This is a genomic window from Ureibacillus suwonensis (assembly GCF_042655065.1).
Classification (GTDB): domain Bacteria; phylum Bacillota; class Bacilli; order Bacillales_A; family Planococcaceae; genus Ureibacillus; species Ureibacillus suwonensis.
In genome coordinates this window covers 57,672-114,570 of the sequence record NZ_JBHSNQ010000048.1, presented here as the reverse complement: position 1 = coordinate 114,570, position 56,899 = coordinate 57,672, and the positions used below count along the sequence as shown (strand labels likewise).

Genomic DNA, 56,899 nt, shown 5'->3' with positions numbered 1-56,899 from the left:
CAAAGTGGCCCCTCCCTCAAGATAAGCGAAAGTTCATAATAATAAAGAAGGGAAGATTCCCTTCTTCTCGTTTTCTTCATTATATCACGGTTCGACCGTTTCCTTCGAGGACGTGTTTGCCTGTTTTTGTTCGAGCAGTGCCAAGCGGGTTTCCAATTGGGAATATTCATAGTTCTTCTCAATCTTATTGGATAATTGGTCGATATAAGATGAGAGGTTTTGGAAATCCATGTCGTTTGAATCGAATACGCGGTTCATTTTCACATTGGCTCGGACGACATTTTCTTTCCCCATTAATTGCAATTGTCGAACTTTCATATCTTCAATTTTATGTTTCATCATTTCAAATTTTTGTTCCAATTGAATATATTCTTTGTTTGCTTGATCCAAACTTTCGAGCAAAGTCAATTGGCGTCTTTTATAGCTCTCCACTTCCTGGGTTGCAAAGAGAATCAAATCCTCTTCTCCGCTTGCTTTCGCCAACTCCAATTGGTTGGTTCTTTTCTCCAGCATGTTCCCTGTCTCTTTTAATTTTTGCTCCAATTCTTCTTTTAACCGTCTTTGTCTTTCTAACAATTTGCCAGTTTGCTCCGTCATTTTTTCGGCTTCGCGAATATACTGGTTCAGCATCGCCACCGGATTTTTCTCTTCTTTTTTATCAAATAGCGCGTGCAAATCCGCTTCCAACGTATACCGGAATCGTTTGAATAAATTCATTAAAATCTCTCCTTTTTTTGTATTTTTGACCATTCATTTTCAAAGTTTGTGAATGGATCTTCTTCATTCATTGCAATCGATACCTCTTCATTTTTCCATTGTTTATACAAAACATATAAGAGGATGATTGACACAAGCCCCAAAAGTGCCGGGATATTGGATACGGCCATCATAATTCCGATCAAGCCGATGAGGATCCAAAGCACCTTGCTGACAACAGACCGGCTTTTGACGTAATAATGCATTCCAAGAAAGATGAATGCCAGGGAAAAAGCAAGTCCCATCAGTGGCCCTAAAGTGGCGAGTACGACGCAAACTAAAACGATTGCGAGAAGCAGTAGAAGCAATTTTTTCATATTCATTCTCCTTTCATCATTGTACTTTCATGTTACAATTCAACTTGTTTTCTCAAAACGACCTTGAATTGTATTTTCCCCTAAGTCTTGAGACCGAGTGACTAAGTGTGGTTTATATGGGAAAGAAATGGGTATACATTTTTAAAATCAACCTTTACAAAAATGAGATTTATAAAAGTTTTTTATTGTTGAATAGGTAGTGTTTTCATCGAATTTTGACAAAAAAAAATCTATTATTGGGACAAGTTTTGACAAAATATTCGAAATCTTTAAATTATAATGAAGTCAGAAAGGAGGACAAGCGGATGAGAATCTATTCAATCTTTAACATAAAAAAACAATACCAGTCATTTGTCTTTGGAAGGGAAAGAATGCTGCTAGAGATGGTAGCAAAAATCGATGACGAGCAAGAGTCCTCTGCAAAAAAGCAATTAAGTTACATTTGTGAGCCTATGGAAGGAAATGTAGAGGGAAAAATTTATGAACATCTTCAAAAATGTTTTCCTGCAATGCGTTGGATGGACGGTTATTTGGGATTTGAACATAAATTAAAAGGGCGAATTAAAATCAAGGTTTTTGAATATTATATTGAAGCGATATGTGAAGGATCGCGCATGCTCGATTTGGATCTGTTTCAGTGCCTGAGCCAAATCAATGATTCATTTCTTGCGTTTAATAAAGAGGAATACGAATGTGGTTGGTTAAAGCCGGTGAAATATGCGTCATATTAGGAAAATTTGAAAACCCTGTTGTCACCGAATGTGCAACAGGGTTTTCAGGGAATTGAGGGGATCTTATTTAAGAAAGGGGATATGTTTACTTATATAAAATATATATAAGTGCAAACAAGGAAGAATTAATCAGCGACTGCCAACAGTTTTTTATGTGTCTCTTTCAATTGGTTCGCAATCTCTTCGATTTTACCTAATGTTTCGATGCGTTCTTGCTTTTGTTGTTCAATGGCTTGTTGAAGCGTGATTTCAATTTGTTTTTGAGCGTTGGCGAAAAGATCTAATAGCGCATTGTTTGGTTTCCATGCAAGGTTTTGAGCTTTATCTGTAATTTCTTGGACACTTTCAAGCCATTTTGACACTTCATCAAACTGACCTTCTTTGCCCAATTCCTTTAAGCTGTTTTCAAGTCTTTCTTGCCACTCTTTGGAAGCTTTTTTTGCTTCTTCTTCAATAGCATTGATGGCATTCACAGAAGACTCAATGAACTCTTTTTGAACATTAAATGCTTGTAGAGCTCTTTTTTCGAAATCTTCTTGTACTTTTTCGATTGTTTTTAAGCTATTAACCCAGCTGTCCCATACTAAATCTACACCTTTTGCAATTTGCTCTTTTGCCATTACTTGATTTCCTCCTTTAATGTAACGAGAAATTTAATTTATAATGAATGCATTTTGCAATGCATACATCCGAATATCAAGATTGGGGTTGTTCCTCAGGTGTACCGGAATGTTGAGCTTTTGTTTTGCGAGTGCGAGTGGTTTTAGGTTTTGAAGAGGATGCTGCGGCTTTTGCTTTGGTTGAGGCTGTGTTTGTTGCTGCGGATGTTTTTTTCGTTTCTTTAGGAGTTGCTTCGACTTTTTGCTGCGATTGAAAGGTGCTGCCTGTTGAAAAAAATGGGTTATATAAATTGAAAAATTGATTTAACAGCTTTTGATATTCACTCAATGAATTGGCCCACATATCCAAATATTTTTCTCCGGCTTCTGTGATGGAATAAATGCGTTTGGCAGGGCCCCCGGAACTTGTATCCCAAACGGAAGTAACCAAATTATCTTTTTCCAGTTGTCTTAACAGGCGATAGAAATTTCCATGATCCAATGATTCAATACCAAATTTCGTAATTTTCTCCATCAGTTCATAACCATGGGTATTAAATTCTCTCAAGTGCAATAACATGATCGGAATCAAAAAGTTTTTCGGCGCACCAATACTTGGACTTTTCGGCTTCTTTTTTTCATCTTTCGATACCAATATTTTTACACCGCCTTCTGCTATTTACTTATATATGTAATTTACACTTATATGTAAACTTTGTCAATTGTTTTTTGAAAATTTAAACAACATTTTTTCAGGAAAGTTCACAATTTTGTAATATATTCATAAGAATGAAAAAAATACATAAATAATATATTAAAATATGTTGTTTTTATAACAAAGAAATTTTAGTGGAGGAGATGATGATCCTTGACCCAATCATCCTTTGATGTGTTTACATTATGGAAAGAAATTTATAACAAAACGGAAAGTGTATGGCAAGAGACGATTCAAGAAACCCTCGAAAAGAAGTCCTTTGCTGAAAGTTTAGGTCAAATTCAAAGCCAATATGTTCAATATCAAGAACTTGTCAATAAAATGACGGAAAGCTATTTGAAACAAGCGAACATTCCTACCCGGGACGAAATCGCGAATGTGGCTTCTTTAATCATTAATGTAGATTCCAAAATCGACCAATTGGAAGATGAGTATGATTTGCAACGGGAGAAGATCCAAAAAGAAATTGACAGCCTTAAAAAATCCGTTTCTTCGTTGGAAAAGAAATTGGATAAAGTCATAGATCTATTGACCAAAACGTTGGAGCTGGCTGAAGAATCGAAGGCTTCAGTGGCCGCTACCGCCAATAAAACGGTTTCAAAATAATACTTTTATTAAAATAGAAAAATATGATGAGAAAGGGAGACTGTTTTATGACGACTACAGTATTTGAAGTAGAAAAGGTAAATGCGTTAAAACCATTGGAAGGAAAAGTGGCGATTGTTACAGGCGCATCCCGTGGGATCGGGGCGGAAATCGCAAAAGTGCTGGCCAGAAATGGTGCAACGGTTGTAGGCACATATAACAACAGCCCTAAGCATATTCAGGACGTGGCAAAAACGATTGAAGAAGAAGGCGGAAAATTCCATGCATTGCAAGCGGATGTCTCTGTTTACGAAGATACGGAAAAACTTGCTGCCGAAGTGGTTGAAAAATTCGGCAAAATTGATATTTTGATCAACAATGCCGGGATTACGAAAGACCGTACATTTAGAAAAATTTCGAAAGAAGAATGGGACGCTGTCATCAACGTCAACTTGAATGGTGTTTTTAACGCAACCAAAGCAGTGATAAAGCATATGATGGATCAAAATTATGGACGCATTGTGAGCATCAGTTCCATCGTCGGCCAAGCTGGCGCCTTTGGGCAAACAAACTATGCAGCAACGAAAGCCGGTATTTTGGGTTTCACTAAATCCCTTGCTTTAGAAACGGCATCGAAAGGAATCACCGTAAATGCAGTGTGCCCTGGATATATTGGAACAGAAATGGTGGCGGCCATGCCGGTAGAAGTGTTGAACAACATCATTGCGAGAGTTCCAATGAAACGATTAGGTGAACCGAGCGAAGTGGCTCAGGCGGTATTATACCTGGTTCAGGCGGATTATGTGACAGGCCAGGCAATTGCGGTAAACGGCGGCCTATATATGTAACACTTTGTCGGAAAGATTGTTGGGAGGGATTATGTGGTTACTGTTGATACAACACCAATTAAAGAATGGTATGATAGCTTGCCAAAAAATGAAACGCTTGAAAAGTTGAAACGTTTTAATGAAGTATTGTTCACTGATCCGGATCCGCAAGTGGGTCAAACACCAAAAGAAGTGATCTGGACAAAAAATAAAGCGAAACTTTACCGTTATCAGCCGAATAAAGAAAAAACGAATAAAGTCCCTATATTGATGATTTATGCACTTATTAATAAACCTTATATTTTGGATTTATATCCTGGAAACAGTTTAATCGAATATTTAACGGACCGCGGTCATGACGTGTATCTTTTGGACTGGGGTACAGCCGGTTACGAAGACCGCCATATGAAATTGGAAGATTATATTGTCGATTATATTCCACGGGCGGCCAAAAAGGTGCTGAAACATTCCGGCGCCAAAGAAATCACGATGTTTGGTTATTGCATGGGCGGTACAATGACGGCCATTTTCACAGCCCTCTATCAAAATAAACTGCCAATCCGGAATCTGATTTTGCTGACAAGCCCAATCGATTTCCAAGATGCAGGACTTTATACCAATTGGTTGGATAAACGTTACTTCAAATTGGATAATATTGTTGAAACTTTTGGAAATGTCCCATTTGAATTCATTGACTTTGGCAATAAGTTGTTAAATCCTTTATCAAATACTGTAGGTGTTTATGTCAATGTCGCTTCAAACATTCAAAATGAAGAAAAAGTGCTCAATTGGAAACTGATGCAAAAATGGTTGAATGATGGTGTGCCTTTCCCTGGTGAGGCATATCGCCAATGGATACGCGATTTTTACCAAGAAAACAAATTGATTAACAATGAATTAGAAATCCGTGGGGAACGGGTATTGTTGTCAAATATTAAGGCGAATTTATTAAATATCGTAGCCACTCGAGACAATATCGTTTTACCGCATCAGATTGAACCATTAAATGAGAAAGTATCCAGCAAAAACAAAACGTTGCACGTTGTGAATGCTGGACATGTTTCAGTGATTACCGGAAAACGGGCAGTGGCTGAGAGATATCCATATATTGAACAATGGATTACTGAAAATTCCAAATAAGTCGGATTAAATGAAATTGCCGCATCCGAACGGTGTTTGAAATTCTCACAGAGAGTGTTTCAAATGCGTTCGGATTTTTTTGTGCAATAAAATGAGAAAATTTCGAATAATATATTTTGGAAAAATATCTTTATCTTATCAAGAAATTTGGTTACAATACAAAAGGTATGTATAGTGCATTCGATTTGAAAAACTGTGGAAAAGCTAGAATCCATAGTATGAATAGTGTATAATCCAACGTGGAGAGTTTTTCGCGGTATAAGTTGAGAAGGAGGTAAGTATTTTGGATACTTGGTTAGCAATATTGTTAATTATTGTTGCGTTAGTGGCTGGTGTAGCTTTAGGTTTTTACTTGGCACGTCAATCCATGATGAAATACTTAAAAGAAAACCCACCAATCAATGAACAAATGATTCGTGTGATGATGGCACAAATGGGACGAAAACCATCTGAAAAGCAAGTTCGTCAAATGATGGCTCAATTAAATAAAATTCAAGATAAGCAAAAATAATCATACAAGGTTGTCCTACATCGGAATTTATTCTGAAGGAGGATAACCTTTTTATTTATATTTAGCAACAGTTTAAGCTTGTGAAATTATATTGGGTAGATTCACAAGCTTTTTCAATTTCTTAAAATCTTCAACACGATTGGTTGGATATGACATTTATCACATAATTTTCATTACATCTTCCCCTGTTTGAAATAATGTTATATTCACATAATAAAAACAGAGGTGAGGATGATGACACAGTCTGTTGCAATGAATCGTTCATATAGTAAAAAAGAAGAGTTTTGGAATGCATTAACCCATGGAATAGGTGCACTTTTAACCATTCCAGCATTGATTTTATTAATTGGAAAAGCACAAAGTACAGGAACGAAAGTGGAGCTTATTAGTTACATTATTTTTGGAGTCTCGATGTTTCTCCTTTACCTGGCTTCCACACTGTACCATTCAATTCCAAAACATAAAGTTTTTCTAAAAAAAATGGATCACAGCTCCATTTTCCTTTTAATTGCGGGAACGTATACCCCCGTCGCATTAATTGCCATCGGAGGAACAGCAGGGTGGACGCTTGTAGGGATTGAATGGGGATTCGCTGTTATTGGAATTATTTTAAAACAATTTTTTGTCCATCGTTTTAAAAGAACATCACTACTCGTTTACATCGGGATGGGATGGCTCGTCATCTTTGTTTTTCAACCAGTCATTGAATATTTGACGATCAAAGGTGTGTTGGTGTTATTAGCTGGCGGGTTAAGTTATACAATTGGAACGTATTTTTACCAAAATAAAAATATTCCTTATAACCACGCGATATGGCATGTATTTGTCATGGTTGGCAGCTTATTCATGTTTTTGGCAATATATCTCTTTTTATAACATGCGTACATTGGATGAAATAACATTCTCTCATTGAATTGAAAAAGCTCAATCTCTTGATACGCAGAGGTTGAGTATTTTTCATTTTTTATAGCATTCCCTTTACCAAATCGGTCATAAAGTGAAAGAAACTTTTCCACAAGAATGACTTAACACATCAAAAGCCCTCTTGCTGTTACGAGGGCGCCATTTGAGGAATCATCGGTTAACCATATCGTCTTAGCCGTTCTCTCTTTCATTCATCACATATTCTTGCAAAAAATTTCTTACCGTTTCCTCGTACTCCACCGGATTTTCATTGAAAGATTGGGCATGAAGACCGCGTTCAAACAATTTTAATCTTTTCGGACCTTTTTTCAATTCGTACATTTCTTCCGTCATTTGACAAGGGATGAACGAATCGGGAATGCTATGGATAAATAACACCGGCTTCTTAATATTCGGTACCACATCTTTGGGGGCTACATTTTTAAATCGGTATCCATCACGGAAACGCAGGAATAAATCTGCCAAATGGATTGGAATGTTTGGCGAGATGCGGGTGGAATTTTTGACGATATGCCGCAAAAGTTCTTCAAAATCTGAAAAAGCGCAATCGGAGATATAAAAATCCACATGATTTCCAATGGATCCCGCATATAAAAGCATTGTCGCCGCGCCCATTGATTCCCCGTGAATGCCCAGGATGGCTTCTTCCCCGATGACGGAACGAACCGTTTTGACAACGGCCGCTAAATCAAACTTCTCATAATATCCATAACTTGTCGTTTTTCCGCCGGATTCGCCATGTCTTCGATGATCGTATACAAAGGAATTGAACCCAAGCCTTTCAAACATGCGCGCATATTTGATCGAATTGATTTTGTTTTCGGTAACCCCGTGGCATATGATGACCGTATTTTTTGTCGGGCATGGTTGCAGAAAAATCCCTTTGATTGGGTAGCCGTTAGGGGAGTCGATGGTAAATTCATCTTTTTTTATGCTGTTGAACCATTTTTCATCAAATCGATTCGCTTTTAGTTCCCTGTCTAATATAAAAGCATCATCTTTTTTCTGGATATACATGAGTCGATTGGTTAAAGCAAAACCAAAAATCGTAGTGAGCACGCTTGCAATCGTTGTAATAATCGTAGAAAACCAGAATATTTTTTTCTTTTTCTTTTTCAATATAAGCACCTCCTCGCTTGATATCAAATTATGTATAACCACTAATATATTTCGGAAAGTTCGAAAATATCGCAAATGAACAAAAATTTTGTAGTAAAAGAACAAAATTTCACATATCATCTGGTAGAATAAAATTGCACGGTTTTGTTCCAATTTTTATACTGATATAATTATATTAACAGATTATGCAAAATCGTGTGCGATTGGAGTCTGAATAAAGGGGAGAAGTTCATGTTAGAAGAAGTTGTTATTGTAAGCGCAGTCAGAACAGCCATCGGTTCCTTCCAAGGTTCGTTAAAAGACATTCCAGCTCCGACATTAGGTTCGATTGTCATTAAAGAAGCTTTACACCGGGCAGGTATTGAACCAAATCAAGTGGATGAAGTCATCATGGGAAATGTACTTCAAGCTGGACTGGGTCAAAATCCTGCACGTCAGGCAGCCATTCAGGCAGGGCTTCCGGAAACGGTGCCAGCCATGACGATCAATAAAGTCTGTGGTTCCGGTTTGAAATCCGTGCATCTCGCGGCACAAGCGATTGCGGTAGGGGAAGCGGATATTGTGGTGGCCGGCGGTTTTGAAAATATGAGCCAAGCGCCATACCTTTTGAAAAATGCCCGCTCCGGTTTTAAAATGGGTGATCAAAATTTGGTGGATAGCATGATTCATGACGGCCTATGGTGCGCCTTCAATGATTACCATATGGGAATCACGGCGGAAAATTTGGCTTCCCAATATCATATTACGCGGGAAGAACAGGATGAGTTCGCGGCACGTTCCCAAGCCCGTGCGGCAAAAGCCATCGTGGAAGGTAAATTTAAAGAAGAAATTGTGCCGGTGGAAATCCCTCAACGAAAAGGGGATCCAATCATTTTTGATACGGATGAATTTGTTCGCCCGGGCACAACCGTGGAAAAACTATCCGCGTTGCGTCCTGCTTTCAAAAAGGATGGAACAGTCACTGCCGGGAACGCCTCAGGTATTAACGACGGTGCGGCAGCAGTTGTTGTGATGTCAAAGAAGAAAGCGGAGGAGCTTGGAATCACGCCTCTTGCATCCATTGTCGCCAATGCCGCTGTCGGGGTGGATCCTGCAATTATGGGAATCGGGCCTGCTGAAGCGGTTCGAAAGGCATTGAAAAAATCAGATTTGACTCTTGATCAAATCGAATTAATTGAAGCAAATGAAGCTTTCGCAGCTCAATCAATAGCTGTGGATCGCGAACTTCACTTTGATTCTGATAAACTGAATGTAAATGGTGGGGCAATTGCCCTTGGACACCCAATCGGTGCGAGTGGAGCGCGCATTTTGGTTACGCTTCTTCATGAAATGAAAAGACGTGACGCGAAGCTGGGGCTTGCCACCCTTTGCATCGGTGGAGGACAGGGAGTTGCAACCATCGTTCAACGATAAGACTAAAGCAGGTGAACATGATGGCAAAAAAGAAAAAGCAACAATCTTCTCAAAAAACAATTGAAAACAATGAAGGAATTTCCCTTCAAGAACAACTGAACCAGGAAATGCTGGAAAAATTGAAAGCTGCAAAAAAAGAATTGCTTGAAGAAGAAAGAAAAAAAGAGGAAGAACGGCAAGCAAGACTTGAGTTTGAGAGAAAACAGCGGGAAAAGAATATGAGCTTTGAAGAATTGCTGGAAAAGTACGGAAATCAAGGCTCGAAATTTAGTTGACAGGTGTCGCGGAAAGGCGACACCTTTTTTATGACCGGCTACTTTTGCATAAAACCTCTGTTTCGGAGATGAGTGCTTCCGGTATTCAACGGCGTGGGTCCTCCGTTGCATTCCTGTTGTTGAAAGCGGATATTGGCGCAACCTCACATAAATCAACTTCCACTCAATAAAAAAACGCCCAACGCATCAACGTTTTTTGCGAAGGGCGTATGTGATAAACAGCATGATGAACCAAATTGGTGTGAGCATAACGGCCATTCTTGTTTCTTCGGACATGAACATAATAATCAACACGGCAACAAAAAATATTAAAATGGCATAGTTCATATATGGAGCAAGCGGCGCTTTAAAATGGGATTTTTTATGTAAATCCGGGTGTTTCTTTGTATAGATGATGTGTGAAATTAAGATGATGCTCCATACCCAAATAAAGCAGATGGCGCTGATTGTTGTCACCACTCCAAATGCTGTATCAGGAATGACGTAGCTTAATAATGCCCCGATGGAAAGAACGATGGCGGAAACAACAAGCGCATTCCCCGGGACAAAGTTTTGATTCAGCTTTGATAGAAATTTCGGGCCTTGACTATGCTTGCTTAAATTGTACATCATCCGGCTTGTGGAAAATAAACCGCTGTTTCCGGCAGAAGCGGCGGATGTCAGCACAACGAAATTGATGATGCCGCCCGCCAAGGGAATACCCGCCAAAGCAAATACTTGTACAAAGGGACTGTTGGCGGCGCTTAGCTCAGTCCAAGGATTGATGCATAAAATGACGAAAATCGCCCCTACGTAAAACAACAAAATCCGGATCGGAATTTTATTAATGGCAGACGGTATATTTTTCTCCGGATTGGACGTTTCCGCGGCTGCCACGCCCACCAGTTCGACCCCAACAAAGGCGAAGACGACCATCTGGAAAGCGGACAGGAATCCGGCTATCCCATTTGGAAACAATCCGCCGTAACTCCAAATATTGCGAATGGAAACAACTCCGGAATCCGTTTTAAAACGAATGATCAGCCAAAAAAGGCCAATGGCGATCAAAGCGACGATGGTAATGACCTTGATTAAGGCAAACCAAAATTCCAATTCCCCAAACAGTTTCACGGTTAAAAGATTCAAAACGAGTAATAGGATAATGGCAATCAATGCCGGAATCCATTGAGGAATGTCAAACCAATAACGGACATAAACACCGACGGCAATCACATCGGCCATCGCCGTCATAATCCAGCAAAACCAATAGGTCCAGCCTGTGACATAACCTGCCCACGGCCCAATTGTATCTGCCGCAAAATCGGTGAAGGATTGGTACCCGGCATTGGATAAAAGCAGTTCACCGAGGGAACGCATCACAAAAAATAGGGCAGTTCCAACGATTAAATAAACTAACAGTATGGATGGGCCCGCTTTGGAAATCGCAGCCCCGGAACCCAAAAACAGCCCCGTACCAATCGTTCCGCCAATGGCAATTAACTGGACATGGCGGTTTTTCAAATCTCTCTTTAATTCTCTCTGTTCCATTATGTTGCCCCCAAAACCAATGAAAAATCGTTTCAGTTTTGTTATCAATATTTTTAAATACATTCATCAATCCTATTGATGATAACTTTGAAATTTTATCAATAAACTATTTTATTTTCAATAATTTGTATAGAAATAGAATTATAAAGGGAATCTTCGAGTTGAAAATATGGACGAAAGGGGATTTTTTAATCAAAAGAGGGACTCGGGGTTTGTGATGGTTTGTTTTTGATGTAAAAAATATTTTATTTGTAAAAGATTGTGAATTTTTCGGAAATAATAAAAATTTATTTTATGGATTTTCAATTAGTAAGGAGTTAGTAAAAATTGATTGGAGAGACGGAAGGAGTGACCCTGTCAATCCGCTTCGAAGTGTCCCTGGGAACCCGCAGGAGCGTATGTGTAAACCTGATTCTGACCTCTGAGCGGAAATCCATTTTCAACGCTAAATCAAAAAACATCCTTTTCTTAAAAAGAGAAAGGATGTTTTTTGATTTGATCAAGGTCCGTGAATCAATCGTCTATCTATTCAATTCACGGACCTTTTCCTATTCCATAAATATTTTATAGTGGATATAACTTTTAGGCATAAAACAAAAGTGACAGCTCCAGCCGTATCAAGCAACACATCTTCAAACATGCCTGTACGGCCTTCGACAAGGGTCTGGTTATATTCATCCAATGCGGCAATGAAAAAAGTGCAAATGCAAGCGATGATGGAAGGAAATATCCATTTCAGTTTGCGGAATAGTAAATATAAGAGTACAGCAACAATTCCGTATCCGACAAAATGCATCGTTTTGCGGAATAAAAATTCAATGAAATAATAATATCCTCTCGTTTCAACTGAAATCGTCCGACCCCAGTAGCTCACTTCAATTTTGCTTAATAGTTCATAAAAAGGCTGATCGCGGAGCAATACCCTCAATTCCGGAACAATGGTCTGCTGTTCATAAGGCATGCTGGAAAGATAATATAAACCGAGGAGCGCAGCGGTTACGAAAAACAAATATTTTTTCATCGGTGATCCGTGTAAATTTCTTGTTTTGTGATGGTTTTGATGAAAGAAGTATCCTCGATGCTTTGGGCTTCCTCATAAGCTTTGATGTTTTCCAGCAGTTGTTCCTTCGTTCTTGCCCCCACGACAATGGATGCCACAGCGGGTTCGCTCAAATTGAAAGCGATGGCGGCAGGATGGACGGATCCAAATTCTTTCTCGATCTTTTCCAAAATCGAAACGAGTTCTTCTTTTGAGTAATTTAAATAAGAATCCACTTTTTCCACCCGTTTTTTCCATTCATCTGTCAATAATCCTTTTGCAATGGATCCTCTCGTCACAACGGACACTTTCTTTTCTTCAAAAAACGGGAACCATTCTTCCGGTCGGCGGTCGAAAATGCTGTATTGCATCATGTTGGAGATGCCATTGCTTCTTTCAAAGAACGGCTGGAACACGTTGGGGCGAATGGAAGAAATGCCGTATTCCCGGATGAGGCCTTCTTTCTTTAATGTCTCAAACGTTTCAATGATGTCATCCCACGGATCATCGATTGTTCCGCCATGAAGCTGGTATAGATCGATATAATCCGTTTTTAATCGGCGCAGGCTGTCTTTGATTCCTTCTTCGATATGTTCTTTCGAGGCATCCCAATACCAGCCGTCGCCTTTTTCATTCCAGCGGTTTCCCACTTTTGTGGCGATGTAGACTTGATCGCGGTACCGTTTTAAACATTCCCCGACAACTTCTTCGTTGACACCTTTATCATAAAGGTCCGCTGTATCAAAATAATTGATGCCTTGTTCGATTGCTGTTTCGATCACCGGCCTTGCTTCTTCCACCGAAGCCGGCAAAGACATGCAACCCAAGCTGATTTCTGAAATCTCAAAGTCACTTGTTCCCAATCTTCTTTTTTTCATGGAATCACCTGCATTCATTCTTTCATTTTCTATCACTAATGGTACAATGAATTCAGTATGAAGGACAAGCGAGGAATTGGTATGAAAAAATTTGAAGAAAAAACCGTTCATTCGACAGAGATTTATAAAGGAAAAGTTGTGACATTAACAGTGGATGATGTGATTTTGCCAAACGGGAAACCTGCCAAACGGGAAATTATCCATCATCCGGGAGCTGTTGCAATCATTCCAATCACGAAGGATGGAAAGATTGTGTTTGTCGAACAATATCGGAAAGCGTTGGAACGCACCATTGTTGAAATTCCGGCGGGGAAACTCGAACCGGGAGAGGAGCCGGCCGTATGTGCAAGAAGGGAACTTGAAGAGGAAACGGGTTACGGTGCCAAGGAATTAACCCATATTCAGTCTTTTTATACCTCCCCTGGATTTGCCAACGAAATCATTCACCTTTTTGTTGCGAAAGATTTGTATAAAATTGAAGAGAAACGCGAATTGGACGAAGATGAATTTGTTTCCATCATCGAAGCTACCCTTGAAGAAGCGGAAGAAATGGTGAAAAATCAGCAAATCTATGATGCGAAAACGGCATTCAGTGTGCTTTGGTATAAATTAAACGAGAAGTAAGATTATGTAGAGCGAAATTTCGATAGAATTTACCAAATTTCGTACTAATAATACCCGTGGACGAGCATAAGCTGTTAACAACGAAAGGGGAAATGCTTATGTTTCGTTCCATTTATTTCATTCAATATGCCTTTTTATTGGCCATTGGCTTCGTCAGCGGCGTCATCTGTTTCCAAGCTTTTTCTTTGGACAAGTCTATGAATCTCATAAAATTGGTGGATCCAAGAGTGCTGGAGTTGACCGATGTCACAATTTGGCAAACGGCATTGCCGATACTGATTTGGGCATTATTTGTATTATTTTTTACCACTCACCCGTATCTTCATTTTTTTGCTAAACTGGTGGTAGCGATCAAGGCGACATTTTTCGGTTTTGGTTCGGTTTTTTTACTGACGCAGCAAGAGTCCATTCTCGTTTATAGTGTTTGGTGGTTTCCATTTCAGCTAATTTATTGTATCTTACTATTAGCGCTATGTTCCGTTTTTGGAACGAGAAAAGTAGGGACGAATCGTAAATTTGTATTTAATAAGAAATTATTTTTTACATTGGTAATGGCCTTTACAATGATGGGGTTGGGGGAAATGTTCGTGATTTCTTACATTATTAATTAACCCTGACCTTGTAATTAAAATTGGTCTTTTGTTATAATGGAATGTGTTTAGGAGGGCGTCATATGGAAAGCCGTATTGATCGTATAAAGAAGCAATTACATAGTGCTGGCTATAAACTGACGCCACAACGTGAAGCGACAGTAGCAGTACTATTGGAACATGAAGAAGACCATTTGAGCGCGGAAGACGTTTATTTATTGGTGAAAGAAAAAGCGCCTGAAATCGGTCTTGCCACAGTGTATCGCACTCTTGAGTTATTAACGGAATTGAAAATTGTCGACAAAATCAATTTTGGAGATGGCGTCTCCAGATACGATCTTCGACAAGAGGGTGCAAAACACTTCCATCATCACTTAGTTTGTATCGAATGTGGCTCAGTGGACGAAATTCAAGAAGATTTGCTGGAAGAAGTAGAAATGGTAGTAGAAAAACGGTGGAATTTTATTATCAAAGACCATCGGCTCACATTCCATGGAATTTGTCATCGGTGTCAAGAAAAGGGAACAATAGAAAATGAATAATCCCTAAATAGGAATCTCCTATTTAGGGGTTTTTTGTTCATCTTCATTGATAACTTATTCCAATTCCTACAAATATTAGAAACCTGGTTTTACATATTTTTTTGGAAAATCCTAAAGACACTTGCAGATTTCTGAAAATACTTGCAAGATGAATAGAGATGCTAGCGGCTTCAGGCAAAATCAGGGCGACTTTTAAAAATCTTTAAACAAAAACTGTTAAATCTTGTATGCCATCAAATAAATCTCTATCATTTTAATTAAGAAGGGACAGGTGAAAATCATGAGAGAAGCACAAGAAGCCGTCCTTGATTATCTCCATTTTTTAAGAGTCGAGCGGCAATATTCGGAAAATACGTTGGCTTCCTATCGCAGAGATTTGGAAGATTATATAGAACATTTACATACAGTGCAAAAAATAGAAAGTTTAAACGATGTGGACCGTTCCAGAATCCTTCTTTATTTGGAACATTTAAGAGAAACAGGGAAATCTTCGCGCACCATTGCCCGCCACATTTCATCAATCCGTTCGTTTCATCAATTTTTATTAAGGGAAAAAATCGCTGATCATGATCCTACAGTCCATATTGAAATGCCTCAAATCGAGAAGACGTTACCGAAAGTATTATCCATTGCGGAAATCGAAGCATTATTGCAAGCGCCGGATCAATCCAAACCCCAAGGAGTACGGGATGTGGCCATGATTGAATTGCTGTATGGAACAGGAATGCGGATAAGTGAATGCGTCGAATTGAATTTGGAAGATGTACATCTGTCGATGGGATTTGTCCGCATTTTTGGGAAAGGCGGCAAGGAGCGGATTGTACCGTTGGGAAAAAGTGCGCTGTATGCATGCGAAAAATATTTGCAGCAAGCCAGACCCCTGTTGCAAGGAAATTATGTAAAAACGGATGCATTTTTCATCAACCGGAGAGGCAAGCGTTTAACTCGGCAAGGATGTTGGAAAATATTGAAGCAGCATGCCCTCGCTGCCAATATTAAAAAAGAGATGACCCCCCATACGTTGCGGCACAGTTTTGCCACTCACTTGATTGAAAATGGCGCGGATCTTCGGGCGGTGCAAGAAATGTTGGGTCACGCGGACATTTCTACGACACAAATTTATACGCATATTAGTAAAACGAGACTTTCGGAAGTTTATAAACAATTCCATCCTCGTGCGTAGATGGAAAGGCAAAGGAGGAAAAAGGGATGCAATTATTTAAACGAATTCATTTAATCGTAATGGACTCTGTTGGAATAGGGGAGGCGCCCGATGCAGCGGAATTTGGCGATGCCGGAAGTGATACCCTTGGCCATATTGCGGAGGCAATGGGCGGACTAAATGTGCCAAATATGGAAGCATTGGGTTTAGGCAATATCCGGGAAATAAAAGGGGTCCAAAAGGTTCCAAACCCGAAAGCATATTACGGAAAAATGCAGGAAGCATCGGCTGGAAAAGATACGATGACAGGACATTGGGAAATCATGGGGCTTCAAGTGGATAAACCTTTTAAAGTATACCCTGATGGTTTTCCGGAAGAATTGATTCGTCAACTGGAAGAGCGGACAGGACGGAAAGTGATTGGCAACAAACCGGCCAGCGGTACTGCCATCATCGAAGAATTGGGGAAAGAGCATATGGAAACGGGAGCGATCATTGTTTATACTTCGGCAGATCCCGTTCTTCAAATTGCTGCCCATGAAGAAATTGTTCCTTTGGAAGAACTGTACAAAATTTGTGAAATTGCCCGGAAACTTACGTTGCAGCCGGAATATCTGGTAGGCCGTGTCATTGCGCGCCCTTTTACAGGAACGCCGGGCAACTTTACGCGTACAGCCAATCGCCATGATTATGCCATCAAGCCTTTTGGAAGAACGACAATGAATGAATTGAAAGATCATGGCTTTGATGTGATCGCCCTTGGGAAAATTTCCGATATTTATAATGGCGAAGGGGTGACGGAGGCCATCCGGACGAAAAACAATGGGGATGGAATGGATCGGTTGGTTGAAACGGTAAAGAGGGATTTCCACGGATTAAGTTTTTTGAATTTGGTAGATTTTGATGCGATGTATGGACATAGAAGGGACCCGATCGGTTATGGAAAAGCGTTGGAGGAATTTGACGCGCGCTTGCCGGAAGTATTGGACTTATTAAAGGAAGACGATTTGCTGATCATCACAGCGGACCACGGAAATGATCCAACCTTTAAAGGAACGGACCATACGCGGGAATTTGTGCCACTGCTCGTTTACTCCAAACAATTTAAAGAAACTGGAACTTTAGGTTTGCGGGAAACTTTCGCGGATATCGCGGCTACGGTTGCAGAAAACTTTAAGGTTCCGGCGCCAGCTTACGGTACGAGTTTTTTATCAAGTTTAAAATAGCGGGGTGAGTCTCATGAGAATGGTCGATATTATTGAAAAAAAGCGGGATGGCAAAGAGCTGTCAACAGAGGAAATTCAATTTTTCGTCAAAGGCTATACGGAAGGCACCATCCCTGATTACCAAGCCGCAAGTTTGCTGATGGCCATCTACTTCCAAGACATGACTGAACGGGAGCGGACGGATTTAACCATGGCGATGGTGGAATCAGGGGATACGATTGATTTGTCTCCGATTCAAGGAATCAAATGCGATAAACATTCCACAGGCGGTGTAGGGGATAAAGTCACTATCTGTTTATCCCCGATGGTCGCCGCATGCGGAGTGCCCGTAGCCAAAATGAGCGGCCGGGGGTTGGGCCATACAGGCGGGACGATCGATAAATTGGAATCCATCCCGGGATTTAAGGTGGAACTGACGAGCGAACAATTTATCAAGCAAGTCAATGACATCAAAATGGCCGTTGTCAGCCAAAGCGGAAATTTGACACCGGCAGATAAAAAAATCTATGCTTTGAGAGATGTGACCGGTACCGTCCCCAGCATTCCGCTGATTGCCAGCTCCATTATGTCCAAAAAAATTGCAAGCGGCGCGGATGCCATTGTTTTGGATGTCAAAGTCGGTGAAGGCGCCTTCATGAAAACGGTGGAAGAGGCGGAAGAATTGGCCCATGCGATGGTGAAAATCGGCAACCGTGTCGGAAGAAAAACGATTGCCATTTTATCCGATATGAGCCAGCCATTAGGGTATGCGGTTGGAAATGCTTTGGAAGTTAAAGAAGCGATCGACGTTTTGAAAGGTCATGGCCCGGAGGACGTAAAAGAACTTTGCTTAACCCTGGGTTCCCAAATGGTGCTGCTCAGCGGCAAAGCACAGTCGATTGAAGAGGCGCGCAAAAAGTTGGAGGAAGTGCTCAACAATGGAAAAGCCCTGGAAACATTTAAAGCCTTTGTCGCTTCCCAGGGCGGCGATCCGTCCATTACAGAGCATCCGGATTTATTGCCCCAAGCCAAATATAAAGTGGATGTTCCAGCCAAGGAAGCAGGATATATTAAAAAAATCATTGCCAATGAAATCGGTGTTGCGGCGATGCTTCTTGGAGCCGGAAGAGAAACGAAAGATTCGGAAATCGATTTGTCCGTAGGCATCGTGTTGAACAAAAAAGTGGGAGACCATGTCGAAAAAGGGGAAAGTTTGGCGACCATTCACTCCAATCGGGAAGATATAGAAGACATTAAGAAAAAAATTTATTCAAATATAAACATTACAAATGAAATAATAGAAACTCCTTCACTGATCAAAGGGATCATCACAGAATAAGGAAAACATCCAATTAATCTTTGAAAATGATACACCGCTACATGATAAAAAAGAGCGGATTGGGAAGCGTCAATTTCCAACCCGCTCTTTTTTCTATATTAGATAAGAAGATTGACAGAATATTATTTTTTAATAAAAAATGTGACAATTTTATGAAAATTATATATTATAGAACTTAACAAAGAAAATTTAAGACATATAAAAGAAAAAAGAAGGGGTAAAATGGATAAAATATGGCGGGGTAGATTTGAAGGATATTCATTCAATTCTTTTAAAAGGGATCTAGTTTCGGGGACAATTGTTGGAATCGTAGCCATTCCGTTGGCGATGTCTTTTGCGATTGCTTCCGGGGTCAAACCGGAGTACGGAATTTATACGGCCATTATTGCGGGGATTCTTATTTCTTTGTTAGGGGGATCAAAATATCAAATCGGCGGGCCGACGGGGGCATTTGTTCCCGTATTGTTGGGAGTCGTGCTTGTCTATGGTTATGAAGATTTGTTGCTTGCAGGTTTAATGGCGGGTGTGATGCTCGTATTAATGGGTGTTTTTCGGTTGGGCATACTCATCCAATATATCCCTAGACCCGTGACGATCGGCTTTACAGCTGGAATTGCCGTCATCATTTTTACAGGGCAAATTGCCAATTTTCTCGGTTTAACCGGATTAAAGCAGCATGAACGTTTTATCGACAACATGCAAGAAATCGCAACCCATTTGAATACAATCAATATCTATAGCATCGTGGTAGCATTTTTGTGCCTGGTGACACTCCTCCTCACGCCCAAAGTGTTGCCAAAAGTGCCGGGGCCATTGATGGGCATTATTTTATCTTCTGTTGTTGCAGCCATCTTTTTTAATGGACAAGTGGCAACGATTGGATCAACCTATGGCGCAATTCCAAACACATTGCCGGAATTCCGGTTGCCGGAGATTACGGCGGATCGGATGGTTTCCCTGTTGGGGCCGGCTTTTGTCATTGCGATGTTGGGTGCGATTGAATCATTGTTATCTGCGGTTGTAGCGGATGGCATGACGAACAGCAAACACAATTCGAATCGCGAATTGATCGGACAAGGGATCGCGAACATCGTGACGCCACTCTTTGGCGGAATACCTGCGACAGGTGCTATTGCCAGAACAGCCACCAATATTAAGTTTGGCGCCGCTTCCCCTTTTTCCGGAGTCATTCATGGTTTATTCGTCCTTGTTACATTATTGTTGTTTGCGCCGCTTGCAGTGCATATACCGCTCGCGAGCTTGGCCCCTGTGTTAATGGTTGTCGCCTGGAATATGAGTGAACGGAAACATTTTGCCCATGTATTAAAATTGAAATCCGGTGACTCCCTTGTGTTGGTCATCACTTTTTTGCTTACCGTTTTTACAAGTTTGACCATCGCGGTCATGGTGGGATTATTGCTTGCCGTCATTTTATTTGTGAAGCGGATGAGCGATATGCTGATTGTGTCGAAAGTATTGCCGGACCATAAAAATAACGGGAAAGTACATTCCCATGTGGTAAGCGAAGCGCGGGATTGTCCGCAAATCAGCATTTACACGGTGGAAGGGCCGTTGTTTTTCGGTGCGGCCCAAACCTTTGAAGAACGGATTTTAAAATCCATCCATTATCATCCAAAAATCCTCGTGCTTCGCATGGGGAAAGTGCCTTTTATTGATGCGACGGGTGAGGCCTATTTGAGAAATATAGTCCGCAACTTCAAATCCCAGGGTGGAAAGCTCCTTGTAACAGGGGTGCAGCCAAGCATGAAGATGCTTTTGGATAAAAGCGGATTGACGAAAGAAATCGGGGAAGACAATTTCTTTGAACGCACCGGTGAAGCGATTGATTGCGCTTTGAGATGCATTAACCGGAATCAGTGCATCGGCTGCAAACATTTCGCATTCAGGGAATGTGAGGAATTATCAACAACCAAAATCAGCTAATTCAATCATGGGACTTAATGGCCAAATTTTGGCTCATTAAGTCTTTTTTATGTTTAAAATTCTTCCTATTTTTCCATACTAAAGCTGATTAGGTAATACCTTCTTATGTTTCATGAGGAGAGATGGTCTGTATCCTAAAAAATGGGAAAATGGAAGGTTCATAATAAGCAGCCATGCAAAATCAAGGTCTGCTTTCGGGAGTGGGAAGGTGATTGTACATAAGTTTCCTGGCCTCCCGGTTTATTGTCGAAACGGTTTCTGCCAAATAGTTGTCGCCATCCGGATGAGCTTGCAATCCGTTGGTTGACTTCCTCTGTTTATTCTTCGTTATTTCGCAAGCTCGTCATTCTGCATCGATCGGACAGGTGGTGGATGAAAAGAAGAAACAAGTAAAAATAAAAGTTTGTCGTATTTTTGCTAGTTTCAGCGAATTTCTTCTACTATTGTCAATCAAAAGGAATTTGGACGTGCTATGTGGAATTGCGAAGGGAGGAGGCGATGTAACGGATGAATTATGAAATCAATATGGAAAATGATATTGCAATTATCCGACTCTATGGCGAATTGGATCATCATGAAGCCGAAAAAATTCGAACAGACATTTCCAAAACGATTTTGAAAGGGAAATTACACACCATTATTTGGAATTTAGAGAGATTGAATTTTATGGACAGTTCAGGAGTTGGCCTCATCTTGGGCCGCATGCGGGAGTTGAATGCGGTCAATGGACAAACGATCATCCTCAATCCATCCAATACGATGAAAAAAATATTTCAATTTTCCGGGTTAAGCAAGTATGTGATGGAGGGTAAAGAAGAAGAGGCTATTTTATATGCAAGGGGGATTGTGAATGGATAATGAAATGACACTATCATTCGTAGCATTAAGCGAAAATGAAAGCTTGGCGAGAATTGCCATCACAAGTTTTGTGGCTCAATTGGATCCAACGATCGACGAACTTTCCGAATTTAAAACCATCGTATCGGAAGCTGTCTCCAATGCAATTATTCATGGATATGACGAGGATGGCAAAGGGATTGTCACAGTCCATGCGGTTCGCGAAGGCGATGTTGTTTCGGTTGCTGTGAAAGATGAAGGAAAAGGGATTCCGGATATTAAAAAAGCGATGGAGCCTTTGTTCACTACAAAACCGGATATGGAACGTTCCGGCATGGGCTTTACGATTATGGAAAGTTTCGCGGATCATCTTCAAGTGGAATCGGAACCGGGTGTTGGAACGGTTGTTACTTTTTCCAAAAAATTTCACTCCATGAAAATGAAGCAAATTTCTTAATTCCATCATGAAATTCAACACCCTTTTTTAAAGAATATTTTTCAAAATGGATGCCAATCTATTTAAGGGTATTTGGAAGAAGTAAGGGGGATGAGGACAATCGAACAGCCGTCCAATGTTTTGTTGACGCAGGAAAAAATGCGGGAGTTGATCAGGCTCGCACAAGCTGGAGATATGGAAGCACGGAAACAAATGATTGAAGGGAATACGCGGCTTGTTTGGTCGATTGTTCAACGCTTTGCTTCTCGCGGGGTAGAGCTTGAAGATCTATTCCAAATTGGTTGTATCGGTTTAATGAAATCAGTGGATAAATTTGATTTATCGTATGACGTTAAATTTTCAACCTATGCGGTACCGATGATTATTGGTGAAATACAGCGTTTTTTGCGTGATGACGGCATGGTGAAAGTGAGCCGCTCCATCCGGGAATTGAATTTTAAAATACGTCAAGTGACCGATGAATATTTAAAGACCAATGAGAAGCCACCTTCAGTCTCGGAATTGGCCGAAATGCTCGGTGTATCACAGGATGAAATCTTAATGGCGACCGATGCCATGAGAGATCCTGCTTCTCTCCATGAACAACTGTTTGAATCAGAGGGAGATTCCATCACGTTAATGGATCAAATGAAGGATGAAAAATCCGAATTGCCATTTCAATATATTTCTTTGAAAGAAGTGTTGAAAAAACTCGATAAGAGAGAGCAAGCGATTATTTACTTGCGCTATTATCACGATTTGACCCAGACGGATATCGCCGAAAGACTTGGCATTTCCCAAGTACAAGTCTCGAGGCTTGAAAAGAAAATTTTGGCCCAATTGAAAGAATGGATGGATACATCATCAACGACAACAAGAAAAACAAAAAAGACGGTGAATAAATGACGAACAGAATTTTTGCATCCAAAGAAGACGCAAAAGAATTCTTGTATTCAAAATTTGGAAAAGATGAATCTTTTGATGTTTGTATCAAAGATGTTTATGTGAAAAAATTACCGGTGTTATGCGTGTATATAAGCGGGCTTGTTGACGGAAGTACCCTCACTGATCAATTGGCTCCGCTTTACTTTGATAGCGATGATAATGGGCAAGTTCCGGCTGAGGACATCAATGACGACACTTATTTCGACAATACTTTCAATTTCTATGGAAAATCCGAGCCGAAAGACAAGGAAGAATTTTTGCTGGGTGTCTTAAGCGGCCAAGTAGGCTTTGTTACACTACATGGATTTGCCTATTTGTTAGAGTTGAGAAACTATCCGGGTCGTCAGCCGGAAGAGCCGGATAATGAAAAAGTCATTCGAGGTTCCCGTGACGGTTTTGCGGAAAATATTATGATCAATACGGCACTCATTCGCAGGAGAATTCGGAGTCCTGAGCTGCGATTTGAAATGCACAAAATCACTTCAAATGGCAGAACCGATGTAGCGATTGCTTACATTAAAGATATCGTCAATGATCAACATTTAAATTGGGTGAAACAGCGCATCGAGGAAATCAAGCATGATGGATTGACCATGGCCGATAAAACATTGGAAGAGTGGATTTTTAAACAACGGTTTCATCCGGTGCCTTTTGTCCGCTATTCAGAAAGGCCGGATATCGTTGCTGCCCACCTTTTGGAAGGCCATATCGCCATCATCGTAGATACCTCTCCATCTGTCATTTTGCTGCCAATTACAATATTCCACTTGATGCAGCATGCGGAGGAATATAGGCAATCGCCACTTGTCGGTTCGACTGTGCGGCTGTTGCGCTATTCGGCCATTATTTTAAGTTTAACATTGATGCCTATATGGTATTTGCTGGCCACTCATGAAGAATATTTACCGGAAGCGCTTGATTTTATCGGTGCGAAAGAAGAATCGAATATTCCGCTCTTGCTTCAAGTTTTTATTGCCGATTTAGGGTTGGAATATTTGAGGATTGCTGCGATTCATACGCCAACGCCGCTATCTACAGCCATGGGTTTGGTAGCAGGCGTTATCATTGGCCAAATTGCCATCGATGTTGGATTATTTTCGTCGGAAGTGGTTCTTTATTCAGCGGTTGTAGCGATTTTTACTTTTGCAATTCCAACCTTTGAATTGAGCGTTTCCATTAAATATTTCCGTTTTATCGTGCTGGTGTTGACAGCTTTATTTGGACCAAGCGGATTTTTCATCGGCTTTTTCTTGATTTTTTCGTATTTCTGCTCACTTCGGCCGATGCAAATCCCCTATATGTGGCCGCTTGTACCGTTTTTCCCAAAAGCTTTCTTGAGGGTATTTATCCGATTCCCGATGGCGGACGATGCGCTCAGACCTTACATTGTCGGAGCGAAACTGCGAAAACGGACTTAAATTCTGTTGCGAAAGCCATGCGCCTATGTTAAAGTTCAAACATAATACTAAAAATTGCGGCTGTCCATTGTCGAAATATTCAATCTTCATCAAAAAGGAAAGCTTGCAGATGCGGGCTTTCCGATTTTGTAATTATTTTTTTCTACTGCTTTTTTAATAAATGGTATAAAATGGAGATTAAGAGATAGAAATGGTGTGATTATATTCATAGACATGGACAGCTTCATTGAATACGGAGGGGAATCTATGCACTTATTCGGAACACAAACAATCGGAGAAAATGGTCATTTACATATCGGTGGAGTTGATGCGGTAGAGCTTGCAAAAGAGTACGGAACTCCGGTAATCGTTTATGACCTCGAATTAGTCAGAAATCGGGCACGCGCATTTAGAGAAACGTTTGAAAAACATGGTGTGAAAGCACAAGTCGCATATGCTTCAAAGGCATTTTCATGTATCGCAATCTATCAATTTGTGAATGAGGAAAATTTATCTTTGGATGTCGTTTCCGGTGGAGAATTATATACGGCCCTAAAGGCAAACTTTCCGGTGGAACGCATTCACTTCCACGGAAACAATAAATCCTATGATGAATTGAATCTCGCATTTGATGCAAAAATTGGATGCATCGTAGTGGATAATTTCTATGAAATTGAGTTATTGAAAGAGATTTCCGAATCACGGAAACAATCTATGAATATTTTATTGCGGGTGACACCGGGGGTAGAAGCCCATACGCATGATTTCATCACAACAGGTCAAGCGGATTCCAAATTCGGTTTTGACTTGAATAACGGTCAGGCTGATGAAGCGTTTCAATTGGTTGTGGATCATGAATATTTAAATTTATTGGGTCTGCATTGTCATATAGGTTCCCAAATTTTTGAAACAGACGGTTTCAGTTTAGCCGCTGGAAAATTGATCGAAAAAATTGATGATTGGAATAAAAAATACAACTTTGAATGTAAAGTCCTCAATTTAGGAGGAGGTTTCGGTATCCGCTATACGGAGGAAGATCGTCCACTTGAACCTCATGTGTATGTGGAAGAAATGATCAAAACGGTGAAGGAAGAAACCGCAAAACGCAGTTTATCCATGCCGGAAATTTGGATTGAACCAGGCCGTTCTTTAGTGGGGGATGCAGGAACGACACTATATACGATCGGTTCACATAAAACCGTTCCAAATATCCGCGAATATATCGCCGTTGACGGAGGAATGAGCGACAACATCCGCCCGGCATTGTACGATGCAAAATACGATGCGGTGATTGCCAATAAAGCGAACGAACCAAAAGAATACAAATATACAGTTGCTGGTAAACTGTGCGAATCCGGTGATAAACTGATTGTGGATGCCCCACTTCAAAAAGCGGAACCAGGCGATATTCTTGCGATTTTCTGTACTGGCGCTTACGGATATTCAATGGCATCCAATTACAACCGCGTACCGAGACCTGCAGTTGTTTTTGTGGAAAACGGGAAACATCAATTGGCCATTCGCAGAGAAAGTTACGACGATCTCATCTTAAACGATATGGAATATCAATTAAATAAGGTGAATCAACTGTGAAAATTTCAAGATGGAAATTGCTAGGAATCCTCATTGCTTTTTGTTTAATATGGGCATTGTTTTACATTTTTTTCTTAATTCCAAGACTCGATTGACTTGTTGCGATTTGGCAATAATTGGATGAAATTTGATTCTTGAATTGAAATCGTGTACGATAATATAGAATGTTGTATGCGATAAGAAAACGAGGGAATGTACTATGTTAGTTCGTTATAAAAAATCACTCGAAAAAATAGCGATGGGATTACTTTCGTTTATGCCGCAGCAGAAAGATGTCAAAAAACTGATGGAAACAATGCAGTCCTACGAACAAGAAGACAATTGGCAATTATATTTATGGAAAAATAATGACGAGTATGTTGGTATTGTTGGGGTTGTGGCGGAAGATTCTGTTGCGACGGTCCAACATATCACGGTCGTTCCTTCCTACCGCGGTGAAGGAATCGCGAAGAAAATGCTGAAGGAACTTATCGATTCCGGAAAATTTACGGAAATTAAAGCATGCGAAGAAACAGAACCTTTCGTTAATAAATGCTTACATAGCATAAAAGAGGCAGACGGAAATTAACGTCTGCCATTTCTTTTTTCTTCCCTCTTTCTGAGAATATCTGAACGATCGCGCAGCATATGCTTATGAAGAAGATACTTCGTGGACAACACGGGAAGGGATTCAATTTTTTCATTGATTCGCTCTTCCAAAACCGTGTTTGTCACTTTGATTGAAAAAGGTTGAAATGGCTGTTTGTTTTCGATCGCCGCAATTGTTTTTAAACAATCATTACATAATTGCCGAAAATCGATATAATCAAAAAATGGATGGTTTGGATTGGACAAGAACTTTTCATAAGCCTTTCTCATGATTCTGGATGCGCCTTCCCAATTATTTCTGCGCCAATGGTACAATCCGGTGGCCATTTGGATATATCCAACGAGGGGATGCGCTTTATTTCCAGGTGCGATGGTCTTCCAATAATCCTCTAAAACTTCGTGACATTCAAAATAATCTTGATTACCATTGAAATATGCGCAAAAATCGATAAATGACGGATGAAATAAAGGGTGCATGGCCAGTAATCCCCTTTCTAAATTCATTTATAAAGAATTCAAGGTGTGTGACATATGTATGAAGTAAAATTGGATGCTTTTCAAGGTCCGCTTGATTTATTATTGCACTTAATTCAGCGTTTGGAAATTGATATATATGATATACCGATGGCGGAATTGACCGCCCAATATATGGAGCATGTCCGGGCAATGAAAGTGTTGGAGCTGGAAGAAGCCAGCGAATATTTGGTGATGGCAGCCACACTCCTCGCAATCAAGAGCCGAATGCTGCTTCCGATCCATGAAGGGGAAATGGAGGAGGCGGAATTTGAGGTGGATGAACCGGACCCTAGGGAAGAATTGGTATTAAAGCTGATTGAATATAAAAAGTTTAAAGAAGCGGCCACCCAATTGAGACAGATGGAGGAAAACCGGCCGGAAAACTTTACGAAACCGCCAAGCGACCTTTCCCCATATATGCCGGATGAGCAGCTTGCATTGTTCAATGCGGAAGTCAATGTTTACGATCTGCTTTACGCTTTTCAAAAAATGCTAAGGAGAAAACAATTGCGGAAACCGTTGAAAACAACGGTGAAGAAACAGGAAATTCCGGTAAAGGACCAAATGTTCAAAGTGGTGGATATATTGAAAAAAAGGGGAGGCAAATCCAGCTTCTTTGAACTTTTCCCATACGAAGATAAAGCAACTATCATTGTAACCTTCTTATCCTTGTTGGAACTGATGAAACGACAAATCGTTTTTGTCGAACAGGAAAATAACTTTGAAGATTTGACCGTGATACTGCAGAAGGAGGAACTGACAGGTGAACTCGAAGATTTTGATGAGCAGGATTGAAGCATTATTGTTCGTAGTAGGAGACGAAGGATTGACGGTCAAACAACTGGCGGATTTATTGGATGTGGGAGAAGTGGATATAGAAGCGGGGCTGAGCGAATTAAAAACCCACTATGAAAATAATGCTGCATCGGGCCTTACCATTAAACAATTGGCGGATACATACTTATTAACAACAAAACCAGAATTGGCAAATACAATCAAAAAATTGGTCGAAAATCCGAACAGTAGTGTATTGTCAACCGCATCATTGGAAGTTTTGGCCATCATCGCCTACAAACAGCCGATTACAAGGGCGGAAATCGAAGACTTGCGCGGTGTAAAAAGCGAACGCCCTATCCAGACCCTGATTTCCCGCGGACTCATCCGGGAAGTCGGACGGGCAGAAGGGACAGGACGCGCAATTCTTTACGGAACGACAAAGGAGTTTTTAAATTACTTTGGCATATCCGAGCTTTCAGAACTTCCTCCATTGCCTGAAGGAAATATGGAAGATGAAAATGAGCATACGGATCTCTTCATGACAAAATTCCAGGAAGTATTTCAAAATGAAAATCAATAAAGGAGTGGCTGAGTGAAATTAGCAAAGTTGATGACCGCTTTTGCTGTTTCATTGACGTTCTATTTTTTGTTTCAACAAGTGGCGAAAGCTTCTTATGTAGTAATTGATGCAGATACCGGAAGAACATTGATTGGAAGCAATGAACATGTGAGAATGCCGATTGCAAGCCTTACAAAAATTTGGACGGCCCTGATTGCCATTGAAAACAGCAATTTGGATGACGAAGTTGTCATCTCCCGGGAAGCAGCCATGAGTGAAGGATCGTCCATTTATTTGGAGCCGGGAGAAGTTGTGCCGGTGGAAACATTGTTATATGGACTGATGCTCCGTTCCGGAAATGACGCGGCCTATGCTTTGGCGGAACATGCAGGCGGATCCGTTCAGGGATTTGTCGATTTAATGAACGAAAAAGCGATGTATTACCATTTGAATGAAACCTATTTTACAAATCCATCCGGCTTGCATCACGATCTGCATCTCTCAAGCGCCTATGACACAGCCCAAATGCTCCGAATCGCTTTGGAAAACGAAGATTTTTATAGAATTGCTTCCACGATTCAATATAAAAGCAATACAAAAAATGGAACCACTTGGCTGAACAAACATCGGCTGTTGAGGGAAAACGTCGGGGCGGTGGCCGGGAAAACGGGATATACAAAAGTGGCGGGAAGAACGCTTGCAACGTATTTTGAAAAGGACGATGAACGCATCATTATTGTGACATTGAATGAAGCCAACGATTGGCAAGTACATAAGCAGCTTGCAAATCAAGTGTTCAAAGAGTATGATGTAAAAACCATTGTGAAAAAAGGAAAATATAAAGCAGCAAACAATGTTACAGTCGAACTTAAAGAACCGATCCGGCTGCTGATTTCGGATGAAGAAGAGGACCAAGTAAGGAATGTATTGCACCTGTCCAGAAATAAAGATCGAGAGTTCGGTATTTGGCATGTGTTTCTAAACAACGAAAGCATTTATTCAACTAGAGTTACATTGAAATAGAATGAATAAAGCTGTCCGAAATTTTAATCATATATTTCGGACAGCTTTTCATTTTGCAAAATGAGTTCTTTTTCTTTAATATTGGAACAAAATATGACATAATTTTCAACAGTGATAAGGATCTTCATAATGAAAAGTTAGCATTGAGGGGTGAGTCATCGATGGAAAGGCTTCAAAAAGTAATTGCACAAGCGGGAATTGCCTCGAGACGGAAAGCGGAACAATTGATTTTGGAAGGAAAAGTGAAAGTGAACGGGGAGGTTGTCACAACCTTAGGGACAAAGGTTTCAAAGTCCGATGTGGTGGAAGTGGATGGCGTGAAAGTGGAACGGGAAGAAAAAGTATACTATCTGTTCTATAAGCCTAGGGGAGTCGTATCGACCGTATCCGACGATAAAGGAAGAAAAACCGTATTGGATTTTTTTAAAAATGTCGAGGAACGGATATTCCCGGTTGGCCGTCTTGATTATGATACATCCGGTCTTTTATTATTAACCAATGATGGTGAGTTCGCCAACTTAATGACCCATCCAAAATATAAAATCGAAAAAACATATATTGCACGATTAAAAGGAATCCCGAAATTTGAAGATTTAAAAAAATTGCGAAGGGGCATTATGCTTGAGGATGGCATGACGGCTCCTGCAAAAGTGGAATTAAAAAAATCGGACCGCAAAACCAATAAGTCGATTTGTGAAATCACGATCCATGAGGGGCGCAACCGGCAAGTTCGCCGCATGTTTGAAGCGATTGGAACGCCCGTCGTAAAATTGAAGCGGGAACGATTCGCCTTTCTGGATTTAAAAGGATTGAACGCAGGCGAGTATCGTGAGTTGACGGCCCATGAAGTAAAACAATTACGGGTTCTTGCAGAAACAGGAAAAATTGGTTAGTACTACAACCATAGTGATAACCTTCATAAACATTTCATATTTGTCCTTGAAATATTTGCTATAATGAAAGAGATTTTAATGTTCTCTTTGCTGGGAGGTTGCGAAATGGACAAGAAAAAGAAACGTTCGATTATCAGAGGAATCATTCTTCTGGTGTTGGCTTGTGCGATTATTTATACGATATACAACTCGGCAACGAAAGAAAAAGTGGAAGCGTTGGCGGACGGCGATCAGGCACCGGATTTCGAATTGGTGGATTTGGAAGGCAATACCCATCGTTTGTCCGATTATAAAGGGCAAGGGGTTTTCTTGAATTTCTGGGGAACTTGGTGTGAACCATGCAAAAAAGAAATGCCTGCCATGGAACGCCAATATCAACAATTCAAAGATCAAGGTGTACAAGTTTTGGCCGTGAACATTGCCCAGTCAAAATTTGAGGTGCAAAATTTCGTAGATCAATATGACCTTACATTCCCAGTGGTCATCGACAAAACAAAAAGCGTGATGCAAGCTTATAATGTTGGCCGATTGCCAGCAACTTATTTGATCAGTCCGGATGGAAAAGTGAAAAAAATTCCTCCTGGTGAATTGTCTGAACAACAAATACAATCATTTATGGAGTCAATTAAGCCGGAATAGGGGTATTTTAAAATATGGAAAAAATCACATGTGTTTGTGGTCATGAAAATCCGTTTGGCACAAAGATTTGTGGAAAGTGCGGCAGACCACTGTCAGAAGATGCAAAAGCTCAAAAAATACTTGATATGCGGTATGATGGTTCGGCAATCCGCTCAAAGACGTATAACAAATCCATTATCGACAAAATCTGGAACTTCTTTTCCAGTGTAAAAGTCGGCGTTTCGTTAATTGTCATTACTTTAATCGCTTCTTCCCTTGGAACTTTTTTCCCTCAAAAATTTAATATCCAAGCGGCAACGGAAGCGGAAAAAGCGCTTTACTATGAGCAAAACTATGGAACCATCGGGAAATTATATTATGAATTAGGTTTTTCGGATATATTTAATTCATGGTGGTATCAGATTTTAGTAGGCCTTCTTGCCATTTCAATCATTGTTGCGAGTCTCGACAGAGGGATTCCTCTCTATAAATCGTTGAAAAATCAGCGGGTTAAGCGTCACGAAAGCTTTATGAAAAAACAAAGAATCGTAGCACAAGGACCGGTAACGGAAGGCGATCCATCCAAAACCCTTGATTTGATTTCCGAGAAAATGACACAATTGCGTTATAAAGTGCGTCGGGATGGAAACGCTTTATTGGCTGAAAAAAACCGCTTTGCCCGTTCTGGCCCATACATAAATCACCTGGGGCTCATTATATTTATCTTTGGGGTAATGCTGCGTTTTGTTCCTGGCTTCCACGTAGATGAAGCAATGTGGATCCGGGAAGGGGAGGTTCGCGCAATACCGGGAATGGAAGGTTATTTCCTGGAAAATGAACAATTCATTTTGGAAACATATGATAATGATCCAACGAGAGCACAGATTGAACAAGGTGTTGCCGCTATCCCGAAAAACTATCAAACCAACGTCAAACTTTATAAACAGGCAGAAGGTGCCCTTTTAGGGGACACGGAAAATATGGAACTGGTAAAAGAGTATTCCATTCGTGTAAACCACCCGTTAAAATATGACGGCTATTCCATTTATCAAATGGATTTCCGCCAAAATGAATTGAAAACAATGACATTCGAATTGACCCATAAAGAATCTGGAAAATCCCTAGGGTCATTGACGATTGACTTGACGGATCCGGATAAAGAATATGTTTTAGGAGAAAATACGAAAGTTGAAATATTGAACTATTATCCTGATTTTTCCGGAATGAAAGATGGGGTTCCTCAAACAGCATCCCAATATCCAAACAATCCGGCTTTCGTGTTCAAAATGACTACGCCGGATAAACCAAAAGGGGAAATCAGTTTCGTTTCAATTGGTGCCCCGCCTGTTGAAGCGGGAGAAAATGAATACAAAATGACGTTTAAAAATGTAGAAACAAGAAATGTTTCCGGATTAACAATCAAAAAAGATGTAACGATTCCAATATTGATTATTGGCGGTGCAATTTTCTTGCTTGGTTTGGCAATTGGTTCTTATTGGAATCATCGTCGCCTTTGGGTACAACAATTGGAAGACGGTACAATTATGCTCGCTGCCCATACAAATAAAAACTGGTTCAGTATCAAAAAAGATTTAGATATTGTTACAGATTATGCCCATTTACCAAAATATAGAGATCAACTTGAAGAAAATGAAGAGTCGGATAAGGAAGGTGACGATGTCAAATGAGTTTGATAGATATTAGCGGCAATCTGCTTTTTATCGCATTCTTTGCATATATTTTAGGAACGGTATTTATTGCCGGTTCCATTAAGCGAAATGATGGGGCGGCCAGCAGGGCGGAAAAGTGGGGCAAAATCGGTATTGTTGTTGCCATCATTGGTTTTATTGCCCAGCTCGGTTATTTTATTACCCGCTGGATTTATGCGGGACATGCTCCTGTAAGTAATATGTTCGAATTTACAACAGCCTTTGGAATGTTCCTTGTTGGAGCGTTCATATTAATCTACTTTATTTATCGTGTGAAAATTCTTGGGTTGGTGGCGTTGCCAATCGCTATACTATTCATTTCATACGCGACGATGTTCCCGACGGAAGTGACGCCGCTTGTGCCATCGTTGCAAAGCCACTGGTTGACGATACACGTTATAACAGCGGCAATCGGGCAATCCATCCTTGCCATCAGCGCCGTTGCCGGTTTGATTTATTTATTGAAAGAAGTGGATCCAAAAACGCCTTCAAAAGAACGTTTTTGGCTTGAAGCCATTTTATACTGCTGTGTTGTGATCATCGGGTTTATCGTTGTAACCATTACATTCCGCAGCATGGGGTATGAGGCGGAGTTCACTTATATTGATAAAACCGGCAAAGAAGCGGATATTGTTTATAACATGCCGGCCATCTTTGGGATGAATGAATATGATTTGAAAACGGATGGAGTGATGGAGCCTTTAATCGAAATGCCGGCACTCATTAATGCGAAAAAATTGACAACCGTTACTTGGTCGTTCATCGCAGGCACAATCATTTATTTGTTATACCGGTTAATCGCACGAAAACGCATTTGTGAACTTCTTCATCCTCTAGTAAAAAGAGTCAACATCAACTTGGTGGATGAAATTGGATACCGCTCGGTTTTAATTGGATTCCCTGTCTTCTCTTTAGGTGCTCTTGTCTTTGCCATGATTTGGGCGCAAATCGCTTGGGGCCGATTCTGGGGTTGGGATCCAAAAGAAGTTTGGGCGCTTATCACGTGGCTGTTCTATGCGGCTTATCTCCACTTGCGTTTGTCCAAAGGCTGGGAAGGAAGAAAGTCAGCCTGGCTTGCCTTAATCGGTTTTGCCATCATCATCTTTAACTTAGTCTTTGTGAACCTGGTCATTGCAGGACTCCATTCATATGCATAAAACTATTAACTATTATCAACGTAAATAACGATGAAATATTAATAAATTGTGAAAGGTCTTCCCAAAAGTAGGGAGGCCTTCTTTTATTAGTCTTTAATTTTTATTCATAAAATTGTACAATGAGTATAGTAGATAAAGCAAAGAGAGGGGTTAACATCGTGTCTGAAAAAGTGTCTATTTTGGTTGTGGATGATGAAGACAGAATTCGTCGTCTATTAAAGATGTATCTTGAACGGGAAGGATACGAGGTAGATGAGGCGGAGAACGGGGAAGTCGCACTAAAAAAGGCATTAGAGAAAGATTATCATTGTGTTATTTTAGATATCATGATGCCTGAAAAAGACGGATTGCAAGTTTGCGAAGAGCTTAGAGAAAAAAAATCTACACCGATTATTCTCTTGACGGCTAAAGGCGAAGAAGCAAACCGGGTGCAAGGTTTTGAATTGGGTGCGGATGACTATATCGTGAAACCGTTCAGTCCACGTGAAGTAGTGTTGCGCGTGAAAGCGATTTTACGGCGTTCAAGTGCGTTGAACCAAGTGTCCAACACAACTGCTTCCAGAGATATCGTGGTATTTCCTCACTTGACAATCGATAATGATGCCCATCGCGTCACTTGTGATGGACAAGAAGTGAACTTGACTCCTAAAGAATACGAACTGCTTTACTTCTTGGCGAAATCGCCGGATAAAGTATTTGATCGGGAACAATTATTAAAAGAAGTATGGCACTATGATTTCTTTGGTGATTTGCGTACTGTCGATACGCATATAAAGCGCTTACGCGAAAAATTGAACCGCGTATCGGATAAAGCGGCGAAAATGATTGTAACCGTATGGGGCGTTGGTTACAAATTTGAGGTCATCAATGACTAGAATATGGAATAGTATTGTCGGGAAGCTATGGGCGACCATATTGCTTCTCGTTTCATTTGTGTTATTTATTTTTACAGTTGCCATGCTTGAATTTCTTGATGATTTCCATATCAAACAAGCGGAAAGCTCTTTGAAGCAAGCGGCAACGACCATCTCCAACATAGTAGCCCATACGGATATAGAGCAAATTACCGACGATTTATTGGATGATTTATTAAACGAAGATACAAATGCCTTTATCGCCCTCGATGATCAGACTGTCCTTTCCAGCTACCAATCTGGAATCAATCAGGAGGAAATAAGAAAGGATTTATTGGAATCGGATGAATTCCAAAAAATCTTTGAGGCCAGCGAACCGATTATCCGGCAAATGATTTTGCCTTCCCAAACGGAAGAAGATAAAATGGAGTCTTATTTCGTATTAGGTTATCCGTTGTCCATTGAGAATGAAGTACAGGGTGTTTTATTTATTTATCAAAACCCTTCAGCCCTTCACCAAACGACGAACCAAACAACCAAAATCGTCTTTGTGTCAGCGATAATCGCCTTTGTATTGACAACGTTTTTCGCCTTTTTCTTATCATCAAAGATTACACAACCCCTTCGGAAAATGCGGGAATATGCTTTTGATATTGCAAAAGGAAATTTTGACGAGCAGCTGCCGACAAACCAAAGCGATGAAATCGGACAGTTGGCTGTGGCATTCAATCAGATGGGACGTCAGCTGAAACATCATCTGGAAGTGATCAGCCAAGAAAAAGAACAATTGTTCAGCATCCTTACATCCATGACCGATGCGGTGATTACGTTTAACCGTGATAAAACCATTTTGCTCAGCAACCCGCCTGCGGAACGATTGTTGCAGCGATGGTTCATCCGAAATGGCATGAATAAAGATTTATTCTTGCCGGAAGAAATTTATGCCATGTTAGATCATGTATTAACATTCGAAGATAAGCTGGAAGAGGACTTGGAAATAGACGGTTCTTATTACCGAATCACCATCAGCCCGCTAAAAAGCAGCGGACAAGTGATCAGGGGAGCCATTGCGGTGATTCGCGATATGACGGAACAAATTAAATTGGACAAATTGCGTTCAGACTTTATTGCCAACGTTTCCCACGAATTGAGGACGCCGATCGCCATGCTGCAAGGATATTCTGAAGCCATCATTGATGGTGTGGTCGAATCGGAAGAAGAAAAGAATGAGATGATAAAAATCATTTATGATGAATCACAACGTATGGGACGTTTGGTTGCCGACCTGCTCGATCTGGCACGCATGGAATCCGGCCATACAACATTAGTGAAAGAAACGGTGCCGATTAATCCTGTTTTTGAACGTATTACGCAAAAGTTCAGTCAAGTGGCGAAGGAAAATCATATCCATTTGAATTTCCATACAGAATTGCCGGAAGATACGGTGATCAGCATCGATGAAGACCGTATTGAACAAGTATTGACCAATTTGATTGATAATGCCATCCGCCACACACCTGCAGACGGCAGTGTGACCGTATCATTGGAACAAGAATTGTCCTATTTGAAAGTCCAAGTAGCCGATACGGGAGAAGGCATTTCCAAAGAAGATCTGCCATTTGTCTTTGAACGTTTTTATAAAGCGGATAAGGCGAGAACGCGCAATAAAAAAGTCGGCACAGGCTTGGGTCTTGCCATCGCCAAAAATATTGTTGAAGCCCATAACGGAAATATCAGGGTGGATAGTGAAGTCGGAAAAGGGACAACCTTCACCTTCTATTTGCCGTTAAATGGATAAGAATTCGTGGATACTCCAGGTAAAGTTTGAAAATATTACTTGCGATTTAATCGAAGTATGGTACTCTATTACCTGGAGTAGAAGCGAATTCTTTTTTTACATTTTTTGCGAAAATTTTCTCTTTCACATTAATTTTTACTTTCATGTAACATTTTTGATTAAAAATCGACAAAATGAATAAGGATGGAGGTGGCATGGATTGAAAGAATCCATATTCCATCGACTGTATGATCAATATCATCAGGATGTGTTCCAATTTTTAGTGTATTTGGTAAAAGATCGATCGACAGCGGAAGACTTGTCCCATGAAGTGTATGTCCGGGTATTGAAGTCATATGAACGGTTTCAAGGGAGAAGCTCAGAAAAGACGTGGCTTTTTGCGATTGCGAAAAATGTCGCGATTGATTACTTCAGGAAAAAAGCTGTCCGCTCTTCCCGTTCATATACCGCTTTTGATTGGGAGAGGGAGCAGCTTGTATCCCCCGTAAAATCGCCTGAAGCCTTTATCGAATTGAATGATGAACTGAGGCATCTGTTGGAAGCGTTGGAAAAGTGTACCGGAGATCAGCAACTGGTGATCATTCTCCGCTATTTTCAGGAACTGTCCATTGCAGAAACGGCAGCAATACTCAATTGGACGGAAGGAAAAGTAAAAACGACACAACACCGTGCCATAAAGCAGCTAAGGGAATTGCTATCAAATAAAAAGGAGGCGAATCAATATGAATCATGAGCATTGGGATGAAGAACGAATTGAAAAGTTGCTGAGCAAAGTTCCAAAAATTCATGATACCCGTTCAAAAGAAGAAGTGTTGGAACGATTGAAAAAGGACGGGGTTTTTGATGAAGAGCCTCCAAAAAAATCGCCAAGAATCAATCTGTTGCCATGGATGATTGCTGCTTGTGCCGTATTATTCATCGCAATTCTGATCCCTTCTTTGATGAAAAAAGATTCAACTGCGGATGAGGCGTCGACTGCGAATGATTCATCCGGAGAGGACATGGGCATTCTGGGCGTCCCGGATAATCTTGAAGAACAGGAAAAATTCGTGAACGTGATGACGGTGGGAACGGATAACAGAACGGCTGTATATCCTGATCAAACGGAAGGGAACACCCTTTTCCGAATCGGTCTTGCAAGCAAAGATGCGGACAGCATACCGGTAACGATTGTGATTCCGAACGAAAAAATACTCGAAGATTTTGGAAAAAACGATCCGTCGCAAGTAGAAATGTACAAAGTATACGCTCCCCGATTAAACGAACAGGCATTGGGCTTTATCGACTATCATCCTTACGAGGGAGAAATCACCGAGAAGAATGGAAAAGTGATTCATGTTTTGCCGGAGAATCATCCATATGACGTTGCATCGGCAGCCCTTTCAACCTATTTTGCTACCTTGTCCGACACTTTTTCTTCTTATAGTGAAGTGGAATTTGCCGATCAAAACCATCAACCAAAGATATTGAAGGAAGTGGGAAAAGAATATTCGCTTCAGATTACAAAGGAAACAACACAATATAGCTACTTCAAATATGTACAAGAGGATGGCTCCGCGTTTTTGGCGCCAAATTTCAGAGAAACTTTTCCGAATGTCGAAAAGGCGATGGAAGCATTAAAGGTGAATACCAATGATGTCTATCAATCGGTCATCTTGCCAAATGTCGATTATTCGGTCAGCGTTGAGAAGGATTTGGTGAAAATCACCTTTAAAGAACCTTTGGATCTTTTCAATTATAATCAAGTGGAAGCAATGCAAATGATTGAGGGGATGCTTTTGACTGCCGCAGGATTCAACAAGGCGGTACAGTTCGAAAACATTGTCCAATCGGAATGGGAAGGATTTGACTTCTCAAAACCATTGCCAATCCCGGTTGGTCCGAATAAATTGCCGTATACGGTATTGGAAAATGAATAAAAGTGAATGGAACTGGTGCATGGAAACGCGGAAAAAATACCGTTACATGAACAGGATGCCATATCATTTTTCATATCAATGAACATATTCCTTTACAAATATTCAGTATTCTCATATAATAAGGCTAAATTGAATAATGATTCATCTTCGGGGCAGGGTGAAATTCCCGACCGGCGGTGTTAGAACTTCGTGTTCTTAAGCCCGCGAGCTCATTTTGAGCAGGATTTGGTGAGATTCCAAAGCCGACAGTATAGTCTGGATGGGAGAAGATGGTATGGTCGTTTTTCGTTATGGGCAGTCATTGCACATGACAGACTTGGTGTTGGAATTTTTTGTAATATCCAACGCGCATTTCTTCATGGTCTTTTTAGTCATGTGTTGTCTCTAATTGTATCCTTTTCTCCCTTATGCAAGTTCGCATAAGGGATTTTTATTTGTAACGAAGCCGACTGATGCCTTTCTTCTTGCGAGTTGAATCAACAAGCAAAGAGGAGAGAGTGTTAATGAAAAAGATGAAAGTGCGATCATTCGTAACAGTTGCAATGCTATCAAGCATCTCATTTATTTTGATGTTTTTAAATTTCCCGCTTCCGTATTTTCCTGTATTTTTGGAAATCGATTTCAGCGATGTTCCTGCATTGATTGCCGCCATTACAATGGGGCCGGTTGCAGGTATTCTGGTGGAACTTATTAAAAATATTTTGAATTGGCTATTTATCGGCGCACCGACAGGGGTACCGGTGGGACATATGGCAAACTTTGCGACAGGTCTCTTATTTATTCTGCCAGTTTATTATATTTATAAGAAAACCAATTCCATCAAAGGGTTAATTTTAGGACTGGTTGCAGGAACATTTTCCATGTCGATTGGCATGAGCGTTTTAAATTACGTCGCCTTCTTGCCGATGTACACGTATTTCTTGGGAATGGGAAGCTTTGATGTGAAGGAAACCATCGTTCTTGGCATTTTGCCGTTCAATATCATCAAAGGCATCTTATTGATGGTGCTTGTATTGATGTTGTTCAGAACGATGAGAAAATGGATAGAGAGCCAAAGGGCACAATATTTATTGCAAAAACAATAAAAAAGTAAGGGGAGTTTGCATGACGGCAAACTCCTTTTTTATGTTTTCGATTCATATATTGCTATAAAGGATGGTGTTATGGGAAAAAGAAATGTATCCATTTTTTTCTTATTGCTGATTGTCACTACGATGGTTTGGACAATCTATTCGAGCTTTTTCAAAGAACGGACAAGTGAGGGGGAGATGTTTACAGAAGACGAGTTTATTGATTTTCTATATCAAAATTTAGGGATGGAGGAACCGCACGATATTGTACCGTTGGATGCAACGGATGGACATTCTCATGATGAGGAGTTGGAAACTTCCTATCAGCCGATGAATGTTGAAGCACTGGATTTTCAGTTAAAAACGATTCATAATGAAACTATCCGATTGTCAGAATTAAAAGGAAAGAAAATTCTGCTCAATTTTTGGACAAGTTGGTGCCCACCTTGCAAGGAGGAAATGCAAGAGCTGAATGAATTCTATGATCAATATGCCATAAGGAACGATATCGAGATATTGGCCATTAATGTGACGGATCAAGAGTTTTCAATCGATGATGTGAGAGATTTTTCGGTCCAGTACCAATTGCAGTTTCCTGTTTTGCTTGATGAGCGTGGGGAAGTTTCAAAGAAATATCAAATCATGACGATTCCAACAAGTTTTATTATTCATGAAGACGGTACGGTGATTGAAAAAATTGTTGGCCCTGTCACAAAAGATGTCTTATTGGAGAAGTTTCAATAAAGGAAAAGTATTGTAAAAGAAGAGATTGGAGGAATCCTTTGTGCAAGTCATTTCTACACCATATGTTCTAAATGAAAGAAAAAAGCAGGCAGGAAAAGTTTTTGAAACGTCAAAAGCCCAAGTGCTCAATATCCAATTGAAATCCGGCGAATCCATTCCGGACCATTTTGCCGATTGCGATGTGTTGATTATTGTACGCAGTGGGATCGTATCATTTACGGTGAATGATGAAACAGTCGAGTTGACGAGCGAATCTTTATTGCACATGGAACCGAAAGAAGTGCACAGCCTGACCGCGAAGGAAGATGCAGACGTTGTGGTTGTCAAAATAAAATAAGACATGAAAAAAGTAGTACAAACCGTTTGTACTACTTTTCATTATTACCCCATAATGTGGTAACCGGAGTCGACATAAATCGTTTCCCCGGTGATGCCCCGGGAGATGTCGCTGAGCATAACGACCGTCATATCGCCGACTTCTTCTTTGTTTGTATTGCGTTTCAACGGGGAAACCTCTTCGTAACGATGAAGGGCTTCATTGAAGCTAGGAACCCCTTTTGCCGCAAGTGTGCGGATTGCACCGGCTGAAATCGCATTGACGCGGATCCCTTCTTTGCCCAAATCAGCAGCCAAATAGCGGACGGATGCTTCCAAAGCCGCTTTTGCCACACCCATCACGTTGTAACCTTCAAGAACCCGTTCTGCCCCCAAATAGGACATCGTGACAATGGATGCGCCTTCCGTCATATATGGACGGGCCGCTCTTGTGACCGCAATTAATGAATAAGCGCTAGTATCCAGCGCAAAAGCGAATCCTTCACGTGTTGTTTCAACGAAGCGGTTTTTCAAGTCTTCCGCATGGGCAAAGGCAACAGAATGCACAATGCCATGAATCACTCCAAATTGTTCGCCGATTTGTTGGAACGCATTCTGGATGGATTCATCGCTGTTCACGTCACATTGAATAACGGCATTTTTTTTGTCTTTGTGACTTTCTAAAAGTTTTTCTATTTTTGCTTTTGAGCGATCTTTCCGATAAGTGAAAATGACGTTTGCTCCAACTTCCAAAAGTTTTTCCGCCGCTCCCCAAGCGATGCTTCTTTCATTGGCAACGCCCATGACTACAATGTTTTTATCTTTTAAATTTAATACATCCATGGTATTGACCCCTTTGACATCAGTTATTAGTACCAACTACTAAAATATTAACAGTATTTAGAATAAAAATCAACAAGAACTATTGACAGCTACTTTGCATTGCAATATAGTTAAGATAAATACTTTGCATTACAAGATAGTTGCACGTAAGTACCTTGCATTACAAAGTAGTGTGGTGCCGAACAGGGAGGTGAAGGGGTTGAGCATTCGCACTCAATTGTTAAAAGGCGTTCTCGATGGCTGTATTCTGGCCATCATTGATCAGGAGGAAGTATACGGTTATGAACTATCAAAAAAGCTGGAGCAAGTTGGATTGGATATCAGTGAAGGAACGATATATCCGGTACTGTTGCGACTTCAAAAAAATGGATACGTCATAGGGGAAATGAGGGCATCCGATTCAGGTCCGAACCGAAAATATTATTCCATTACACAGAAAGGAAAAGAGGTTCTTGGACAGATACGGGAAGAGTGGAAAATCCTTTCGGGTTCCATCGAAAAATTGTTGGGGGAGTGAAGAAAATGAAAGTTACGGTAAAAGAACTTATACGTCAAAATAATGAGAAGAGAAAGCTTTTGACAAAGGAAAATCAAAAGTATTACGAAGATTTGCTTGTTTACATCCGGGCAAATCTCTCCCGTGATGAAAGGGCAACGGAAGAAGTGCTGCTCGAAATGCTGGATCATTTGTTGGAGGCGCAAAAGGAGGGGAAAACGGCAAAGGAAGTGTTTGGGAAAAATCCAAAAGAGCTGGCCGAAGAAATCATCGCCTCTTTGCCAAAGGAATCATGGAAGCGTCAATCGGAATTCATTCTCGAAATAGTAATGACGCTATTCGGTTGGTATATGATCGTAAGTGGGATTGGGCCACTGATAAAAAAAGAGGATCAAACGATTTATTCGGGAACGCTGATCGTGTCCGGCCTGCTTCTAATAGCCAGCTTGGCGATGTTCATTTACTTCGTAGTCGTTTTATTGAAAAAAGAAGCATTCCAAGAACAGAAAAAGAAAAGGACGATCTCCATTCTGTTCGGATTTTTGATCGCGGGCTTATTTGCCCTCAGCTTAATTGTGAAATTTGCCATTCAGCCTTTTGGCGCATCTTTTGAAGTATCTTATTATACCATTTTTGGGCTTGGCTGCTTCCTGCTCCTTGCGGCGTATATATTGAAGAAAATGCGGGAGCAAAATACGTAACGGCATTTTACTGAAAAAATGAAGGTGCATTCACAAACGATGCACCTTTTTTATTGGTTATTCAAATTTCAATGGATCGCCATCGAATGGTTCGTCTGCCACTTTGATGGAATCAGTCGGACAACCTTCAAAAGCGTCTTGCATATCTTCCAGCAAATCTTCTGGTACTTCGGCAGTCCCCGTGTTATCATCTAAAATAACAAAGGCAATGCCTTCATCATCGTAATCATAAATGTCTGGGGCAGCTGCACCGCAAGCGCCGCAAGCAATACATGTATCTTTATCTACAATTGTATATTTTGGCATAGAATGAATCTCTCCTTTTTTTCTATCGGGCTACCTAGTTGAAGCTTCTTTATTATTCTAAAACTGTTTATATCACTTTTCAACATTAAGACTATAAAAAGGAGGTTCTGATTTGCTATTTCAGTATTTAGTCTTAGATATTTTAAAAATCTTAGAAAATGAACGGACCATTTCTTCCCCATATCATTTATTGAAAGGCAAACGCTCCGGCCAAACCATTCAGGATGTCGGCATTTTTCATTTGCATCCATACTTTGGCATTTTCCCAAAATTATCAAGAAAGAAATACGATGAAGAAATTCAAAAACTCGTTGAAAGCCAATTGATTCAGATAACAGACAACAGTTTCCATGTAACGCCAAAGGGTATCCAATTCCTTCGGCAATATGAACCGCTTCCTTTGAATGGATGGCAATATCGGGGAAATGAGCATCTTTTTTTCTCAAGACTTTCACTCATCGTGCAAAGTTTGTCCCATGCGAGAGAAAAAGTGATGGCCTTCAGTCCGATTCAAAAAGATGAAGAAATTCAGCATTGGGTACGGCATTTCCTTTTGAAAAACGACTACAAATCAGGGCTCCTTGGACATAACCTGTACGATGAAATTCTCCAAAGTCTTGGAAAGGTCCAAATCAAGGAACAGGCAAAAGAAATTGTGGTAAAACGTTTAACCGGATATCAAATGCCCGGGTTTACTTGGGAGCAGCTTGGCATGGAATATCAGATGCCTGAATTGGACGCCCAAATCTTATATGTTGCTTGTCTTCATCAATGGTTGAATGAAATTCTTCCAAACAGACTGCAATATCCGTATTTGCATCAGATGTCGGAACATATCCGGGCGGATATTCCATTGACCGGCTCCGCCTATCATACGGCGTTGCTGTTCAAACAGGGATATTCCATCGAGCAAATTTGCCGAATGCGAAAATTGAAACAAAGTACCATTGAAGATCATATCGTTGAATTGGCCATCAACGATCCGGCGTTTCCGATCGAAAAATTTATTTCAAAAGAAGATATACAACAAGTGCTTGTTGCGACAGAAGATTACGATACGAAAAAGCTGAAAGTGCTCCGTGAAGTGCTTCCTCATCTATCGTATTTCCAATTGCGCCTGGCACTTGTCAGAGGTGAAAACGTATGCAATTAGAACAGCTTCTGCAAACCCATTTCGGTTATCCTTCCTTTCGCCCCGGCCAAAAAGAGGTCATCGGGCAGTTATTGGATGGAAGGGATACCGTTGCCTTGCTTCCCACTGGCATGGGGAAATCTTTATGTTATCAGTTGCCAGGATACATATTTAACAAACCGGTATTAATTATTTCGCCGCTCCTTTCCCTCATGCAAGACCAGGTGGACCAGATGAAGCAGTTCGGCGAAAAGCGGGCAGTGGCGATCAATTCCTTTTTAAACAGAAATGAAAAGAAACTTGTATTGGATACTCTGCATCGATATCGCTTCATTTTCATATCTCCGGAAATGTTGGTGCAGCCGCAGATCATCCAGCGGTTGAACCGGTTGGATTTGGCATTGATTGTAGTGGATGAAGCCCACTGCATTTCCCAATGGGGATTTGACTTCCGGCCGGATTATTTAAAAATAGGGGAAGTGTTGAAAGAAGACCGGCCGCCGATTTTGGCTCTATCGGCAACGGCGACGGAAAAAGTGCTGGAAGACATACGCCGTTTTTTAAAGATGAGGGATCCTTTTGAATATATTCATTCGGTGGATCGTCCCAATATCCGTTTTGGGAAAAAAGTATTCCAAACGAGAGAAGAAAAAATGGAATGGCTCCTTGACCATGTGACGCAGACAGAGGGCCCAGGCATCATTTATACCCGGTCCAGAAAAAGGACGGACGAAATTGCGGCACAATTATTGCAGCTTGGCATTTCCGTTTCTTCCTATCATGGGGGGAAAGAGGCGGAAGACCGGCAATTTATCCAACAGCAATTTATTGAAGGAGCATTGGATTGGATTGTTGCGACGAATGCTTTCGGCATGGGGGTCCATAAAGAAAATGTGCGTCAAATCATACATGATACAATGCCATCCAATGTGGCCGATTATATGCAAGAAGTGGGGAGAGCCGGGCGCGATGGAAAAGATGCCATTGCCATTCTGTTGTACAGTGAAGGGGATGAAGAAGTCGCGCGGTTTATTGCAGGGGAAGACTTGCCAAGTGAAACCCAAATGGAGCTGTATGAAGAATATAGAAACCGAAAAGTGGATCCAAAAGAAATGATTCAAGATGGATTCATTTCTGAAACCACCTTCCGTGTGCTGCACTATTGGATGGGCCTCTATCCGTTGGAAGAAGTTAAATCGATTTTCAGGAAAATGATGAACGAGAAGTACAGATCGGTGGATGAGATGCTGCGTATTGTGAAAAGCGATCGGTGCATCCGGGAACAACTTGTGGAATATTTTGGGCAAACATTAAAAGATAAACCGGAGCATTGTTGTGAACATTGCGGCATCGATTATCAGCAATTCCTTCTTCCAAGACAGGATACGAAGGCGGCAACAGCACCTTCCACGTGGCAGATGCGGCTGCGACAAATTCTGCTAGGAACTGACTGAAAATGTTAAAATTTCCTCCTTTACGACATTTTTCTTTGAAAATAGAAATTTCCTCTCATTTACTTTTTTTATCATTTTCGTCATAATGAAATCAGAAGTAATGGAGGTGCTGTATGAGTGGAAAAGATTATCGAAAAAAGATAGAGGAACATCGACAATCGATTGAGATAGAAGATGGAAAAACAAGATTAAGTCGCAGCGAACGCCGCCAAAAAAGAAAGAAAAAATCGAAAGAAACGCCATTACTGACAACTTTGACCCTTATTATGATCGGGATTCCACTGGCGATATTAATTTATGTATGGGGTTTTTGGGATCCAAACGATGAAGAGGTTTCTGTCGATAAAGATGAGAATCTGGTTGAAGTGCAAAGAAATAATGAAGTTTCCGCCAAAGAGAAAGAAAATAAAAGTGACGTAATTAAAAAGGAAGATTCTTCTTCTGAAGCTGCAAAAAAAGAGGAACAAGCGGATTCCAAACCAAAAACGCCAGAGAAGGAAACAAAAACCGATGCTCCTGAGAAATCAGCGGATGATAAAGATGTTAAGAAAAATGAAAATAATACAGAACAGCAAAAGCCTGCTTCTGAAGAGAAAAAAGTAAAAATACATACTGTCAGTGCGAATGAAACATTATTCCGAATTGCCAAGCAATACTACAATGATCCGATCAGCGGTGTCGAAAAAATAAAAAATGCCAATCATTTATCTTCCGATGTGATTACACCGGGACAGTCGCTTGTCATTCCCGAATAAAAGAAAAGGTTTTATCATTTGAATAAAATCCGTTAAAATATTATACATTACTGTTGAAAAGACGATGGTGAATTTACCACGTCTTTTTGTTTTACCGGGAGGGGTACTTGTACATGTTTGGGTTGACAGCTGTCCTGATCTCCTGTTCATGCTTGCTTGCATTTATGGTAAAAGAAGCGTTTGAAAATAATGTTGTACACCATGAAATCAATTTAACAGGGGAAGAGGAGAAATATTCGATTTTTTTTATTTCGGATATTCATACCCGCTTAATCAGCGATAAAATGATACGAAACATAAAAGAACCAATCAATGCGGTGATCATTGGCGGGGATTTGGCCGACAAAAGGACACCGATTTCGAAAATTTATCAAAATCTCCGGCTTCTGCAAACATTGGGACCTGTTTATTTTGTTTGGGGGAACAACGATCGGGAAGTGGGCGAAGAGCGTTTGAGGGGAATTTTTCAAGAGACGGGTGTAAAAATTGTTGAGAATGATGCGATACTGCTGCCGAATATGGTGAACAGATGCTGGTTGAGCGCGGTGGATGATGTTTCTTCACGCAAAGCCAGTCCTGAAAAAGCTTTCGAAAAGTGTGACCCACAAGATACGGTCATATTTGTATCCCATAATCCGATCCTGTTTTCTAAAATCGGAAACTATCATGCGGACATTTATCTGGCTGGACATTTTCATGGTGGCCAAATTCGGTTGGGCCCTTTCGGAATTTACCCGCAAGGCGCTTTTTCCGACGATGAAGGCAAGTATACCCTCATCAGCAACGGCTATGGGACGACGATGTTCCCTTTACGTTTAGGGGCAAAACCCGAATGTCACATAATTGACTTAAACTTTCGGCGCACATTCTGACCAAAGGGTTGAAATTCCGCGTTATAATAAGGTAGTAGTTTGTCAAATTAAGGAGTTGTGAACAAATGCAAAAAGCAGATGCAATTATTGTTGGAGGAGGCCCATGTGGTTTATCGGCAGCGATTGAACTCCAAAATATCGGGTTGAAACCAATTGTTATAGAAAAAGGGAATGTGGTAAACGCCCTCTATCATTATCCAACTCACCAAACTTTTTTCTCCACAAGCGAAAAATTGGCCATTGGCGATGTTCCGTTTATAGTGGAACAACGGAAACCAAGCAGAAATCAGGCCCTTGTTTATTATCGTGAAGTGGTGAAACTGAAAAACATTCATGTAAACCGCTTCGAAAAAGTGCTTTCTGTGGAAAAACGTCCGGACGGATTCTTTATTGTGACTTCCGATAAGGCCCAATATGAAACACCTTATGTCATTTTGGCAACCGGTTATTATGATCATCCGAACTATATGAACGTACCCGGAGAAGATTTGCCAAAGGTTTTCCATTATTTTAAAGAAGCCCATCCTTTCTTTGATACGGATGTGTTGGTCGTCGGAGGGAAAAACTCAGCGGTCGATGCGACGTTGGAATTGCATAAGGCAGGTGCCCGTGTAACCGTTGCATACCGCGGCAGTGATTATTCTCCGAGCATCAAGCCATGGATTTTGCCGGAATTCCAATCCCTCATCCGAAATGGCGAAGTGGTGATGCATTTCAACACAATGGTGAAAGAGATTCGGGAGAAGGAAGTTGTACTGGATATCGACGGCAAAGAAGAAGTCATCAAAAATGATTTTGTGTTCGCCATGACCGGCTATCATCCGGATCATGATTTCATCCGGAAAATGGGTGTAACCATTGATGATGAAACCGGCCGTCCTACATATGACCCTGAAACAATGGAATCCAATGTGGAGAATTTGTTCATTGCAGGAGTTCTCGCTGCCGGCAACAATGCCAACGAAATTTTCATTGAAAATGGAAAATTCCATGGGGCGTTTATTGCAAAAGCCATTGAAAAGAAACAAAGCATCTAAAGGAAGACATTACGGAAAAAGGGCTGTCCTGAAAGTATAAAATGTTCTGGACAGCCCGCTTTAATATGGTTATATTTCTTCGACATTGCTCCAGCAAGGTTGGCGACATATACAGCGCCGCTTTTTTTATTGCCGGAAAAATTCAGTTCCCAACCTTTAAAAACCTAGAGTAATACTATAAAATATTATTAATAAGGAAGGGAGCGTCGATATTGTTTATTCTACTCTCTGCAGCGATTGCTCCAGGATGTGCGTTATTCAGCTATTTTTACTTGCGAAATCAAATGGCGACCGAACCCCGAAAAACACTTCTCCGAACATTCATTTTCGGATTATTGATCACTTTTCCAATCATGTTCATTCAGTATGTCATGCAGGAAGAAGAAATCATTACAAATTCTTTTCTCCTCGATGTCCTATTCTCGAGCGCATTGGAAGAATTTTTCAAGTGGTTCATTATTTTTGCTTTTATTTATCGCCATGTGGAATTTGACGATCCATATGATGGAATTCTGTATGGAGCAGCTGCTTCTTTAGGGTTTGCTACACTGGAGAATATTCTTTATTTGTTGACATTTGGCATTGAAACCGCCTTTATGCGCGCATTATTGCCAGTTTCAAGCCATGCTTTATTCGGTGTGGTGATGGGCTATTATTTCGGAAAAAGCAAATTTACAAAGAATGACCGTTCGAAGGAATATTTGGCTCTTTCCATTGCGGCTCCATTATTTTTGCATTTCATCTATAATTCTATTTTAATGTTTGAAGATTATTGGCTTTATTTGATGGCCCCATTCATGCTTTTTTTATGGTGGTTTGCTTTAAGGAAAGTGAAATTGGCACATGAGCATTTAATCAAACATCTTGTGGAACAAAATAAGATTTAGTCATGGTCTGAAAGGAACAACTCCTTTTGGGCCATTTTTTTATTTTACGAAATCAACAATAAAAATTTGTTCATTGAACATAATAATGGCTGAATGGTCGTTTCGCTTGGAGATTCGACCATTTTTTCGTTGATCAGTGCATAATTGGTTCCAAAGTTAACATGCTATGAAAAAAGGAGTGAAGGAGATGTTCAGAAATATATTGATTGCATTGCTGTATCTGGTTGCGGCAACCGGCACGATTACGCTCATCAAGCCGGAAGAATCTTTCGCCTTTTCGAATCAGGTCATTGAACGGGGTGCCTTTGGCGACGATGTGATCGAATTGCAAGCACGACTGCAATATTTGGGGTTCTATCATGGAAAAATTGATGGAAAGTTCGGATACGGCACTTACTGGGCATTGCGAAACTTCCAGGAAAGCTATGGCTTGAAAGTGGATGGGATTGCCGGCGCGGAAACAAAAAGGGTGCTTGCGAACAACAGCGATTTTGACCGGGAATGGGTGCATGCGCAAATTAATGCGGGAAGAGAGTTTACTTATTATGGAGGTATTCCTCTTGATCAACAAGTGAAAAAAGGGAAAGCTGGTTCGTCGGGAAGCAAAAGCTACCAGTTGCCATCCAAATTTACGGAGCAAGATTTGCAGCTGATGGCGAACGCTGTTTATGGAGAAGCGAGGGGAGAACCTTATGAAGGACAAGTGGCAGTGGCGGCAGTTATTTTAAACCGGCTTGAGTCGCCTGATTTTCCTAATACGATTTCGGAAATCATTTTCCAACCAGGTGCATTTACAGCCGTGGCAGATGGACAAATTTGGTTGACGCCGAATGAAAGGGCGAAACAGGCAGTTCTTGATGCCATGAGTGGATGGGATCCATCGGAAAATGCACTATATTATTTCAATCCGAATACAGCGACAAGCAAATGGATTTGGTCAAGACCTCAAATTAAACAAATCGGTCAACATATTTTCTGCTATTAAAGGAGCGACAATATGAAAAGTCTAGTATACTTACTTTCCATTGCTGTGTTGGCATTAGGGCTGTATGCTTATGATGTCCGTTCAGACAATCAACAATTGAAAAAAGAAATTCACGCGCAATACACCAATTCTTTATCCAATGCCAGCGAAAAATTATCCTATTTGCAGCGTTCCGTGGCACAATCACTGCTATTCCAGGATGAAAAAGCATTACAAAACGAATTGGACAACATTTGGCGGACAAGCAATGAATTGCGTACATCCATCAGTAATTTGCCGTTGAATCCGGATGTAGCGAATCAATGGCTCCGTTATATCGGAAAAATCGGGGATGAAGCAAAAAGAGCTTCAACCAACGGCGATTACGAATCTTGGCAAAAGAAGATGACGGTGGTTCATAACAATTTGGAACAATTGACAAATGAATGGTCCCTTGCAACAGCCCATTTTTATGAAAATGACGGTGATTTTGAAAAATGGAAGCAAGTGGCGAAAACCGATCTGGAAGAATCGCCTTTTAAAAATCTGGCTTCAAACTTGAAAACATATTCGGAAAAGGATTTCCCGTTAACAACCAGCGAATCCGATTGGTTGAAGAAACGGGATTTGAAACACATACGAGATCGTGAAATCACGAAGGATGAAGCCATTCAAGTTTTAGAAAAGCTTGTGCCGGGGATCAAAGATGCGACATATACCGTTTCAAAGAGCAAAGAAGATGCGCCATATCCCTTTTACCATATTCAATTTGTCAAAGGAAGCAGGGTAGGATATGCGGATATTACAGTCAAAGGCGGCCATTTGATATCCTTCTTATCCGAACGCCCGGTACAGCCGGACCGGAATATTACACAGGAAAAAGTGAAGGAATTGACAAAGCAATTTATTGAACGGGCCGGTTATGATGATTTGGAGATTATCGAAATGCGGGAAAACCATGAAGCTTGGCATGTCCATCTTGCGCGGGTGGCAGGAAAACACAATGCCCTGGTATATCCGGACGGTATACAGTTGAAAGTATCGAAGGACAGTGGAGAGCTGTTAGGTTTGAATGCAATGGAATATGTACAAAGAGAAAACATCAATGACAATCAGCCGGTAGTTCCGATTGACTGGAAGAAATTTTTCCGCCCAAATACAGTGGTGGAGGAAGAACGATTCATTTATACGGAAAACGAAGCGTATCAGTTAAGATTATGCTATGAAGTGATTGCCCGTTTTGAAGATGACATCAATCAAACGTACCGGGTTGTTGTAGATACGGAAAACCATGATGTCCTCAAAGTGGAGCAATTGCCATAATTATTTAAACACTCTAGAAATTCCGATTCTTTCGTGCAATAATATAAATACAATTATTGTGCGAGGCGGGTCAAAATGGAAATTAAAATGGGGATGTTTATTACATTGGAATCCAATTCATCGGAAACGGTTGAAAGTGTCAAATGCAAAGTGGTGGACAGACAAGACAATGTGCTTTATGTATCTCAACCGGTGGGAATGCAGACGAATAAAACCTGCTGCTTAAGGAAGAACACTGATTATCGTGCAATATTTCAAGGCGAAGATAAAGTCATCTACACATTTCCGACGAAAGTGATCGGCGAAAAAATGGACCAGTTGCCTACGATTTTACTTTCATGCCCTCCCAGAAAGGAAATCAAAAAGATTGAAAGAAGGAGATTTGTCCGGGTCAGAACTTCAGTGGACGTTTCCGTAGAATACAACGGTCAATATCATCCATACGTGACAAAGGATATCAGCGCCGGTGGAATTGCTGTAAAACTGCAATCTGTTCCGCCATTCGCAGAAGGAAATACGGTCACATTAACAATTGTTTTACCATTTAAAAATGGTGAGATACAATATATTCAGACGGATGCGAAAGTGGTTCAAATATTTAAAAACAATGATGAACAGCTTGCATCTTTCCAATTCATCAATATCGATGAAAACGATCAACAATTGATTCTTCGGTTCTGCTTCGAACGGCAAGTGTTGATCATGAAGGAGATGTCAAACCTCCAATAAGCTCATTTTATTGGAGGGCTTTTTTATGGAAAAATAATCAGCAAACATTTTAACAACAATGTTGGAGGAAAGTAGGATTGGACATGAAAAAAAATATTCAAATTGCGATTGATGGCCCTGCAGGCGCAGGAAAAAGCACCATAGCCAAAATCGTGGCTGAACAATTGGGCTTCACTTACATTGATACTGGAGCGATGTATCGCGCCGTAACGTATAAAGCGCTAAAAGAAAACATAAAATTAGATGATGAAAAAAATCTTGAAGAAATGTTATTGAGAACAGAGATTGAATTGAAGCCGTCCCCTAATGGACAACTTGTATTTGTCGATGGAGAAGATGTCACAAAAAAAATCCGTTCCAACGAGGTAACCGCAAATGTTCCGCAAGTGGCTGCCCTCGGGAAAGTTCGCGAAATTCTTGTCGCAAAACAAAAACAGCTGGCCAAAGACGGGGCGGTTGTCATGGATGGACGAGATATCGGAACCCATGTCTTAAAAGATGCGGAGTTGAAAATCTTCATGTCCGCATCTGTTGAGGAAAGAGCGAAACGCAGACTGCTAGATAATGAAAAAAGAGGCATCCCATCCGACTTTGAAAAGCTGAAGGAAGAAATCGCCCTGCGCGATCAGCAGGACATGGAACGGGAAATCTCTCCGTTGGTACAAGCGGAAGATGCCATCTTTTTGGATACGACCCACTTGTCCATCGAAGAAGTGGCTGAAGAAATCTTGCGTATGGCAAAAGAAAAGATGGCATAATCAGTGAATCTTTTTGCGTATTTTATTCATAAAAAAGGAAATATTTTAACTATAAGGAAAAAATTTTGTGTTTAAATTGAATTTCTAATAAAATAGATATTGTAAGATGCGAAGGAGGGTTACATATGTCCGAGGAAATGAACTTAGAAGTTGGCCGAGAATTCCATGAAGGAGACATTGTAAAAGGAGTTGCTGCCAAAGTAGAAGATAAGGCGGTGACTGTTACAATAGAAGGGGCGCCATTTGATGGGATTGTGCCAATCAGCGAACTGTCCAGCTTGCATGTGGAAAAAGCATCCGACGTGGTATCTGTCGGTGATGAGCTGGAATTAATGATCACGAAAATTGAAGATGAAAACTTTGTACTTTCCAAACGCAAAGTAGATGCTTTAAAAGCTTGGGATAAATTAGAAGAACTTTATAAAAAAGGGGAAGTTTTTGAAGCGGAAGTAAAAGATGTGGTCAAAGGCGGTTTAGTCGTTGATTTGGGAGTACGCGGTTTTGTACCGGCATCTTTGGTGGAAGATTATTTCGTTGAAGACTTTGAAGGATACAAAGGAAAAACATTGAAATTCAAAATTACGGAATTGGATAAAGAAAAAGGACGCTTAATTTTATCCCATCGTGCGGTGGTGGAAGAAGAAAAAGCGAATAAAAAGAAACAATTGCTGGAAAGTTTAAAAGCGGGAGACATTTTAACAGGAAAAGTTCAACGTTTGGCTCCATTCGGCGCTTTCGTCGATATCGGCGGAGTGGATGGACTTGTTCACATTTCACAAGTCGCCCACGAACATGTGGAAGATATCAGTACCGTTCTTCAAGAGGGGCAAGAAGTGAAAGTGAAAGTATTGTCCGTAGATCCTGCCAATGAAAGAATTTCCTTGTCCATTAAAGATACATTGCCTGGACCATGGGAAAACATCAGCGGACGCGTTTCAAAAGGCCAAGTGTTGACAGGCACGGTGAAACGTTTGGTATCTTTCGGTGCCTTTGTTGAAGTGTTCCCGGGGGTTGAAGGATTAGTCCACATCTCGCAAATTTCTCAGAAACATATCAATACGCCACACGAAGTATTGAAAGAAGGCCAAGAAGTTCAAGTGAAAGTGCTGGATGTGAACGAGCAGGAAAAACGTTTATCTCTAAGCATCAAAGCGCTTGAAGAAACCCCTAAGGAACAAGAGGAATTTGATTATCAATTGCCTGAGGAGGCGACGGGATTCTCCATCAGCGACGTTATTGGTGATCAATTGAAAAAACTGAAAGAACAATAATCATCATCATAAAAAAATGCGTGCTTTTAGGAGTGCGCTTTTTTTATGTCCATATATGTCAAAATATGATAAACCATGAGATTTCGTGTATAATACAGAAGATAAGAATTTGGAAGGATGAAGGACAGATGACAAAACCAGTAATCGCCATCGTAGGTCGTCCAAATGTAGGAAAATCCACCATCTTTAATCGGATAGTGGGGGAAAGAATTTCCATTGTGGAAGATGTTCCTGGAGTAACCCGTGATCGCATCTACAGTTCGGCAGAATGGTTGAATCATGAATTCAACATTATTGATACAGGGGGAATCGATTTGGGCGATGAACCTCTATTGGAGCATATACGCGCCCAAGCCCAGATTGCCATGGAAGAGGCCGATGTCATCATCTTTATGACAAACGGCCGGGAAGGGGTTACTTTGCAGGATGAGCAAGTAGCGAAAATGCTGTATAAAACGAATAAACCGGTCGTTCTTGCCGTAAACAAAATCGACAATCCGGATATGCGGGAATTGATTTATGATTTCTATTCCTTAGGATTCGGCGATCCGATTCCAATCTCCGGTTCCCATGGACTTGGAATTGGGGATTTATTGGATGAGTGTGCAAAGCATTTTCCGAAAGAGTATGAAGATGACTATGCGGATGATGTCATTAAGTTTTCACTGATTGGAAGACCGAACGTAGGGAAATCTTCGCTCGTCAACGCCATTTTAGGCGAAGAAAGAGTGATTGTAAGCGATATTGCCGGTACAACCCGGGATGCAGTCGATACACCTTATACGTATGACGGACAAGACTATGTCATCATCGATACGGCAGGAATGCGGAAAAAAGGCAAGGTGTATGAGAGCACCGAAAAATATTCCGTGTTGAGGGCATTAAGAGCAATCGAACGTTCCGACGTGGTGCTTGTTGTGTTAAATGCGGAAGAAGGGATCCAGGAACAGGATAAGAAAATTGCAGGGTATGCCCATGAAGCGGGAAAAGGCATCATCATCGTTGTCAATAAATGGGATGCCATCGAGAAAAATGAAAAGACCATGAATGAATATACCCAAACCATTCGGGATCAGTTCTTATTTTTGGACTATGCGCCGATCGTCTTTGTTTCCGCCAAAACAAAGCAGCGGCTCAATCAAATATTGCCGTTGGTGAAACGGGTCAGTGAGAATCATGCTATGCGTATCCAATCATCCATTTTGAACGATGTCATTGAAGATGCGATTGCAAGAAATCCTGCGCCTACCGAGAAAGGAAAACGTTTGCGCATTTATTACACAACGCAAGTTTCCGTGAAGCCTCCAACATTTGTAACTTTTGTCAACGATCCGGAACTCATGCATTTTTCTTACCTTCGATTTTTGGAAAACCGAATTCGTGAAACCTTTGATTTTGAGGGAACACCGATTCGTATCATACCACGGGCCCGTGAGTAAAATAGTGGGGGATATTGATGAAAAAAGTGACAGTATTGGGAGCCGGTTCTTGGGGAACCGCTTTAGCTATGGTTTTAACGGAAAATGGCCACGATACGTTGATTTGGAGCCATCGCGAGGATCAAGCGAATGAAATCAACGAGCGGCATACAAACGAAAAATATCTGCCGAATATTCAGCTGCCGGAAAAACTGACGGCAACAAGCGACATAAAATCAGCGGTGGAACACGGAGAGATCCTTGTTTTTGCCGTGCCGACAAAGGCAATCCGTGAAGTGGCCGGACAAGTCATGAATTATTTGGACAAAAAAGTGTTGATTGTGCATGTGTCAAAAGGGATTGAGCCGGATACGCTTAAGCGCATTTCTGAAATTTTGGAAGAGACTCTCGATCCCCGTGTTGTCGAAGATATTGTGGTGCTCTCCGGCCCCAGCCATGCGGAAGAAGTGGTGTTGCATCATCCGACAACCATTACGGCGGCATGCGCCAATCTCCGTTCCGCCGAAAAAATACAGGATTTGTTTATGAATCATTATTTCCGTGTCTACACAAATACGGATGTCATCGGTGTGGAGCTCGGCGGAGCGCTGAAAAACGTCATCGCATTGGCGGCAGGGATTTCGGATGGTCTGAACTATGGGGATAATGCGAAAGCGGCATTAATTACCCGCGGCCTTGCGGAAATAGCCCGTTTAGGCGTGCGAATGGGAGGCAATCCTTTCACCTTTGCCGGATTGACTGGCATGGGCGACTTGATAGTCACTTGTACAAGCGTCCATTCCCGCAACTGGAAAGCCGGGAACATGCTGGGCAAGGGAATGAAACTGGATGAAGTGCTGGAGAACATGGGCATGGTCGTCGAAGGGGTACGCACAACAAAGGCCGCTTATCAACTTGCGCAAAAATATGATGTTTCCATGCCGATTACAACGGCACTTTATCAAGTGTTGTTTGAAAACAAGGATCCGAAAGATGCGGTAGATGAATTGATGCACCGTTTAAAGAAAAGAGAAATTGATTATTTGCAATAAAACAGATAACCTATGGGCGGGTACCATTCACCTCAAATTGTTTGAGTAGTGTACCCGTTCATATGAATTATATACGAACGCATGTACGTGTCTGCGTGTACATATTGCTTCTTGAAAGGTGGAATCGCAATGAATAATCCCTTGTTTCTGATGGATGTAAATGAACTGGTGCTCGGTGCGGCCCGTGGTCCTTTGGCGAACATGCACCCGATGGACGTCATGTGGGTTTCCTTTTATTCCATCCTGGCAATGATCATTTCCATTCTCATGTTAAGTGCAGCCCGCAAATGGGTAAAAAACGAGATGTTGTCCTTTTTCATTCGAATCATCGCTTTTATCATCTTTTTAATTGGAACATTATTAATGGTTTTAGTAATCTTCACATGGCCAT

At 40.9% G+C, this 56,899-nt stretch carries 63 protein-coding genes and 1 riboswitch (2 of these 64 only partly in view); of the genes, 51 read left to right on the top strand and 12 right to left on the bottom strand.

What is annotated here, in order from left to right:
- The 3 genes from liaF to ACFPOH_RS04955 form a co-directional block, all read right to left on the bottom strand.
- Positions 1 to 3, bottom strand: partial view of a cell wall-active antibiotics response protein LiaF gene (liaF, locus tag ACFPOH_RS04965; RefSeq protein ID WP_390308960.1) — the 5' end (the start) only. It extends 681 nt beyond the left edge of the window; 3 of the gene's 684 nt are visible here — the first part of the coding sequence; its start codon is at positions 1 to 3; the stop codon falls past the left edge of the window.
- An 81-nt stretch (positions 4 to 84) separates the two neighbouring features.
- A complete protein-coding gene (locus ACFPOH_RS04960; RefSeq protein ID WP_342469746.1) occupies positions 85 to 717 on the bottom strand; it encodes a PspA/IM30 family protein in 633 nt (210 codons plus the stop codon).
- Positions 717 to 1,073 (bottom strand): lmo0954 family membrane protein, encoded by a 357-nt coding sequence (locus ACFPOH_RS04955; protein WP_342469745.1) that lies wholly within the window; start codon positions 1,071 to 1,073, stop codon positions 717 to 719. Before ACFPOH_RS04955 ends, ACFPOH_RS04960 begins: the two co-directional genes overlap by 1 nt.
- 305 nt (positions 1,074 to 1,378) lie before the next feature.
- Here ACFPOH_RS04955 and sirA point away from each other — a divergent pair, with 305 nt between their 5' ends.
- Positions 1,379 to 1,804 carry a sporulation inhibitor of replication protein SirA gene (sirA, locus tag ACFPOH_RS04950; protein WP_342469744.1) on the top strand — a complete coding sequence of 142 codons (426 nt, stop codon included), beginning with the start codon at positions 1,379 to 1,381 and terminating at the stop codon, positions 1,802 to 1,804.
- 125 nt (positions 1,805 to 1,929) lie between these two features.
- On the opposite strand, the gene ACFPOH_RS04945 is transcribed toward sirA, so the two are convergent.
- Together ACFPOH_RS04945 and phaQ are read right to left on the bottom strand one after the other, a co-directional pair.
- A complete protein-coding gene (locus tag ACFPOH_RS04945) occupies positions 1,930 to 2,424 on the bottom strand; it encodes a PhaP protein (protein WP_342469743.1) in 495 nt (164 codons plus the stop codon).
- A gap of 76 nt (positions 2,425 to 2,500) precedes the next feature.
- Positions 2,501 to 3,058: a poly-beta-hydroxybutyrate-responsive repressor gene (gene phaQ / locus ACFPOH_RS04940; RefSeq protein WP_390308958.1), complete on the bottom strand. Its 558-nt coding sequence runs from the start codon at positions 3,056 to 3,058 to the stop codon at positions 2,501 to 2,503.
- Between the two features lie 213 nt (positions 3,059 to 3,271).
- On the opposite strand from phaQ, the gene ACFPOH_RS04935 reads away from it, so the two are divergent.
- The 5 genes from ACFPOH_RS04935 (at position 3,272) to trhA (ending at position 7,057) form a co-directional block, all read left to right on the top strand.
- On the top strand, positions 3,272 to 3,724 hold the full coding sequence (locus ACFPOH_RS04935) for a polyhydroxyalkanoate biosynthesis repressor PhaR (RefSeq protein ID WP_342469741.1): 453 nt from the start codon (positions 3,272 to 3,274) through the stop codon (positions 3,722 to 3,724).
- Positions 3,725 to 3,771: 47 nt separating this feature from the next.
- Complete coding sequence (locus tag ACFPOH_RS04930) at positions 3,772 to 4,551, top strand: 3-oxoacyl-ACP reductase family protein (protein ID WP_390308957.1); 780 nt, start codon at positions 3,772 to 3,774, stop codon at positions 4,549 to 4,551.
- 33 nt (positions 4,552 to 4,584) lie between these two features.
- Entirely contained in the window at positions 4,585 to 5,670 is a 1,086-nt protein-coding gene (phaC, locus tag ACFPOH_RS04925; RefSeq protein WP_342469739.1) for a class III poly(R)-hydroxyalkanoic acid synthase subunit PhaC, read from the top strand.
- A gap of 283 nt (positions 5,671 to 5,953) precedes the next feature.
- The gene (locus ACFPOH_RS04920) at positions 5,954 to 6,181 is read left to right on the top strand and encodes a YneF family protein (RefSeq protein WP_342581226.1); all 228 of its coding nucleotides are present in this window, start codon (positions 5,954 to 5,956) and stop codon (positions 6,179 to 6,181) included.
- Between the two features lie 234 nt (positions 6,182 to 6,415).
- Positions 6,416 to 7,057, top strand: a complete 642-nt coding sequence (gene trhA, locus ACFPOH_RS04915) for a PAQR family membrane homeostasis protein TrhA (protein WP_342581227.1) — start codon at positions 6,416 to 6,418, stop codon at positions 7,055 to 7,057.
- Positions 7,058 to 7,276: 219 nt separating this feature from the next.
- Here the strand turns inward: trhA and ACFPOH_RS04910 are convergent, their stop codons facing one another.
- Positions 7,277 to 8,224, bottom strand: coding sequence for an alpha/beta hydrolase (locus tag ACFPOH_RS04910; protein WP_342469737.1), 948 nt, complete (start codon positions 8,222 to 8,224; stop codon positions 7,277 to 7,279).
- Positions 8,225 to 8,455: 231 nt separating this feature from the next.
- Here ACFPOH_RS04910 and ACFPOH_RS04905 point away from each other — a divergent pair, with 231 nt between their 5' ends.
- On the top strand, positions 8,456 to 9,637 hold the full coding sequence (locus tag ACFPOH_RS04905) for an acetyl-CoA C-acetyltransferase (RefSeq protein WP_342469736.1): 1,182 nt from the start codon (positions 8,456 to 8,458) through the stop codon (positions 9,635 to 9,637).
- 20 nt (positions 9,638 to 9,657) lie between these two features.
- Positions 9,658 to 9,912: a DUF3886 domain-containing protein gene (locus ACFPOH_RS04900; protein WP_342469735.1), complete on the top strand. Its 255-nt coding sequence runs from the start codon at positions 9,658 to 9,660 to the stop codon at positions 9,910 to 9,912.
- Between the two features lie 186 nt (positions 9,913 to 10,098).
- Here ACFPOH_RS04900 and ACFPOH_RS04895 read toward each other — a convergent pair whose 3' ends face one another.
- From ACFPOH_RS04895 to ACFPOH_RS04885, 3 genes are all read right to left on the bottom strand, one after another.
- The gene (locus ACFPOH_RS04895; protein ID WP_342581229.1) at positions 10,099 to 11,439 is read right to left on the bottom strand and encodes an amino acid permease; all 1,341 of its coding nucleotides are present in this window, start codon (positions 11,437 to 11,439) and stop codon (positions 10,099 to 10,101) included.
- Between the two features lie 529 nt (positions 11,440 to 11,968).
- Positions 11,969 to 12,460, bottom strand: coding sequence for a VanZ family protein (locus tag ACFPOH_RS04890; RefSeq protein ID WP_342581230.1), 492 nt, complete (start codon positions 12,458 to 12,460; stop codon positions 11,969 to 11,971).
- Entirely contained in the window at positions 12,457 to 13,356 is a 900-nt protein-coding gene (locus ACFPOH_RS04885) for an aldo/keto reductase (protein WP_390308956.1), read from the bottom strand. Before ACFPOH_RS04885 ends, ACFPOH_RS04890 begins: the two co-directional genes overlap by 4 nt.
- Positions 13,357 to 13,437: 81 nt before the next feature.
- Here ACFPOH_RS04885 and ACFPOH_RS04880 point away from each other — a divergent pair, with 81 nt between their 5' ends.
- The 13 genes from ACFPOH_RS04880 to ACFPOH_RS04820 all read left to right on the top strand — a co-directional run bounded on the left by ACFPOH_RS04880 (position 13,438) and on the right by ACFPOH_RS04820 (position 26,538).
- Entirely contained in the window at positions 13,438 to 13,980 is a 543-nt protein-coding gene (locus ACFPOH_RS04880) for an NUDIX domain-containing protein (protein ID WP_390308955.1), read from the top strand.
- Between the two features lie 98 nt (positions 13,981 to 14,078).
- Positions 14,079 to 14,591 carry a hypothetical protein gene (locus tag ACFPOH_RS04875; protein WP_342469730.1) on the top strand — a complete coding sequence of 171 codons (513 nt, stop codon included), beginning with the start codon at positions 14,079 to 14,081 and terminating at the stop codon, positions 14,589 to 14,591.
- 62 nt (positions 14,592 to 14,653) lie between these two features.
- Positions 14,654 to 15,112 carry a ferric iron uptake transcriptional regulator gene (fur, locus tag ACFPOH_RS04870; protein WP_208649497.1) on the top strand — a complete coding sequence of 153 codons (459 nt, stop codon included), beginning with the start codon at positions 14,654 to 14,656 and terminating at the stop codon, positions 15,110 to 15,112.
- Between the two features lie 280 nt (positions 15,113 to 15,392).
- Complete coding sequence (gene xerD, locus ACFPOH_RS04865) at positions 15,393 to 16,295, top strand: site-specific tyrosine recombinase XerD (RefSeq protein WP_342469728.1); 903 nt, start codon at positions 15,393 to 15,395, stop codon at positions 16,293 to 16,295.
- Between the two features lie 26 nt (positions 16,296 to 16,321).
- Positions 16,322 to 17,500 carry a phosphopentomutase gene (gene deoB, locus ACFPOH_RS04860; RefSeq protein ID WP_342581232.1) on the top strand — a complete coding sequence of 393 codons (1,179 nt, stop codon included), beginning with the start codon at positions 16,322 to 16,324 and terminating at the stop codon, positions 17,498 to 17,500.
- Between the two features lie 13 nt (positions 17,501 to 17,513).
- Positions 17,514 to 18,818 (top strand): pyrimidine-nucleoside phosphorylase, encoded by a 1,305-nt coding sequence (locus tag ACFPOH_RS04855; protein ID WP_342469726.1) that lies wholly within the window; start codon positions 17,514 to 17,516, stop codon positions 18,816 to 18,818.
- Between the two features lie 222 nt (positions 18,819 to 19,040).
- Positions 19,041 to 20,762, top strand: a complete 1,722-nt coding sequence (locus ACFPOH_RS04850) for a SulP family inorganic anion transporter (protein ID WP_342469725.1) — start codon at positions 19,041 to 19,043, stop codon at positions 20,760 to 20,762.
- 507 nt (positions 20,763 to 21,269) lie between these two features.
- Entirely contained in the window at positions 21,270 to 21,620 is a 351-nt protein-coding gene (spoIIAA, locus tag ACFPOH_RS04845) for an anti-sigma F factor antagonist (protein WP_342469724.1), read from the top strand.
- A complete protein-coding gene (gene spoIIAB / locus ACFPOH_RS04840) occupies positions 21,613 to 22,056 on the top strand; it encodes an anti-sigma F factor (RefSeq protein ID WP_342469723.1) in 444 nt (147 codons plus the stop codon). Before spoIIAA ends, spoIIAB begins: the two co-directional genes overlap by 8 nt.
- Positions 22,057 to 22,146: 90 nt before the next feature.
- Complete coding sequence (locus ACFPOH_RS04835; RefSeq protein ID WP_342469722.1) at positions 22,147 to 22,941, top strand: SigF/SigG family RNA polymerase sporulation sigma factor; 795 nt, start codon at positions 22,147 to 22,149, stop codon at positions 22,939 to 22,941.
- Positions 22,938 to 24,398, top strand: a complete 1,461-nt coding sequence (locus ACFPOH_RS04830) for a spore germination protein (protein WP_390308953.1) — start codon at positions 22,938 to 22,940, stop codon at positions 24,396 to 24,398. The genes ACFPOH_RS04835 and ACFPOH_RS04830 overlap by 4 nt, the downstream gene beginning before the upstream one ends.
- A gap of 246 nt (positions 24,399 to 24,644) precedes the next feature.
- Complete coding sequence (gene lysA, locus ACFPOH_RS04825) at positions 24,645 to 25,970, top strand: diaminopimelate decarboxylase (protein ID WP_342469720.1); 1,326 nt, start codon at positions 24,645 to 24,647, stop codon at positions 25,968 to 25,970.
- A gap of 199 nt (positions 25,971 to 26,169) precedes the next feature.
- On the top strand, positions 26,170 to 26,538 hold the full coding sequence (locus ACFPOH_RS04820; RefSeq protein ID WP_390308952.1) for a GNAT family N-acetyltransferase: 369 nt from the start codon (positions 26,170 to 26,172) through the stop codon (positions 26,536 to 26,538).
- Here the strand turns inward: ACFPOH_RS04820 and ACFPOH_RS04815 are convergent.
- Positions 26,535 to 27,035: a DUF309 domain-containing protein gene (locus ACFPOH_RS04815; protein ID WP_342581237.1), complete on the bottom strand. Its 501-nt coding sequence runs from the start codon at positions 27,033 to 27,035 to the stop codon at positions 26,535 to 26,537. The genes ACFPOH_RS04820 and ACFPOH_RS04815 overlap by 4 nt on opposite strands.
- 54 nt (positions 27,036 to 27,089) lie before the next feature.
- Between ACFPOH_RS04815 and ACFPOH_RS04810 the strand changes: the two genes are divergently transcribed.
- From ACFPOH_RS04810 to ACFPOH_RS04745, 14 genes are all read left to right on the top strand, one after another.
- Positions 27,090 to 27,869, top strand: a complete 780-nt coding sequence (locus tag ACFPOH_RS04810; RefSeq protein WP_390308951.1) for a segregation/condensation protein A — start codon at positions 27,090 to 27,092, stop codon at positions 27,867 to 27,869.
- Entirely contained in the window at positions 27,856 to 28,431 is a 576-nt protein-coding gene (gene scpB, locus ACFPOH_RS04805) for an SMC-Scp complex subunit ScpB (RefSeq protein WP_342471317.1), read from the top strand. Before ACFPOH_RS04810 ends, scpB begins: the two co-directional genes overlap by 14 nt.
- 30 nt (positions 28,432 to 28,461) lie before the next feature.
- Positions 28,462 to 29,433: a D-alanyl-D-alanine carboxypeptidase family protein gene (locus ACFPOH_RS04800; RefSeq protein WP_390309073.1), complete on the top strand. Its 972-nt coding sequence runs from the start codon at positions 28,462 to 28,464 to the stop codon at positions 29,431 to 29,433.
- 161 nt (positions 29,434 to 29,594) lie between these two features.
- Positions 29,595 to 30,326: a pseudouridine synthase gene (locus ACFPOH_RS04795; RefSeq protein WP_342469715.1), complete on the top strand. Its 732-nt coding sequence runs from the start codon at positions 29,595 to 29,597 to the stop codon at positions 30,324 to 30,326.
- A 105-nt stretch (positions 30,327 to 30,431) separates the two neighbouring features.
- Positions 30,432 to 30,965, top strand: a complete 534-nt coding sequence (gene resA, locus ACFPOH_RS04790; RefSeq protein ID WP_342469714.1) for a thiol-disulfide oxidoreductase ResA — start codon at positions 30,432 to 30,434, stop codon at positions 30,963 to 30,965.
- Positions 30,966 to 30,979: 14 nt separating this feature from the next.
- Positions 30,980 to 32,632, top strand: a complete 1,653-nt coding sequence (locus ACFPOH_RS04785; RefSeq protein ID WP_390308950.1) for a cytochrome c biogenesis ResB family protein — start codon at positions 30,980 to 30,982, stop codon at positions 32,630 to 32,632.
- Positions 32,629 to 33,810, top strand: a complete 1,182-nt coding sequence (ccsB, locus tag ACFPOH_RS04780) for a c-type cytochrome biogenesis protein CcsB (protein ID WP_342469712.1) — start codon at positions 32,629 to 32,631, stop codon at positions 33,808 to 33,810. The genes ACFPOH_RS04785 and ccsB overlap by 4 nt, the downstream gene beginning before the upstream one ends.
- A 158-nt stretch (positions 33,811 to 33,968) precedes the next feature.
- Complete coding sequence (locus ACFPOH_RS04775; protein WP_141600962.1) at positions 33,969 to 34,685, top strand: response regulator transcription factor; 717 nt, start codon at positions 33,969 to 33,971, stop codon at positions 34,683 to 34,685.
- A complete protein-coding gene (locus ACFPOH_RS04770) occupies positions 34,678 to 36,462 on the top strand; it encodes an ATP-binding protein (protein ID WP_342581241.1) in 1,785 nt (594 codons plus the stop codon). Before ACFPOH_RS04775 ends, ACFPOH_RS04770 begins: the two co-directional genes overlap by 8 nt.
- A 199-nt stretch (positions 36,463 to 36,661) precedes the next feature.
- On the top strand, positions 36,662 to 37,195 hold the full coding sequence (locus ACFPOH_RS04765) for an RNA polymerase sigma factor SigX (RefSeq protein ID WP_342469710.1): 534 nt from the start codon (positions 36,662 to 36,664) through the stop codon (positions 37,193 to 37,195).
- Positions 37,185 to 38,381, top strand: coding sequence for a hypothetical protein (locus tag ACFPOH_RS04760; protein WP_390308949.1), 1,197 nt, complete (start codon positions 37,185 to 37,187; stop codon positions 38,379 to 38,381). Before ACFPOH_RS04765 ends, ACFPOH_RS04760 begins: the two co-directional genes overlap by 11 nt.
- A 139-nt stretch (positions 38,382 to 38,520) precedes the next feature.
- Positions 38,521 to 38,656, top strand: a riboswitch (FMN riboswitch).
- A 228-nt stretch (positions 38,657 to 38,884) separates the two neighbouring features.
- Entirely contained in the window at positions 38,885 to 39,466 is a 582-nt protein-coding gene (locus ACFPOH_RS04755; protein ID WP_342469708.1) for an ECF transporter S component, read from the top strand.
- Between the two features lie 78 nt (positions 39,467 to 39,544).
- Positions 39,545 to 40,195 (top strand): TlpA disulfide reductase family protein, encoded by a 651-nt coding sequence (locus ACFPOH_RS04750; protein ID WP_342469707.1) that lies wholly within the window; start codon positions 39,545 to 39,547, stop codon positions 40,193 to 40,195.
- A gap of 40 nt (positions 40,196 to 40,235) precedes the next feature.
- Entirely contained in the window at positions 40,236 to 40,532 is a 297-nt protein-coding gene (locus ACFPOH_RS04745) for a cupin domain-containing protein (RefSeq protein WP_390308948.1), read from the top strand.
- A 44-nt stretch (positions 40,533 to 40,576) separates the two neighbouring features.
- Here ACFPOH_RS04745 and fabI read toward each other — a convergent pair whose 3' ends face one another.
- Entirely contained in the window at positions 40,577 to 41,353 is a 777-nt protein-coding gene (gene fabI, locus ACFPOH_RS04740; protein ID WP_342469705.1) for an enoyl-ACP reductase FabI, read from the bottom strand.
- Between the two features lie 199 nt (positions 41,354 to 41,552).
- Here fabI and ACFPOH_RS04735 point away from each other — a divergent pair, with 199 nt between their 5' ends.
- Both ACFPOH_RS04735 and ACFPOH_RS04730 read left to right on the top strand, forming a co-directional pair.
- The gene (locus tag ACFPOH_RS04735; RefSeq protein ID WP_342469704.1) at positions 41,553 to 41,870 is read left to right on the top strand and encodes a PadR family transcriptional regulator; all 318 of its coding nucleotides are present in this window, start codon (positions 41,553 to 41,555) and stop codon (positions 41,868 to 41,870) included.
- A 5-nt stretch (positions 41,871 to 41,875) separates the two neighbouring features.
- Positions 41,876 to 42,550 carry a DUF1129 family protein gene (locus tag ACFPOH_RS04730; RefSeq protein WP_342469703.1) on the top strand — a complete coding sequence of 225 codons (675 nt, stop codon included), beginning with the start codon at positions 41,876 to 41,878 and terminating at the stop codon, positions 42,548 to 42,550.
- Between the two features lie 57 nt (positions 42,551 to 42,607).
- Here the strand turns inward: ACFPOH_RS04730 and ACFPOH_RS04725 are convergent, their stop codons facing one another.
- Entirely contained in the window at positions 42,608 to 42,856 is a 249-nt protein-coding gene (locus ACFPOH_RS04725) for a ferredoxin (RefSeq protein WP_208649523.1), read from the bottom strand.
- A 112-nt stretch (positions 42,857 to 42,968) separates the two neighbouring features.
- On the opposite strand from ACFPOH_RS04725, the gene ACFPOH_RS04720 reads away from it, so the two are divergent.
- The 14 genes from ACFPOH_RS04720 to ACFPOH_RS04655 form a co-directional block, all read left to right on the top strand.
- Positions 42,969 to 44,009, top strand: coding sequence for a YpbB family protein (locus ACFPOH_RS04720; RefSeq protein ID WP_342469702.1), 1,041 nt, complete (start codon positions 42,969 to 42,971; stop codon positions 44,007 to 44,009).
- On the top strand, positions 44,000 to 45,442 hold the full coding sequence (locus ACFPOH_RS04715; protein WP_342469701.1) for a RecQ family ATP-dependent DNA helicase: 1,443 nt from the start codon (positions 44,000 to 44,002) through the stop codon (positions 45,440 to 45,442). Before ACFPOH_RS04720 ends, ACFPOH_RS04715 begins: the two co-directional genes overlap by 10 nt.
- Before the next feature lie 113 nt (positions 45,443 to 45,555).
- Positions 45,556 to 46,197: a LysM peptidoglycan-binding domain-containing protein gene (locus ACFPOH_RS04710; protein WP_342469700.1), complete on the top strand. Its 642-nt coding sequence runs from the start codon at positions 45,556 to 45,558 to the stop codon at positions 46,195 to 46,197.
- A gap of 113 nt (positions 46,198 to 46,310) precedes the next feature.
- Complete coding sequence (locus ACFPOH_RS04705; protein ID WP_342469699.1) at positions 46,311 to 47,069, top strand: metallophosphoesterase; 759 nt, start codon at positions 46,311 to 46,313, stop codon at positions 47,067 to 47,069.
- Between the two features lie 65 nt (positions 47,070 to 47,134).
- Complete coding sequence (locus ACFPOH_RS04700) at positions 47,135 to 48,106, top strand: YpdA family putative bacillithiol disulfide reductase (protein WP_390308947.1); 972 nt, start codon at positions 47,135 to 47,137, stop codon at positions 48,104 to 48,106.
- A gap of 212 nt (positions 48,107 to 48,318) precedes the next feature.
- The gene (gene prsW, locus ACFPOH_RS04695) at positions 48,319 to 48,993 is read left to right on the top strand and encodes a glutamic-type intramembrane protease PrsW (RefSeq protein ID WP_342469697.1); all 675 of its coding nucleotides are present in this window, start codon (positions 48,319 to 48,321) and stop codon (positions 48,991 to 48,993) included.
- Positions 48,994 to 49,180: 187 nt separating this feature from the next.
- Positions 49,181 to 49,978 (top strand): spore cortex-lytic enzyme, encoded by a 798-nt coding sequence (gene sleB / locus ACFPOH_RS04690; RefSeq protein ID WP_342469696.1) that lies wholly within the window; start codon positions 49,181 to 49,183, stop codon positions 49,976 to 49,978.
- A 12-nt stretch (positions 49,979 to 49,990) separates the two neighbouring features.
- Positions 49,991 to 51,280, top strand: a complete 1,290-nt coding sequence (locus ACFPOH_RS04685; protein WP_342581247.1) for a PepSY1/2 domain-containing protein — start codon at positions 49,991 to 49,993, stop codon at positions 51,278 to 51,280.
- A 75-nt stretch (positions 51,281 to 51,355) separates the two neighbouring features.
- Positions 51,356 to 52,009: a flagellar brake protein gene (locus ACFPOH_RS04680; protein WP_390308946.1), complete on the top strand. Its 654-nt coding sequence runs from the start codon at positions 51,356 to 51,358 to the stop codon at positions 52,007 to 52,009.
- 83 nt (positions 52,010 to 52,092) lie between these two features.
- A complete protein-coding gene (gene cmk / locus ACFPOH_RS04675; RefSeq protein ID WP_342469693.1) occupies positions 52,093 to 52,767 on the top strand; it encodes a (d)CMP kinase in 675 nt (224 codons plus the stop codon).
- 125 nt (positions 52,768 to 52,892) lie between these two features.
- Positions 52,893 to 54,038: a 30S ribosomal protein S1 gene (rpsA, locus tag ACFPOH_RS04670; protein WP_342581249.1), complete on the top strand. Its 1,146-nt coding sequence runs from the start codon at positions 52,893 to 52,895 to the stop codon at positions 54,036 to 54,038.
- Between the two features lie 128 nt (positions 54,039 to 54,166).
- Positions 54,167 to 55,477: a ribosome biogenesis GTPase Der gene (der, locus tag ACFPOH_RS04665; protein ID WP_342469691.1), complete on the top strand. Its 1,311-nt coding sequence runs from the start codon at positions 54,167 to 54,169 to the stop codon at positions 55,475 to 55,477.
- Positions 55,478 to 55,494: 17 nt separating this feature from the next.
- On the top strand, positions 55,495 to 56,508 hold the full coding sequence (locus tag ACFPOH_RS04660) for an NAD(P)H-dependent glycerol-3-phosphate dehydrogenase (protein ID WP_390308945.1): 1,014 nt from the start codon (positions 55,495 to 55,497) through the stop codon (positions 56,506 to 56,508).
- 129 nt (positions 56,509 to 56,637) lie between these two features.
- A protein-coding gene (locus tag ACFPOH_RS04655; RefSeq protein WP_342469689.1) for a DUF2768 domain-containing protein crosses the window boundary here: on the top strand, positions 56,638 to 56,899 show its 5' portion. The gene runs 5 nt beyond the window's last position; only the first 262 of its 267 coding nucleotides appear in the window; it begins with the start codon at positions 56,638 to 56,640; its stop codon lies off the right edge, out of view.

Bases quoted from the DNA above. Each gene is read 5' to 3' on its own strand.
- ACFPOH_RS04960 (WP_342469746.1), bottom strand. From the start codon at position 717: ATGAATTTATTCAAACGATTCCGGTATACGTTGGAAGCGGATTTGCAC.
- ACFPOH_RS04955 (WP_342469745.1), bottom strand. From the start codon at position 1,073: ATGAAAAAATTGCTTCTACTGCTTCTCGCAATCGTTTTAGTTTGCGTC.
- sirA (WP_342469744.1), top strand. From the start codon at position 1,379: ATGAGAATCTATTCAATCTTTAACATAAAAAAACAATACCAGTCATTT.
- ACFPOH_RS04945 (WP_342469743.1), bottom strand. From the start codon at position 2,424: ATGGCAAAAGAGCAAATTGCAAAAGGTGTAGATTTAGTATGGGACAGC.
- ACFPOH_RS04930 (WP_390308957.1), top strand. From the start codon at position 3,772: ATGACGACTACAGTATTTGAAGTAGAAAAGGTAAATGCGTTAAAACCA.
- trhA (WP_342581227.1), top strand. From the start codon at position 6,416: ATGACACAGTCTGTTGCAATGAATCGTTCATATAGTAAAAAAGAAGAG.
- ACFPOH_RS04905 (WP_342469736.1), top strand. From the start codon at position 8,456: ATGTTAGAAGAAGTTGTTATTGTAAGCGCAGTCAGAACAGCCATCGGT.
- ACFPOH_RS04900 (WP_342469735.1), top strand. From the start codon at position 9,658: ATGGCAAAAAAGAAAAAGCAACAATCTTCTCAAAAAACAATTGAAAAC.
- ACFPOH_RS04895 (WP_342581229.1), bottom strand. From the start codon at position 11,439: ATGGAACAGAGAGAATTAAAGAGAGATTTGAAAAACCGCCATGTCCAG.
- ACFPOH_RS04890 (WP_342581230.1), bottom strand. From the start codon at position 12,460: ATGAAAAAATATTTGTTTTTCGTAACCGCTGCGCTCCTCGGTTTATAT.
- ACFPOH_RS04885 (WP_390308956.1), bottom strand. From the start codon at position 13,356: ATGAAAAAAAGAAGATTGGGAACAAGTGACTTTGAGATTTCAGAAATC.
- ACFPOH_RS04880 (WP_390308955.1), top strand. From the start codon at position 13,438: ATGAAAAAATTTGAAGAAAAAACCGTTCATTCGACAGAGATTTATAAA.
- ACFPOH_RS04875 (WP_342469730.1), top strand. From the start codon at position 14,079: ATGTTTCGTTCCATTTATTTCATTCAATATGCCTTTTTATTGGCCATT.
- fur (WP_208649497.1), top strand. From the start codon at position 14,654: ATGGAAAGCCGTATTGATCGTATAAAGAAGCAATTACATAGTGCTGGC.
- xerD (WP_342469728.1), top strand. From the start codon at position 15,393: ATGAGAGAAGCACAAGAAGCCGTCCTTGATTATCTCCATTTTTTAAGA.
- deoB (WP_342581232.1), top strand. From the start codon at position 16,322: ATGCAATTATTTAAACGAATTCATTTAATCGTAATGGACTCTGTTGGA.
- ACFPOH_RS04855 (WP_342469726.1), top strand. From the start codon at position 17,514: ATGAGAATGGTCGATATTATTGAAAAAAAGCGGGATGGCAAAGAGCTG.
- ACFPOH_RS04850 (WP_342469725.1), top strand. From the start codon at position 19,041: ATGGATAAAATATGGCGGGGTAGATTTGAAGGATATTCATTCAATTCT.
- spoIIAA (WP_342469724.1), top strand. From the start codon at position 21,270: ATGAATTATGAAATCAATATGGAAAATGATATTGCAATTATCCGACTC.
- spoIIAB (WP_342469723.1), top strand. From the start codon at position 21,613: ATGGATAATGAAATGACACTATCATTCGTAGCATTAAGCGAAAATGAA.
- ACFPOH_RS04835 (WP_342469722.1), top strand. From the start codon at position 22,147: ATGAGGACAATCGAACAGCCGTCCAATGTTTTGTTGACGCAGGAAAAA.
- ACFPOH_RS04830 (WP_390308953.1), top strand. From the start codon at position 22,938: ATGACGAACAGAATTTTTGCATCCAAAGAAGACGCAAAAGAATTCTTG.
- lysA (WP_342469720.1), top strand. From the start codon at position 24,645: ATGCACTTATTCGGAACACAAACAATCGGAGAAAATGGTCATTTACAT.
- ACFPOH_RS04820 (WP_390308952.1), top strand. From the start codon at position 26,170: ATGTTAGTTCGTTATAAAAAATCACTCGAAAAAATAGCGATGGGATTA.
- ACFPOH_RS04815 (WP_342581237.1), bottom strand. From the start codon at position 27,035: ATGCACCCTTTATTTCATCCGTCATTTATCGATTTTTGCGCATATTTC.
- ACFPOH_RS04810 (WP_390308951.1), top strand. From the start codon at position 27,090: ATGTATGAAGTAAAATTGGATGCTTTTCAAGGTCCGCTTGATTTATTA.
- scpB (WP_342471317.1), top strand. From the start codon at position 27,856: ATGAGCAGGATTGAAGCATTATTGTTCGTAGTAGGAGACGAAGGATTG.
- ACFPOH_RS04800 (WP_390309073.1), top strand. From the start codon at position 28,462: ATGACCGCTTTTGCTGTTTCATTGACGTTCTATTTTTTGTTTCAACAA.
- ACFPOH_RS04795 (WP_342469715.1), top strand. From the start codon at position 29,595: ATGGAAAGGCTTCAAAAAGTAATTGCACAAGCGGGAATTGCCTCGAGA.
- resA (WP_342469714.1), top strand. From the start codon at position 30,432: ATGGACAAGAAAAAGAAACGTTCGATTATCAGAGGAATCATTCTTCTG.
- ACFPOH_RS04785 (WP_390308950.1), top strand. From the start codon at position 30,980: ATGGAAAAAATCACATGTGTTTGTGGTCATGAAAATCCGTTTGGCACA.
- ccsB (WP_342469712.1), top strand. From the start codon at position 32,629: ATGAGTTTGATAGATATTAGCGGCAATCTGCTTTTTATCGCATTCTTT.
- ACFPOH_RS04770 (WP_342581241.1), top strand. From the start codon at position 34,678: ATGACTAGAATATGGAATAGTATTGTCGGGAAGCTATGGGCGACCATA.
- ACFPOH_RS04760 (WP_390308949.1), top strand. From the start codon at position 37,185: ATGAATCATGAGCATTGGGATGAAGAACGAATTGAAAAGTTGCTGAGC.
- ACFPOH_RS04755 (WP_342469708.1), top strand. From the start codon at position 38,885: ATGAAAAAGATGAAAGTGCGATCATTCGTAACAGTTGCAATGCTATCA.
- ACFPOH_RS04750 (WP_342469707.1), top strand. From the start codon at position 39,545: ATGGGAAAAAGAAATGTATCCATTTTTTTCTTATTGCTGATTGTCACT.
- fabI (WP_342469705.1), bottom strand. From the start codon at position 41,353: ATGGATGTATTAAATTTAAAAGATAAAAACATTGTAGTCATGGGCGTT.
- ACFPOH_RS04730 (WP_342469703.1), top strand. From the start codon at position 41,876: ATGAAAGTTACGGTAAAAGAACTTATACGTCAAAATAATGAGAAGAGA.
- ACFPOH_RS04725 (WP_208649523.1), bottom strand. From the start codon at position 42,856: ATGCCAAAATATACAATTGTAGATAAAGATACATGTATTGCTTGCGGC.
- ACFPOH_RS04715 (WP_342469701.1), top strand. From the start codon at position 44,000: ATGCAATTAGAACAGCTTCTGCAAACCCATTTCGGTTATCCTTCCTTT.
- ACFPOH_RS04710 (WP_342469700.1), top strand. From the start codon at position 45,556: ATGAGTGGAAAAGATTATCGAAAAAAGATAGAGGAACATCGACAATCG.
- ACFPOH_RS04705 (WP_342469699.1), top strand. From the start codon at position 46,311: ATGTTTGGGTTGACAGCTGTCCTGATCTCCTGTTCATGCTTGCTTGCA.
- ACFPOH_RS04700 (WP_390308947.1), top strand. From the start codon at position 47,135: ATGCAAAAAGCAGATGCAATTATTGTTGGAGGAGGCCCATGTGGTTTA.
- sleB (WP_342469696.1), top strand. From the start codon at position 49,181: ATGTTCAGAAATATATTGATTGCATTGCTGTATCTGGTTGCGGCAACC.
- ACFPOH_RS04685 (WP_342581247.1), top strand. From the start codon at position 49,991: ATGAAAAGTCTAGTATACTTACTTTCCATTGCTGTGTTGGCATTAGGG.
- ACFPOH_RS04680 (WP_390308946.1), top strand. From the start codon at position 51,356: ATGGAAATTAAAATGGGGATGTTTATTACATTGGAATCCAATTCATCG.
- cmk (WP_342469693.1), top strand. From the start codon at position 52,093: ATGAAAAAAAATATTCAAATTGCGATTGATGGCCCTGCAGGCGCAGGA.
- rpsA (WP_342581249.1), top strand. From the start codon at position 52,893: ATGTCCGAGGAAATGAACTTAGAAGTTGGCCGAGAATTCCATGAAGGA.
- der (WP_342469691.1), top strand. From the start codon at position 54,167: ATGACAAAACCAGTAATCGCCATCGTAGGTCGTCCAAATGTAGGAAAA.
- ACFPOH_RS04660 (WP_390308945.1), top strand. From the start codon at position 55,495: ATGAAAAAAGTGACAGTATTGGGAGCCGGTTCTTGGGGAACCGCTTTA.